Annotated in this window: 55 protein-coding genes, 2 tRNA genes and 1 pseudogene (2 of these 58 running past the window's edge); 24 read left to right on the forward strand and 34 right to left on the reverse strand. The window is 70.0% G+C overall.

The features are described from left to right. Window positions 1–79, reverse strand: partial view of an XdhC family protein gene (locus tag GNT64_RS05585; protein WP_156678608.1) — the beginning only. It extends 842 nt beyond the left edge of the window; 79 of the gene's 921 nt are visible here — the first part of the coding sequence; it begins with the start codon at window positions 77–79; its stop codon lies beyond the left edge, outside the window. A gap of 164 nt (window positions 80–243) precedes the next feature. Between GNT64_RS05585 and GNT64_RS05590 the strand changes: the two genes are divergently transcribed. Further along, entirely contained in the window at window positions 244–711 is a 468-nt protein-coding gene (locus tag GNT64_RS05590) for a hypothetical protein (RefSeq protein ID WP_156678609.1), read from the forward strand. Here the strand turns inward: GNT64_RS05590 and truA are convergent. Beyond that, window positions 694–1,457: pseudogene (gene truA / locus GNT64_RS05595) on the reverse strand (tRNA pseudouridine(38-40) synthase TruA); the annotation flags it as partial. The gene GNT64_RS05590 and the pseudogene truA sit on opposite strands and share 18 nt — an antisense overlap. Further along, complete coding sequence (fmt, locus tag GNT64_RS05600) at window positions 1,454–2,359, reverse strand: methionyl-tRNA formyltransferase (protein ID WP_156678611.1); 906 nt, start codon at window positions 2,357–2,359, stop codon at window positions 1,454–1,456. The gene fmt and the pseudogene truA, both read right to left, overlap by 4 nt. Window positions 2,360–2,441: 82 nt before the next feature. Here fmt and recR point away from each other — a divergent pair, with 82 nt between their 5' ends. The 3 genes from recR to GNT64_RS05615 all read left to right on the forward strand — a co-directional run bounded on the left by recR (window position 2,442) and on the right by GNT64_RS05615 (window position 5,340). Beyond that, on the forward strand, window positions 2,442–3,038 hold the full coding sequence (gene recR / locus GNT64_RS05605) for a recombination mediator RecR (protein WP_156678612.1): 597 nt from the start codon (window positions 2,442–2,444) through the stop codon (window positions 3,036–3,038). 49 nt (window positions 3,039–3,087) lie between these two features. Then, complete coding sequence (gene def / locus GNT64_RS05610; RefSeq protein ID WP_156678613.1) at window positions 3,088–3,618, forward strand: peptide deformylase; 531 nt, start codon at window positions 3,088–3,090, stop codon at window positions 3,616–3,618. Between the two features lie 96 nt (window positions 3,619–3,714). Next, window positions 3,715–5,340 (forward strand): DNA recombination protein RmuC, encoded by a 1,626-nt coding sequence (locus GNT64_RS05615; protein WP_156678614.1) that lies wholly within the window; start codon window positions 3,715–3,717, stop codon window positions 5,338–5,340. Between the two features lie 481 nt (window positions 5,341–5,821). On the opposite strand, the gene GNT64_RS05620 is transcribed toward GNT64_RS05615, so the two are convergent. From GNT64_RS05620 to GNT64_RS05675, 12 genes are all read right to left on the reverse strand, one after another. Continuing rightward, a complete protein-coding gene (locus tag GNT64_RS05620; RefSeq protein WP_197277295.1) occupies window positions 5,822–6,610 on the reverse strand; it encodes a pilus assembly protein in 789 nt (262 codons plus the stop codon). After that, window positions 6,607–7,200 (reverse strand): TadE/TadG family type IV pilus assembly protein, encoded by a 594-nt coding sequence (locus tag GNT64_RS05625; protein ID WP_231639299.1) that lies wholly within the window; start codon window positions 7,198–7,200, stop codon window positions 6,607–6,609. The genes GNT64_RS05620 and GNT64_RS05625 overlap by 4 nt, the downstream gene beginning before the upstream one ends. Continuing rightward, window positions 7,197–8,999, reverse strand: a complete 1,803-nt coding sequence (locus tag GNT64_RS05630; RefSeq protein ID WP_156678615.1) for a TadE/TadG family type IV pilus assembly protein — start codon at window positions 8,997–8,999, stop codon at window positions 7,197–7,199. The genes GNT64_RS05625 and GNT64_RS05630 overlap by 4 nt, the downstream gene beginning before the upstream one ends. Window positions 9,000–9,152: 153 nt before the next feature. Next, entirely contained in the window at window positions 9,153–9,506 is a 354-nt protein-coding gene (locus GNT64_RS05635) for a hypothetical protein (protein WP_156678616.1), read from the reverse strand. A gap of 62 nt (window positions 9,507–9,568) precedes the next feature. Next, window positions 9,569–10,327: a phosphoadenylyl-sulfate reductase gene (locus GNT64_RS05640; protein ID WP_156678617.1), complete on the reverse strand. Its 759-nt coding sequence runs from the start codon at window positions 10,325–10,327 to the stop codon at window positions 9,569–9,571. After that, window positions 10,320–10,745, reverse strand: coding sequence for a DUF934 domain-containing protein (locus tag GNT64_RS05645; protein ID WP_156678618.1), 426 nt, complete (start codon window positions 10,743–10,745; stop codon window positions 10,320–10,322). Before GNT64_RS05645 ends, GNT64_RS05640 begins: the two co-directional genes overlap by 8 nt. Continuing rightward, complete coding sequence (locus GNT64_RS05650) at window positions 10,738–12,372, reverse strand: nitrite/sulfite reductase (protein WP_156678619.1); 1,635 nt, start codon at window positions 12,370–12,372, stop codon at window positions 10,738–10,740. The genes GNT64_RS05645 and GNT64_RS05650 overlap by 8 nt, the downstream gene beginning before the upstream one ends. 204 nt (window positions 12,373–12,576) lie before the next feature. Further along, on the reverse strand, window positions 12,577–12,873 hold the full coding sequence (locus GNT64_RS05655) for a DUF2849 domain-containing protein (protein WP_156678620.1): 297 nt from the start codon (window positions 12,871–12,873) through the stop codon (window positions 12,577–12,579). A gap of 43 nt (window positions 12,874–12,916) precedes the next feature. Beyond that, window positions 12,917–13,705, reverse strand: a complete 789-nt coding sequence (gene cobA / locus GNT64_RS05660; RefSeq protein ID WP_156681455.1) for a uroporphyrinogen-III C-methyltransferase — start codon at window positions 13,703–13,705, stop codon at window positions 12,917–12,919. A 79-nt stretch (window positions 13,706–13,784) separates the two neighbouring features. Continuing rightward, entirely contained in the window at window positions 13,785–16,301 is a 2,517-nt protein-coding gene (gene ligD / locus GNT64_RS05665) for a DNA ligase D (RefSeq protein WP_156678621.1), read from the reverse strand. Further along, a complete protein-coding gene (gene ku / locus GNT64_RS05670) occupies window positions 16,298–17,221 on the reverse strand; it encodes a non-homologous end joining protein Ku (RefSeq protein ID WP_156678622.1) in 924 nt (307 codons plus the stop codon). Before ku ends, ligD begins: the two co-directional genes overlap by 4 nt. Before the next feature lie 64 nt (window positions 17,222–17,285). Further along, window positions 17,286–17,891, reverse strand: coding sequence for a PEPxxWA-CTERM sorting domain-containing protein (locus GNT64_RS05675; RefSeq protein ID WP_231639301.1), 606 nt, complete (start codon window positions 17,889–17,891; stop codon window positions 17,286–17,288). A 308-nt stretch (window positions 17,892–18,199) separates the two neighbouring features. Between GNT64_RS05675 and GNT64_RS05680 the strand changes: the two genes are divergently transcribed. After that, window positions 18,200–18,276: transfer RNA gene (locus GNT64_RS05680), tRNA-Arg, on the forward strand. A gap of 33 nt (window positions 18,277–18,309) precedes the next feature. Here GNT64_RS05680 and paoC read toward each other — a convergent pair. The 4 genes from paoC to GNT64_RS05700 form a co-directional block, all read right to left on the reverse strand. Then, window positions 18,310–20,508 carry an aldehyde oxidoreductase molybdenum-binding subunit PaoC gene (gene paoC, locus GNT64_RS05685; protein WP_156678624.1) on the reverse strand — a complete coding sequence of 733 codons (2,199 nt, stop codon included), beginning with the start codon at window positions 20,506–20,508 and terminating at the stop codon, window positions 18,310–18,312. 3 nt (window positions 20,509–20,511) lie between these two features. Further along, window positions 20,512–21,462 (reverse strand): FAD binding domain-containing protein, encoded by a 951-nt coding sequence (locus tag GNT64_RS05690; RefSeq protein WP_156678625.1) that lies wholly within the window; start codon window positions 21,460–21,462, stop codon window positions 20,512–20,514. After that, the gene (gene paoA, locus GNT64_RS05695; RefSeq protein WP_156678626.1) at window positions 21,459–22,109 is read right to left on the reverse strand and encodes an aldehyde dehydrogenase iron-sulfur subunit PaoA; all 651 of its coding nucleotides are present in this window, start codon (window positions 22,107–22,109) and stop codon (window positions 21,459–21,461) included. Before paoA ends, GNT64_RS05690 begins: the two co-directional genes overlap by 4 nt. 561 nt (window positions 22,110–22,670) lie before the next feature. Beyond that, the gene (locus tag GNT64_RS05700; RefSeq protein WP_156678627.1) at window positions 22,671–24,269 is read right to left on the reverse strand and encodes a phosphoenolpyruvate carboxykinase; all 1,599 of its coding nucleotides are present in this window, start codon (window positions 24,267–24,269) and stop codon (window positions 22,671–22,673) included. Window positions 24,270–24,462: 193 nt separating this feature from the next. Between GNT64_RS05700 and GNT64_RS05705 the strand changes: the two genes are divergently transcribed. The 7 genes from GNT64_RS05705 to GNT64_RS05735 are packed head-to-tail and all read left to right on the forward strand — an operon-like array spanning window position 24,463 to window position 29,661. Continuing rightward, a complete protein-coding gene (locus GNT64_RS05705) occupies window positions 24,463–25,179 on the forward strand; it encodes a response regulator transcription factor (protein ID WP_156678628.1) in 717 nt (238 codons plus the stop codon). Window positions 25,180–25,203: 24 nt separating this feature from the next. Further along, window positions 25,204–26,769 (forward strand): sensor histidine kinase, encoded by a 1,566-nt coding sequence (locus GNT64_RS05710; RefSeq protein ID WP_156678629.1) that lies wholly within the window; start codon window positions 25,204–25,206, stop codon window positions 26,767–26,769. Beyond that, window positions 26,766–27,200 (forward strand): HPr kinase/phosphorylase, encoded by a 435-nt coding sequence (locus GNT64_RS05715; RefSeq protein ID WP_231639302.1) that lies wholly within the window; start codon window positions 26,766–26,768, stop codon window positions 27,198–27,200. The genes GNT64_RS05710 and GNT64_RS05715 overlap by 4 nt, the downstream gene beginning before the upstream one ends. Continuing rightward, entirely contained in the window at window positions 27,197–28,135 is a 939-nt protein-coding gene (gene rapZ / locus GNT64_RS05720; RefSeq protein ID WP_156678631.1) for an RNase adapter RapZ, read from the forward strand. The genes GNT64_RS05715 and rapZ overlap by 4 nt, the downstream gene beginning before the upstream one ends. Next, complete coding sequence (locus GNT64_RS05725) at window positions 28,136–28,543, forward strand: PTS sugar transporter subunit IIA (RefSeq protein WP_156678632.1); 408 nt, start codon at window positions 28,136–28,138, stop codon at window positions 28,541–28,543. It abuts the gene before it with no gap. Next, window positions 28,540–28,812 carry an HPr family phosphocarrier protein gene (locus GNT64_RS05730; RefSeq protein WP_156678633.1) on the forward strand — a complete coding sequence of 91 codons (273 nt, stop codon included), beginning with the start codon at window positions 28,540–28,542 and terminating at the stop codon, window positions 28,810–28,812. Before GNT64_RS05725 ends, GNT64_RS05730 begins: the two co-directional genes overlap by 4 nt. Window positions 28,813–28,854: 42 nt before the next feature. Next, window positions 28,855–29,661, forward strand: coding sequence for a TrmH family RNA methyltransferase (locus GNT64_RS05735; RefSeq protein ID WP_156678634.1), 807 nt, complete (start codon window positions 28,855–28,857; stop codon window positions 29,659–29,661). Window positions 29,662–29,697: 36 nt separating this feature from the next. Here GNT64_RS05735 and GNT64_RS05740 read toward each other — a convergent pair whose 3' ends face one another. The 3 genes from GNT64_RS05740 to GNT64_RS05750 form a co-directional block, all read right to left on the reverse strand. Further along, a complete protein-coding gene (locus GNT64_RS05740; RefSeq protein WP_231639303.1) occupies window positions 29,698–29,946 on the reverse strand; it encodes a hypothetical protein in 249 nt (82 codons plus the stop codon). A gap of 91 nt (window positions 29,947–30,037) precedes the next feature. Beyond that, window positions 30,038–30,307, reverse strand: a complete 270-nt coding sequence (locus tag GNT64_RS05745; RefSeq protein ID WP_231639304.1) for a hypothetical protein — start codon at window positions 30,305–30,307, stop codon at window positions 30,038–30,040. 162 nt (window positions 30,308–30,469) lie between these two features. Continuing rightward, window positions 30,470–30,545, reverse strand: a tRNA-Ala gene (locus tag GNT64_RS05750). A 226-nt stretch (window positions 30,546–30,771) separates the two neighbouring features. Between GNT64_RS05750 and GNT64_RS05755 the strand changes: the two genes are divergently transcribed. Both GNT64_RS05755 and GNT64_RS05760 read left to right on the forward strand, forming a co-directional pair. Beyond that, the gene (locus tag GNT64_RS05755) at window positions 30,772–31,701 is read left to right on the forward strand and encodes a DUF2171 domain-containing protein (RefSeq protein ID WP_156678636.1); all 930 of its coding nucleotides are present in this window, start codon (window positions 30,772–30,774) and stop codon (window positions 31,699–31,701) included. 84 nt (window positions 31,702–31,785) lie between these two features. Continuing rightward, complete coding sequence (locus GNT64_RS05760; RefSeq protein WP_156678637.1) at window positions 31,786–32,775, forward strand: NADP-dependent oxidoreductase; 990 nt, start codon at window positions 31,786–31,788, stop codon at window positions 32,773–32,775. A gap of 33 nt (window positions 32,776–32,808) precedes the next feature. On the opposite strand, the gene ypfJ is transcribed toward GNT64_RS05760, so the two are convergent. Then, window positions 32,809–33,687, reverse strand: coding sequence for a KPN_02809 family neutral zinc metallopeptidase (ypfJ, locus tag GNT64_RS05765; RefSeq protein ID WP_156678638.1), 879 nt, complete (start codon window positions 33,685–33,687; stop codon window positions 32,809–32,811). A 127-nt stretch (window positions 33,688–33,814) separates the two neighbouring features. On the opposite strand from ypfJ, the gene GNT64_RS05770 reads away from it, so the two are divergent. The 4 genes from GNT64_RS05770 to GNT64_RS05785 all read left to right on the forward strand — a co-directional run bounded on the left by GNT64_RS05770 (window position 33,815) and on the right by GNT64_RS05785 (window position 39,093). Further along, window positions 33,815–36,412, forward strand: a complete 2,598-nt coding sequence (locus GNT64_RS05770; protein WP_156678639.1) for a M1 family metallopeptidase — start codon at window positions 33,815–33,817, stop codon at window positions 36,410–36,412. 61 nt (window positions 36,413–36,473) lie between these two features. After that, entirely contained in the window at window positions 36,474–37,607 is a 1,134-nt protein-coding gene (locus GNT64_RS05775) for a patatin-like phospholipase family protein (RefSeq protein WP_156678640.1), read from the forward strand. Between the two features lie 7 nt (window positions 37,608–37,614). After that, window positions 37,615–38,400 (forward strand): 3-hydroxybutyrate dehydrogenase, encoded by a 786-nt coding sequence (locus tag GNT64_RS05780; protein WP_156678641.1) that lies wholly within the window; start codon window positions 37,615–37,617, stop codon window positions 38,398–38,400. A gap of 63 nt (window positions 38,401–38,463) precedes the next feature. Continuing rightward, window positions 38,464–39,093: a DUF4893 domain-containing protein gene (locus GNT64_RS05785; RefSeq protein WP_231639306.1), complete on the forward strand. Its 630-nt coding sequence runs from the start codon at window positions 38,464–38,466 to the stop codon at window positions 39,091–39,093. 8 nt (window positions 39,094–39,101) lie between these two features. On the opposite strand, the gene GNT64_RS05790 is transcribed toward GNT64_RS05785, so the two are convergent. From GNT64_RS05790 to GNT64_RS05805, 4 genes are all read right to left on the reverse strand, one after another. Then, the gene (locus tag GNT64_RS05790) at window positions 39,102–39,773 is read right to left on the reverse strand and encodes a hypothetical protein (protein ID WP_156678642.1); all 672 of its coding nucleotides are present in this window, start codon (window positions 39,771–39,773) and stop codon (window positions 39,102–39,104) included. A 146-nt stretch (window positions 39,774–39,919) separates the two neighbouring features. After that, window positions 39,920–41,272 carry a PEP-CTERM-box response regulator transcription factor gene (prsR, locus tag GNT64_RS05795; RefSeq protein ID WP_156678643.1) on the reverse strand — a complete coding sequence of 451 codons (1,353 nt, stop codon included), beginning with the start codon at window positions 41,270–41,272 and terminating at the stop codon, window positions 39,920–39,922. Window positions 41,273–41,283: 11 nt separating this feature from the next. Continuing rightward, window positions 41,284–43,356, reverse strand: coding sequence for an XrtA/PEP-CTERM system histidine kinase PrsK (gene prsK, locus GNT64_RS05800; RefSeq protein ID WP_156678644.1), 2,073 nt, complete (start codon window positions 43,354–43,356; stop codon window positions 41,284–41,286). 10 nt (window positions 43,357–43,366) lie between these two features. Then, window positions 43,367–44,755, reverse strand: a complete 1,389-nt coding sequence (locus GNT64_RS05805; protein WP_156678645.1) for a TIGR03013 family XrtA/PEP-CTERM system glycosyltransferase — start codon at window positions 44,753–44,755, stop codon at window positions 43,367–43,369. 153 nt (window positions 44,756–44,908) lie between these two features. Here GNT64_RS05805 and GNT64_RS05810 point away from each other — a divergent pair, with 153 nt between their 5' ends. The 3 genes from GNT64_RS05810 (at window position 44,909) to GNT64_RS05820 (ending at window position 47,747) form a co-directional block, all read left to right on the forward strand. Next, on the forward strand, window positions 44,909–45,991 hold the full coding sequence (locus GNT64_RS05810; RefSeq protein WP_156678646.1) for a mannose-1-phosphate guanylyltransferase/mannose-6-phosphate isomerase: 1,083 nt from the start codon (window positions 44,909–44,911) through the stop codon (window positions 45,989–45,991). Window positions 45,992–46,095: 104 nt separating this feature from the next. Further along, window positions 46,096–46,860, forward strand: a complete 765-nt coding sequence (locus tag GNT64_RS05815) for a histidine phosphatase family protein (protein ID WP_156678647.1) — start codon at window positions 46,096–46,098, stop codon at window positions 46,858–46,860. Then, window positions 46,857–47,747, forward strand: a complete 891-nt coding sequence (locus GNT64_RS05820; protein ID WP_156678648.1) for an NAD(P)H-hydrate dehydratase — start codon at window positions 46,857–46,859, stop codon at window positions 47,745–47,747. The genes GNT64_RS05815 and GNT64_RS05820 overlap by 4 nt, the downstream gene beginning before the upstream one ends. Window positions 47,748–47,755: 8 nt before the next feature. Here the strand turns inward: GNT64_RS05820 and GNT64_RS05825 are convergent, their stop codons facing one another. Together GNT64_RS05825 and GNT64_RS05830 are read right to left on the reverse strand one after the other, a co-directional pair. Continuing rightward, the gene (locus tag GNT64_RS05825; protein WP_156678649.1) at window positions 47,756–47,938 is read right to left on the reverse strand and encodes a hypothetical protein; all 183 of its coding nucleotides are present in this window, start codon (window positions 47,936–47,938) and stop codon (window positions 47,756–47,758) included. Window positions 47,939–47,997: 59 nt separating this feature from the next. Then, window positions 47,998–48,774 carry an NYN domain-containing protein gene (locus tag GNT64_RS05830; RefSeq protein ID WP_156678650.1) on the reverse strand — a complete coding sequence of 259 codons (777 nt, stop codon included), beginning with the start codon at window positions 48,772–48,774 and terminating at the stop codon, window positions 47,998–48,000. A gap of 82 nt (window positions 48,775–48,856) precedes the next feature. Here GNT64_RS05830 and GNT64_RS05835 point away from each other — a divergent pair, with 82 nt between their 5' ends. Further along, complete coding sequence (locus GNT64_RS05835) at window positions 48,857–49,231, forward strand: hypothetical protein (RefSeq protein ID WP_231639308.1); 375 nt, start codon at window positions 48,857–48,859, stop codon at window positions 49,229–49,231. Window positions 49,232–49,258: 27 nt separating this feature from the next. On the opposite strand, the gene GNT64_RS05840 is transcribed toward GNT64_RS05835, so the two are convergent. Next, the gene (locus tag GNT64_RS05840; RefSeq protein WP_156678651.1) at window positions 49,259–51,529 is read right to left on the reverse strand and encodes an ATP-dependent helicase; all 2,271 of its coding nucleotides are present in this window, start codon (window positions 51,527–51,529) and stop codon (window positions 49,259–49,261) included. 60 nt (window positions 51,530–51,589) lie between these two features. Beyond that, complete coding sequence (locus tag GNT64_RS05845; protein WP_156678652.1) at window positions 51,590–51,775, reverse strand: hypothetical protein; 186 nt, start codon at window positions 51,773–51,775, stop codon at window positions 51,590–51,592. A 205-nt stretch (window positions 51,776–51,980) separates the two neighbouring features. Between GNT64_RS05845 and GNT64_RS05850 the strand changes: the two genes are divergently transcribed. After that, a complete protein-coding gene (locus GNT64_RS05850; protein ID WP_156678653.1) occupies window positions 51,981–52,259 on the forward strand; it encodes a hypothetical protein in 279 nt (92 codons plus the stop codon). A 6-nt stretch (window positions 52,260–52,265) separates the two neighbouring features. Here the strand turns inward: GNT64_RS05850 and rsmD are convergent, their stop codons facing one another. Beyond that, window positions 52,266–52,805, reverse strand: coding sequence for a 16S rRNA (guanine(966)-N(2))-methyltransferase RsmD (gene rsmD / locus GNT64_RS05855; protein WP_156678654.1), 540 nt, complete (start codon window positions 52,803–52,805; stop codon window positions 52,266–52,268). Between the two features lie 3 nt (window positions 52,806–52,808). After that, the gene (locus GNT64_RS05860; protein ID WP_231639310.1) at window positions 52,809–53,465 is read right to left on the reverse strand and encodes a pseudouridine synthase; all 657 of its coding nucleotides are present in this window, start codon (window positions 53,463–53,465) and stop codon (window positions 52,809–52,811) included. A 114-nt stretch (window positions 53,466–53,579) separates the two neighbouring features. On the opposite strand from GNT64_RS05860, the gene GNT64_RS05865 reads away from it, so the two are divergent. Beyond that, window positions 53,580–53,789: a hypothetical protein gene (locus GNT64_RS05865; protein ID WP_156678656.1), complete on the forward strand. Its 210-nt coding sequence runs from the start codon at window positions 53,580–53,582 to the stop codon at window positions 53,787–53,789. A gap of 512 nt (window positions 53,790–54,301) precedes the next feature. Here the strand turns inward: GNT64_RS05865 and GNT64_RS05870 are convergent. Then, window positions 54,302–55,437: the 3' portion of a dicarboxylate/amino acid:cation symporter gene (locus GNT64_RS05870; protein ID WP_156678657.1), read on the reverse strand. 184 nt of this gene lie beyond the right edge of the window; 1,136 of the gene's 1,320 nt are visible here — the last part of the coding sequence; its start codon lies off the right edge, out of view — the gene reads right to left on this strand; its stop codon occupies window positions 54,302–54,304.

Here is a 55,437-nt window from a genome sequence, read left to right on the forward strand (position 1 = left end):
AGGCGACGGTGGCCAGCGCCATGGGCATCGGTGCCCAGGCGCGGGCGGCGGCGACGAGCCGGTCGAGCTCGCCGGTCATTTCAGGGGTGTGTTCAGGGTTCGTCATCATGGCCTTGTCCGTCGCGATCGTCGCCTCGCCCGCCGCCGAACGCGCGAACGAGGCATAGGGACAGTTGGGGTCTGCGCCACGCTTCCGCCACTGTTGCCTCCTAGCGGCGGAATACCATGTCCGGAGTGTTGCTGATGAACGGGAATGAGGACGATGTCGCCTCGCTGGCGACGGTGGTGGTGCGGGCCGCCGATCTCGGCATCAAGGCGGGCGAGATCGCGACCGCCTCCGGTTTCGTCATCGCCGCGCGCCTCAGCCTGATCGGTGCCGCCTTCACCAACCCGCTGGATGCGAACTATCGCGAGATGGGCCGGATGATGCCGGAGAAGCTGTTCGCCCTCTCTTACTCCGGCATCGCCCTGATCGAGCAGATGGGCGCCTTCCAGCGCGATCTGGCGGCGCAGGCGATGGACATCGTCCACCTGATGATGGGCGGCGTGCCCAGCGCCGCGCGGCTGCGCGGGATGGCGGAGGATGCCGGGCGGCGTGGATCGCGCGCGATGATGTGGCCGGTGCTGACGGGCGAGGCGACGATGACGCCGGTGCATCGCACCGTCACCTCCAACGCGCGACGGCTGCGCAACGCGCGCCGTGCCGCCTGACCTCAGGCGGGATAGGACGCGCCTGCGAAATAGAGCCCGTCCGGCGGCGCGTTGAGCCCCAGCGCGGCGCGATCGCGGGCATCGCGCGCGGCGACCAGATCCTTAGCCGACCAGCGCCCGCGCCCAACGAGGACGAGGCAGCCGACCATCGAGCGCACCTGATGGTGCAAGAAGGAGCGGGCGGCGGCGTGGACCGCGATGCCGTCTCCGTCCCGGACCACGTCCAGCCGGTCGAGCGATTTCAGCGGACTGGCCGACTGACAGTGGACCGACCGGAAGGTGGTGAAATCATGCGTGCCGGTAAGCGCCTGCGCCGCCGCGTGCATGGCCGCGGCATCGAGCGGGGCGGCCACCTGCCACGCTTTGCCCGCCAGCAGCGCCAGCGGCGCCCGCCGGTTGACGATGCGGTACACGTAGCGCCGGCCGGTGCAGGAGAAGCGGGCGTGCCAGTCCCCCTCCGCAACCTCGCAGGCGAGCACGGCGACGGGATGGGGCCGCAGCCGGGCGTTCAGCGCCTCCATCAGGCGGAACGGGGCAATCGGGCGGGCGATGTCGCAGTGCGCCGCCATCGCCTCGGCATGCACGCCGGCATCGGTGCGGCCGGCGGCGTGAAAGGCGACGGCCTCGCCGACGATCGTCGCCGCCGCCGCCTCCAGCGCGCCCTGCACGCCGGGGCCGTGCGCCTGCCGCTGCCAGCCCATGAACGGGCGGCCATCATATTCGATCGTCAGGCGGAAGCGCGTCAAGAAAGCCGCGTGCCGGGCGGGATAGGGAAGCCGTGCAGCAGATCGGCCGGTGCCATCGCCGCGCGCCCGGCCCGCTGCACCACGAGCGGGCGGATCGCGCCCGTGCCGCAGGCGATCGTCAGTGCCCCGTCCAGCACGGTCGCGGGCGGGCCTGCGTCGCCGGTCGCGACGGCGGCGAGGATGCGGATACGCTCGCCCGCATGTTCGAAGAAGGCGCCGGGGGCGGGGTTGAAGGCGCGGACCTGCCGCTCCACCGTGGCGGCGTCGGCGGTCAGGTCCAAGCGCGCCTCGGCCTTGTCGATCTTCGCGGCGTAGGTGACGCCGGCCTCCGGCTGCGGCACCGGCGGAAAGGCGGCCAGATCGGCCAGCACCCGCGCCATCAGCGCCGCCCCAGCCTCCGCCAGTTCGGTGGCGAGGGCGCCGGCCGTCTTGTCGCCGATCGGCGTGGCGACCGTCGCCAGCATCGGGCCGGTATCGAGGCCGCGCTCCATCTGCATGATCGTGACGCCGGTGGTCTCGTCTCCGGCCATGATGGCGCGCTGCACGGGCGCCGCGCCGCGCCAGCGCGGCAGCAGCGATCCGTGCACGTTGAGGCAGCCGCGCCGCGGCGCCGCCAGCACCGCCGGCGGCAGGATGAGGCCGTAGGCGGCGACCACCGCGACGTCGGCGGCGAGTGCGGCGAAGGCGGCCTGCGCTTCCGGATCGCGCAGGCTGACGGGGTGGCGCACCGGCAGGCCGGCCGCCTCCGCCCGGCGCTGCACCGGTGAGGGCGTCAGCGCCTTGCCGCGGCCAGCGCGGCGCGGCGGCTGGCAGTAGACGGCGGCGATGTCGTGCCCCGCGGCGATCAGCGCGTTGAGCGTCGGCACGGCGAAATCGGGCGTGCCCATGAAGATGATCCGCATGCCTCCCCCTCAACCGCCTGGGCGCGGCGCATGCAAGCCTCTATCTGGCCGATCCGCGCCGGAGCCCCTATCTGTTCCTGCCATGGCCTCTCCCGAAATCGACGCGCTGACGCAGGCGCTCGCCCGCCTTCCCGGTCTCGGGCCGCGCTCCGCCCGGCGGGCGGTGCTGCACCTGCTCAAGAAGCGCGAGGCGGCGATGGCGCCGCTGCTGCGCGCGCTGGAGGCGGTGAACGCGCGGCTGGTGACGTGCGCCACTTGCGGCAACGTCGATACGGTCGATCCCTGCTCGATCTGCGCCGATCCGCGCCGCGACGCGCGGCTGCTGTGCGTGGTGGAGGAGGTGGCGGACCTGTGGGCGCTCGATCGCTCGCGCCTGTTCCCCGGCCGCTTCCACGTGCTCGGCGGGCGCCTGTCGGCGCTGGAAGGGGTGCGGCCGGAGGATCTGGCGATCGAGGGGCTCGTCCGCCGCCTGGACGCGGGCGGCATAGACGAGGTCGTGCTGGCGATGAACGCCACCCTGGAGGGGCAGACGACGGCGCACTATCTGGCGGAGCGGATCGAGGCGTTTCCCGTGCGCGTCACCCAACTGGCGCACGGCCTGCCGGTGGGTGGCGAGCTCGACTATCTGGACGAGGGCACGCTGGCGCAGGCGCTGCGCGCGCGCCGCCCGATCGCCTGACGCGCCCCGGCACATTGACGATTCGGCCGCCCGATCCTAATTTCCGCAGATGGCCATCCGCACGATCCTCGAAGCCCCTGATCCCCGCCTCAAGGTGATCTCGACCCCGGTCGAGACCGTGGACGACGAGGTGCGGGCGCTGATCGACGACATGTTCGAGACGATGTACGACGCGCCCGGCATCGGCCTGGCCGCCGTGCAGATCGGCGTGCCGAAGCGCGTGCTGGTGATCGACCTGCAGGAGGCGGGCGAGGACGGCGAGGCGGTGCGCCGGCCGATGGTGTTCATCAATCCGGAACTGTTCGACCCATCCGAGGAGCAGCGCACCTATAGCGAGGGCTGCCTCTCCGTGCCCGATCAATATGCCGAGGTGGACCGGCCGGCGATCGTGCACGCGCGCTGGCTGGACCGCGACGGCAACGCGCAGGAGGCGGCGCTGGACGGCCTGCTCGCGACATGCCTGCAGCATGAGATGGACCATCTGGAAGGCATCCTCTTCATCGATCGCCTGTCCCGCCTGAAGCGCGAGATGGTGCTGAAGAAGCTGGACAAGGCCCGGCGGCAGCGCCGCGCCGCCTGATCGCCGCCGCATCCGCCGCGTGATCGCCGCGGCGGAGCCCTTGCAAATTCCGCTCCCGCACGGCAGAGTTCGCTTTCTGTTCCGCTGGAGCGACGCATGCAGATCGGTATCGCACTCGCCATCGTGGCGGCGCTCGCGCTGGGCCTGGCCGGCGGCTGGCTGACGTGGGGGCGCACGGGCGGCGCGCTGACGCGCGAGCGTGACGAGTGGCGCGACAAGTTCACCCGCGCCATCGCCGACCTGAACCGCGCGCTGGCCGAGGCCGAGCAGCTGCCGCCGCTGCGCACCGAGGTGGCCGAGGCGCGGCGCGGTCACGACACGCTGCGCCGCGAGTCGGCCGAGGCGGTGGAGGCGATCCGCGCGCTGCACGATGCGGCGCGGCGTGAGGCGGCCGAGGCGGCGGCGGAGGCGCGGGCGCTGCGCGCCGATGGCGAGGCGCGCGGCGAGGCGGCGCAGTCGCAGTCCCGCCTGCTCGCCGAGGCTCGTGGCACGGTGGCCGAGATCCGCGCGATGCTGGACGCGGCCCGCGCCGAGACGGCGGCGGCGGTGGCCGAGGCGCGCGGCCTGCGGGCGGATCGCGATGCCCGCAGCGAGGCGGCCGAGGCGCAGCTGCGCCAGCTTATTGAGGCGAGGGAGGCGCTCTCCGCCCAGTTCGGCGAGGTGGGCGCGAAACTGCTCGACGCCGCGCAGCGCCAGTTCCTCGAACGCGCCGACCAGCGCTTCCACCAGGCCGGCGCGGCCAGCGAGGAGAAGATCAAGGCGGCGCTCGCCCCGGTGGAGGCGACGCTGAAGCGCTACGAGGACGGCGTGGCGAAGGTGGAGGAGGAGCGCCGGCGCGAGCAGAACCAGCTGACCGGCGTGATCAACGAGATGCGCATGGGGCAGGAGGCGGTGCGCGGCGAGGCCTCGCGGCTCGTGAACGCGCTGCGGGCGGCGCCCAAGGCGCGCGGGCGCTGGGGCGAGCAGCAGCTGCGCAACGTGCTGGAGAGCTGCGGCCTGGCCGAGCATACCGATTTCCGCACCGAGGTGAGCGTCGACACCGACGATGGCCGGCTGCGGCCCGACGCGATCATCACCGTGCCCGGCGGCCGATCGCTGGTGGTGGACGCCAAGGTCTCGCTCAACGCCTATCAGGACGCCTATAATTCGGTGGACGAGGGCGAGCGGCGGCTGGCGCTGACGGCCCATGCGGCGGCGATGAAGGCGCATGTCAACGGGCTGGGCGGCAAGGATTATGGCGCCCAGTTCGCCGATGCGCCCGATTACGTCATCATGTTCGTGCCGGGCGAGCATTTCCTCTCCGCCGCGCTGGAGCATGATCCCGGCCTGTGGGACCATGCCTTTTCCAAGCGCGTGCTGCTGGCGACGCCGACCAACCTGATCGCGATCGCCCGCACCGTCTCCGCCGTGTGGCGGCAGGAGAAACTGGCGAAGGAGGCGCGGGCGATCGGCGCGCTGGGCAAGGAGATGCACGACCGGCTGGCGGTGGCGGCCGGCCACCTGAAGAAGATGGGCGGCGGGCTAACCAGCGCGGTGAACAACTACAACGCCTTCGTCGGATCGTTCGAGCGCAACGTGCTGAGCACGGGCCGCAAATTCCGCGATCTGAACATCGAGACGGGCGCCCGCGAGGTGGACGAGGTGCCGCCGGTCGAGGCGCTGGCCCGCTACGGCGACGAGCCGTCGCTGCCGGAGCCGGAGGAACGCGAGGCGGCGGAATAGGCGATTGGCTTGCGAGAGCGGTCGTCGCGCCGAGGGGGTTTGACGTTACCGATCTACGCATGCTTGCCGGCCGAGCGAAGCGGTCGGGTGCTGAACCCGCTTGTCAGACACTCCGATTGAACATGCGTATCGGCTGTTCGATCTCGGGCAATCGCCATCCTGAACTTGTTTCAGGATCCATGCACGCGGTCAGTTGCTCGTGACGCTTCACCGTGCCGCTCTGTCTCACATGGATCCTGAAACGAGTTCAGGATGACTGGCTACATGTTAAGACGAACCATCCGCCAGCCGGGCTCGCAGAGGACCAGGCGCTGATGTTCGGATCCTTCGTAAGACCTGTCCCACGACACGTCGCCACCTTCGCTCTTGACGGCGCCATATACTTGCCGCTCCCGCCGTGCGGCGCTGCCATCGAAGCCGTGGGTGGACGATCCTGTCTGCTTCGTCCCCGCCGCGCCAAGTCCGCGTATCCCGCCATGCTTCAGGCGGTGAACTTGTTGCACCGCGCTATGTCGGCGTAGGCGACGGTGCCGAACTTCAGCTGCTGATCGGTGCGCTGGCGAACGTTGAAGGCGCGCACGGCGCTGATCTGCGTCTCGCTGATCCAGCGGTTGGCGACGACCGGCTGATAATCATAGACCACCTCGACGAACATCACGGCGGTGCCGGGTGCCGCCGCGACCTGCTGGCGGCCGGAGGTTTGCGGGCCCATGCCGGTCTGCGTGTCGACGGTGCCGTTGCCCGGCGTGGATTTCGCCTGGTTGGAAGGGGCGCTGCTGGCGGTGACGCCGTCCGTCCGGAACGCCTCGGTACCGTCGGAGATGACGGCGCCGCCGGAGGTTTCCGGCGTGCCGTAGCTGGAACTCGCATTCTTCGCGCCGGCGCAGCGCTGCCAGCGGATCCACTGGTAATTGTTCGGATTGTTGCCCGACACGTCGGTGCGCGATTCCAGGCTGGAGATGATGATGCGGCCGTGATCCGCGAACCCAATGCTGCGGCCGACGAACTTCGCGCCGGTCATGATCTCGTTGATGTCGCCCTCGGTGATCTGATCGCGCACGCGGCCGGCATTGTCGGCGGCGGTCATCGCGATCTGGCTGACGCGCAGGTTGGCGATGCCGAAGCTCGCAATCTCCAGCCCCCCCAGACCCATCAGCAGCAGCACCGGCAGAGTGAGCGCGAAGGAGATGAGCTCGGCGCCGCGCTCGTCCGCGTGCAGGCGGGCGGCGAAGCGGCGGGCGGCGCGGAGGGCATGCCGGCGACGGGTCATTTCTTGCATTGCGGGAACGCCTGCGAGCCATAAGGCTGGTTCTTGAGGACCATGTTGGCCTGCACCTGCTCGGCATCCGCCCAGCCGAGGAAGCGGCTCAGCGGCACAATGCGCGGGAAATCGGCCCGCACCGTATAGTATACGAGATCGTCCGATCCGCCGAGGCCGGTGCGTCCGGCGGTCGCCGCCGGATCCCACATGCCGTTGCCATTATCGTCATAGTAGCAGTCGACGCCGCGATCGTAGACACCGTTGGCATTGGAATCGACGTACTTCTCGTCCTTGCCGACGCCCGAGAATTGCGAGTAGCTGCGCTTGTCGATCGTGACCGTCACGTTGCGCTGGAACGACGAGAGCTGGCTACGGATGAAGGCGTCGATCTGGTCCGGCGTCTGGTTGCCCACCGTCGCGCGGCGGGCGGCCTTGTGCAGAGCGCCTTCCACCATCGAGCCGATATAGGCGCGATAACCGAAATCGGTGAGCACCAGCAGGATGATGAATAGCGGGATGCAGACGAAAGCATATTCGACCATCACCGCGCCGCGGCGATCGCGGCGCAGGCGTCGGCCGAGGCGGCGCAGGCCCGTCACTGCGTGAGCCTCAGCGCGCCGATGCTCTTGCCGATCTCGACGAACTTGGCGGTGAGCTGCGCCGAATTGGCCGAGACGGAGGCCTGCGCCTCGCTGGTCGCGCAGCTCTTGAGCGAGTCCGAGAGGGTCGAGGCGAAGGCGATCACCCAGATCGAGACGCCCATCTGCTTGGTCGCCGCGCACATCATCTTGAAGCGCTGATCGTGCCGGGCATCGGAATCGGCGTCGGTGGTGTAGCCGCCGGTGACGCGCTTATCCCACTTCTCCATGCCGTAGGTGTGGTAGAGGGTGGCGCCGGTATCGATGATGCCATCCGTCATGTAGATGACCTGGCGGGATACCGGCATGCTGCCGTAGGTGGCCGGATTGTCCGCCGCGAAGATGCCGCCGCGGGAGAGCAGGCGCGCGCCCCAGATCATGCCGTTGTCATGATAGGTGCCGCCATCCGGGGTCAGCGTGTCGAGATAGGTGGAAAGCGTCGCGCGGCTCCACACCTGCAGGCGCGTGGCGGGCGCGGGGCAGGCGACCTGCGGCTTGGAATTGTAGCCCGGGAAGCTGCGGTAATTCTCCCAATAATATCTCTGGTAAGCGTCCTGATCGACGCCGTCGGCGCGGAACTCCACCTCCGGCCAGTAGGGCGCCCACTTGGTCGCGTTGTTGCCGTTCGGGATCATGTCGATATCCAGATCCCAGGCATCGCTGGGGATAGTGTAGCCGGAGGAGCCGGTGATCGTCGAAACGGTCTGCCGCTCCTCGATGCAGCCCTTCCAGCTGGAGGTGGCGGCGATCGGCGCCGGATAGGTCAGCTTCGCGTAGATGCCGTAAGGGGTGACCGTGGTGTTCTGCGCCGGCGTGTTGACGGTGCCCAGCGTCGCCCCGCTGGCGCTCAGCGTGTTGACATAGTCGGTCACGGGATACGTCATCGGCTGGTAGGTCCAGCTGGCGAAGGTGCCGCCCGATGGATTGTTGTCCGTGTAGGTGCAGGTGCCGCTGTTGCTGCGCGAGCCGCCCTTGCCGCTGCAGTAGCTGGCGGTGGTGCCCGTTTCCGAATGCGCATATTTCGCGATGCGCGACTGGTAGGTGTAGTTGTCGCTGACGATGTAGTTCGGGTTGACCGACTTCAGGATCGCGCCGACGTTCATGCCGCTGGAAAAGGGCACGATCGAGTAGCGCAGCCGCAGGCCTGCCGCCTCCAGCTTGGTCTGCACCGGGGTAAGCTCGTCATAGAGGGCCAGCACCGCCGCCCGCAGCGCCACGATCTTGGAGGATGGGCCGCCGTTTACGTCGGTGCCGTTGACATCCTGGTCCATCGATCCGGTGGTATCCAGCACCAGCACGATATCGGTGTTCACGAAATCCTGCTTGGCGTCGCAGGTCACGTCCAGCGGCAAGGTGGTGAAGCCGAACAGGCGCATGATCTGCGTGGGGATGGTGGTGCTGGCGGCGACGACGACGGTCGAGTCCGGCCCCTGGGTGATCGAGGGCGTGAAGGCGGCGGTGCCCCAGGTGGCCTGCGGAAAGTTGAAGTTGAAGAACTTGCGGGCCTCGTCCGTCACCGTCTGATTGACGACGCCGCCGCTCATCACGCGACGGCCTGCCAGGGCCGCGGCGTCGCACGCCTGCTGCAGCCGCGCATGCGCCATGTAGGTGCGGGTGAGATCGATGCCGGAGCCCATCATCGCCAGCAGCGGCAGCAGCGACGCGCCGACGATCGCCAGCGTGTTGCCGCCGGTGTCGCGCGCCAGCCTCGAGAGAAATGACCTGTCCGCCCGCTCACCCTGCGCTTCGCGCCCGACCATTCGTCTGTGTCCCCGCCGCAAACCCGGCGCCCGGCGCGCCCACTGCGTCCTCCTCTGCGGGAAAGCGGCTAAATTTCGATTAATCCTTCTGCGCAGGCGACCGGGATATTTGCCGCCGCCCGGCGCGGAAGCGTGCCGGATCGGGGCAGGGCCTCAGCCCTCGCGCAGATAGGCCAGGCAGCCGCGCTGGTACGACCAGCTATAATCCATGCAGTCGGCGGTGGTGCGCAGATGGCGCGCGGCGGCGAAGCGATAGCCGAGATCATAGTCCGAGCAGTCCTCGCAGGCATCGGCGATGCGGGCCTGATCCGCCAGATCCGGATTGGCGTCGGCATAACGATCGGGACCGTACACCTCGCCCTCCGCCGGCGCATCGAGGCGATCGGGCAGCGAGGTGCGGGGTGCTATGGGCGGCGCCATGCCGGCGATCGTCGCCTGACCGGCGACAGTGCCGAGCGCGACACCCGCCGCGAGGGTGAGGCCCAGTTTCCAGTATGAAGCCACCATTGCCGCACCCCTGTGCCGATGGGCGGGTAACAGGGGCGCGGCGAAGCGGTTCCACCGCGCGATCAGAAGATCGGGTCGTTCTCCGTCGGCACGTCGCTGTGGATGCCGCACTCCACCTTGTCCCACCCCCGCCAGCGGCCGGCGCGGGGATCCTCGCCGGGCTTCACCACGCTGGTGCACGGCGCACAGCCGATCGAGAGATAGCCTTCCGCCTCCAGCGGATGGCGCGGCAGATCGTGCGCGGCGAAATAGCCGTCGAGATCGGTCTTGGTCCAGCTGGCGAGCGGGTTCACCTTCATCCGCCCGTCCTCCACCTCGAAGCGCGGCAGGCCGGTGCGGGTGGCGGATTGGAAGCCCTTGCGGCCGGTGATCGAGGCATCGAACCCCTCCAGACCGCGCGCCAGCGGCTCCACCTTGCGGATCTCGCAGCAGCCGTCCGGATCATAGGACCAGCGCAGGTCCGTCGCATCCTTGGCCGCGAGCGCCGTCGGATCGGGCCGCAGGCTGCGCACGTCGGTGAGGCCGAGGCGGGCGACCAGCGTATCGCGATAGGCGAGCGTCTCCGGAAACAGCTTCAGCGTGTCGAGCAACAGCACCGGCACGGTGGGATCGATGCTGGCGACGAGGTGCAGCAGCACGGCCGATTCCGCCCCGAAGGAGGAGACGACCGCCGCCTTGCCGACCAGCCGCTCGGTCAGCACCGCGCGCAGCATGTCGGCCGTGTCGACGCCGCGGAAGCGGTTGTTCAGCGCCACCGCCTCCGCCATCACGAAGCGAGGGTTCACGTCGATCAGGTCGATCCTGCGCGCGGCCTCAGCCATGCCGCAGCGCCCATACCGGCGAGCGGCCGTCCGCCGCCTTCTGGTAGACATGGTCGTAGCGATCCAGCGCCCGCGTCAGCGCCGCGGCATCAATGTCGGCCTCCGGCGCGAACGCATCGAAGCCGCAGCGGCGCATCAGCGGGATCTGATCGACCAGCACGTCGCCCTGCGCGCGCAATTCCCCCACATAGCCCGCCTCGCGCAGGATGCGGGCGGCGGAATAGCCGCGCCCGTCGCGGAACTTGGGGAAGGCGATCTCGACCAGAGCGAGCTGATCGAGATGCGGGATCAGCGCGCGCGCATCCTCATCCGATTCCAGGCGGACGGCGGTGGCGTTGGTCTGGCCGAGAAAGGCATCGAGCGTGACGGCGGGCTCCTCGTGGCGCTCGTCATCGCGGTAGCGCAGCAGCTCACCCATAGATCGCCTCCTTGAACGGGGCCATGCCGACGCGCCGATAGGTGTCGAGGAAGCGCTCGCCCTCGGTCCGCAGGCCGCGATAGGTCTCGACCGCCTTCTCCACCGCATCGACGATGCCGTCTTCCGAGAAGCCGGGGCCGACGATCTTGGCCAGGCTCGCATCCTCCGCACCCGATCCGCCGAACAGCAGCTGATAATTCTCCTCGCCCCTCCGGTCGACGCCGAGGATGCCGATGTGGCCGGCATGGTGGTGGCCGCAGGCGTTGATGCAGCCGCTGATCTTCAGCTTCAGCTCGCCCAGATCGCGCTGCCGTGCCGGATCGGCGAAGCGCGTCGCGATCTTCTGCGCCACCGGGATCGAGCGGGCATTGGCGAGGCTGCAATAATCGAGGCCGGGGCAGGCGATGATGTCGCTGATGAGATCGAGATTGGCGGTGGCCAGGCCCGCCTCGTCCAGCGCCTGCCAGATCGCGTGCAGGTCGCGCGTGCGGGCATGCGGCAGCACGATGTTCTGCGCATGGGTGACGCGCAGCTCGTCATAGGCGTAGCGCTCGGCGAGATCGGCCATCAGGTCGATCTGATCGGCCGAGGCGTCGCCGGGAATGCCGCCGATCGGCTTCAGACTGATGGTGACGACGGCGTGGCCCGGCTGCTTGTGCGCGCGGACGTTCTGATCGAGCCACAGCGCGAAATCGGGGTCGCTGCGGTCAACCGTGTCCGGCAGGTCAGCCTCGAACGCCGGCGGCGCGAAATAGGCGGCGATGCGCTCATACTCGCCGGCGGGCGGATCGAGGCCGAGCGTCTTCACATGCGCCCATTCCTCCTCCACCTGCCGCGCATATTCCGCCGCGCCAAGCTCGTGGACGAGGATCTTGATGCGCGCCTTGTAGATATTGTCGCGTCGGCCGTAGCGATTGTAGACGCGCAGGCACGCCTCGACATAGCTGAGCAGATCCGCCTTGGGCAGCCACTCGCGGATCACCGGCGCCACCATCGGCGTGCGGCCCATGCCGCCGCCGGCGAACAGGCGGAAGCCCACCTCGCCCGCATCGTTGCGGTGCAGCTGGAGGCCGATATCGTGCAGCTTCACCGCCGCGCGATCCTCGTCCGCGCCGATCACGGCGATCTTGAACTTGCGCGGCAGGTAGCTGAACTCGGGGTGGAAGGTGCTCCACTGGCGCAGCAGCTCGGCCCAGGGGCGCGGATCCTCGACCTCGTCGGCGGCGGCGCCGGCGAACTGATCGGACGAGATGTTGCGGATGCAGTTGCCGCTCGTCTGGATGGCATGCATCTCGACGGTGGCGAGATCGGCGAGGATGTCGGGCGCCTCGTCCAGCTTGATCCAGTTATACTGGATGTTCTGGCGCGTGGTGAAGTGGCCGTAGCCCTTGTCATATTTGCGGGCGATGTGCGCCAGCATCCGCATCTGGCGGCCGTCAAGCGTGCCGTAGGGCACCGCCACCCGCAGCATGTAGGCGTGGAGCTGGAGGTAGAGGCCGTTCATCAGCCGCAGCGGCTTGAACTGGTCCTCGCTCATCTCGCCGGCGATGCGGCGCTGCACCTGATCGCGAAACTCGGCGACGCGGGTGTCGACGATCGCCTGGTCATATTCGTCATATCTATACATGGGCTGCGATCCGATGGTCTGTCGGGTGTGCGGAGATTGGGGTCCCGTCGAGTGGGTTCGCGCAGAGACGCGGAGACGCGGAGACGGTGCGCCCGGCGAGAGCCTGTCGCGCCACGCCAGCGGCCTGGAAGGCCTGCGGCGTCTGGCCGGGTCGTTCGATCGAAGACGCAGTCCCCGCGCCTCCGCGTCCCTGCGCGATCATGCTCATATGATCCAATCCCCGCGGGCGGCGTCGGCGGGCTTCACGCCCAGATCGGGCCGCACGGTGGGGCCGGCGGCGCGGATGCGATCCTTGATGTGGGCGGGGCGGGGGCCGTCCGCCGTCTCGGTCGCGTCGATTACATAGGGGCCGTTCACGCGCCGTGCCGCCTCCTCGGTCGCGGCGATCGCCTCGCCGTGGGAGCCGGCGTCCACCGCCTCCGCCACGTGGCGCGACCAGCCCTCGCCGGTCCACCAGATGACGTCGCCCGATTCCAGATCGTTGCCCGTGACTATCTTCACCAGTCGCTCCGCTGAGGCTTGATCGATTGCTGCGCGTGCCGGCTCACGCGATCCGCTCCGCCCGGCGGGCGAGCGTCGCCAGCCGGTCCTCGGCGTCCGAGAGCGTCACCACCTCGCCGACGACGATGATCGCCGGGCTGACGACGCCCTCGCGCTCCACCATGTCGCCGAGATCGGCGAGCAGGGTGCGCAGCGCGCGGCTGCCGTCCAGCGTGCCGCGCTCCAGCACCGCCACCGCCATGCCGGGGCTGACGCCGTCCGCCATCAGCTTCTCGGCGATGGCGCGCGCGCAGGAGAGGCCCATGTAGATCACCAGCGTGCGGCCGACCCCGGCGAGGCCGGACCAGTCCTGCTCCGACAGGCCGCGGCACTGGCCGGCGACGAAGCTGACCGCGCTGGACCAGTCGCGATGGGTGAGCGGCAGCATCGCCTCCGCCGCGCAGCCGAGCGCGGAGGACACGCCGGGCACCACCTCCACGGCCAGGCCGGCAGCGCGCACGGCCTCCACCTCCTCGCCGCCGCGCCCGAAGATGAAGGGATCGCCGCCTTTCAGCCGTACCACCACCGATCCGGCACGGACGTGGGCGACGATCAGCGCGTTGATCGCCTCCTGCGGCAGGGTGTGGCGATCGCGCTTCTTGGCGACGGAGATGCGCTGCGCGTGGGGCGGCGCATGATCCAGCACGCGCATGTCGATCAGCCCGTCATGCACGACCACGTCCGCCATGCGCAGCGCCTCGACCGCGCGCACGGTGAGCAGGCCGGGATCGCCGGGGCCGGCGCCGACGAGAATGACGCGCCCGCGCGCGTGCGGATCGAGCAGACTTCCCATGGCGGCCAGATGGGCGTTCATCGCCCGCAACGCAATCCAGCGATGCTTGGGATCGGGCTAGCAGAAGTTTCGTGATGGGTCAGAGCGGCGGCAGCGCCTGCCGGGCGACGCCCCACCCCTTCAGGTTCCTGCCGCGGGCACGCTTCACCAGCTCGGCGGCGTCACGGATGGTGAAGCGGGCGGGGCTCTCCGTCTCCTCAAGCTCCTCCCAGGTGATCGGCGCGGCCACCGGCGCGTTGGCGCGGGCGCGGGCGGAGTAGGGGAGCACGGCCGTCGCGCCGCGCTGGTTGCGCAGCCAGTCAAGGAAGATGCGGCCCTTGCGCTCCGTCTTCTTCATGTTGGCGGTGAACATGTCGCCATGCGCCTGGCCGAGCGCCTTGGAGAAGCGACTGGCGAAATCCTTGACCGCCACCCAGTCCGCCGTCGCATCGAGCGGCGCGACGACGTGGACGCCCTTGCCGCCCGACAGCATCGGAAAGGTGACGAGGCCGATATCGGCCAGCACGCCGCGCAGGAACAGCGCCGCTCGCTTCACCGCCGGAAAGCCGAGCCCTTCGTCCGGATCGAGATCGAACACCAGGCGATCGACCATCTCGACATCGGCCACCTTCGATCCCCAGCCGTGGAATTCGATCGTGCCCATCTGCACGCAGGCGAGCAGGCCGGCGCCGTCATCCACGTACAGATAGGGCTCGTCATGCCCGTCCTTCTCGCGGATCGGCACCTTTCTTACGGTGTCGCCGAAGCTGCCGGCATCGTGCTTCTGAAAGAAACAGTGCTTGGCGCGCCCCTGCGGGCAGCGGACGAGGCTGACGGGCCGATCGGCCAGCCAGCCCAGCATCGGCTCCGCAACGATCGCGTAATAGTCGGCCAGCTCGCCCTTGGTGATGCCCGACTCCGGAAAGATCACGCGCTCCCGGCTGGATATGGCGATGCCGAACGGCTTCTCGTCCGGCTTGGCGGCTGCCTTCGCGCGCTTCGGCTTCGGCGCGGCGACCGGCGCCTCCTTCACCACGTCGGCGGCCGGCTTGTCCTCGCGCAGGCCGACGAAGCTCGAGTGGCGCAGCACGCCGTCATGCGTCATTTCGGCAAAGGCCACCTCGGCGACAAGGCTCGGCTCCACCCAGTGCGCCCCGCGCACGGCGGCGCGCGGCGCCTCCACCGTCGCTGTCTCCCGCTCCAGCGGCGTGAGTTTCGCCATCAGCGTCTCGATCCCCGCGGCGTCGAAGCCGGTGCCCACCTTGCCGGCGTAGCGCAGCCGCCCGTCCTCGTTCAGGCCCAGCAGCAGCGAGCGGAAGCCGCGTCCCTTCTCGCTCGGCGTCCAGCCGACGACGACGAACTCCTGCCGGCGGATGCACTTGATCTTCAGCCAGTTCTGGCTGCGCCGGCCGCGATAGGGGGCGTCCGCGCGCTTGGAGATGACGCCTTCGTAGCCGGCGGCGCACAGCGTGTTGAACAGCTTCTCGCCCTCGCCGGCGATATGATCGGCGTAGCGGATCGGCTCGCTCACGCCTTCCAGCAAGGTGGCGAGCCGCGCCTTGCGCTCGCGATTGGGCAGGGGGCTGAGATCCTGCCCGTTTTCCTCGAGCAGATCGAAGGCGAAGAAGGTGAGGGGGGCGCTGCCTTCCTTGAGCGCCGCCTGCAGCGTCTGGAAGCTCGGCCGACCATCCCGATCCAGCGCGACCACCTCGCCATCGATCAGCGCGCTGCCGATGCCGAGCGCGGTGGCCGCCTGCACGATGGGCGCGAACCGATCGGACCAGTCCAGCCCGGTGCGGGTATAGGCCTTCGCTTTGTCTCCGGCGATCGCGAGCAGGCAGCGATAGCCGTCATATTTCACCTCGTGCAGCCAATCCCCGCCGGGCGGCACATGATCGACCAGGGTGGCGAGTTGCGGCGCGGCGAAGGCGGGCAGGGGCTGCGCCTTGAGCGGCTTCGCGCGGGGCTTGCCGGCGGGCGTGGCGGCTGCCGGCTTGCGCGTCGCCTTGCGCGGCTTGGCGCCCGTTTCACGCGTCTTCGCCGGAGCGCCGTCGGCGATCTCGGTCATGGTGCGGCCGGTGGCGACGCTGGTGAGCGCGCGCTCCACCAGATCGTCCGATCCGCCCTGATGCGCGTCCGCCACCTTGCGCAGCAGCCAGTTCTCGTTCTTCTCCCGGCCGCGCGGCTTGAGGCGGATCATGATCCACTCGCCCTTCATCCGCTCGCCATCCAGCGTGAAGTGCAGGTGCCCCTCGGCCAGCGTTTTCACCGGATCCTTGCCCGGGTGCGGCGTCCAGGTGCCGCGATCCCACAGCATCACCGTGCCGCCGCCATATTGGCCCTTGGGGATGCTGCCCTCGAACGTGGCATAATCCATCGGATGATCCTCGGTGCGGACGGCGAGGCGCTTGTCCTCCGGGTTCAGGCTGGGGCCGCGGGTGACGGCCCAGCTCTTCAGCACGCCCTCCAGCTCCAGCCGGAAATCCCAGTGCAGCCGCGTCGCGTCATGCTTCTGCACCATGAAGATGTTGCCGGCCGCAGTGCCCCGCTTGCCCGCTGGCTCCGCCGTCTTCGCGAAATCGCGCTTGGCATTGTAGGTGGCGAGCGGATCGCTCATGCGCGCTTGGCGGCGGCGCGGCGCTTGGGCGCGGGCTTCTCCTCCGCCGGCGGCTCCGGCTCGGCCTTCTTGGCCGGGGCCTTGCGCGCGGCGGGCTTCCTGGCCGGCGCCTTCTCCTCCGCCTTGGCGGGCGCGCCCGGCTTGTCGAGCGATCGTTTCAGCGCGGCCATCAGGTCGACGACGTTGGAGCCCTTCGGCCGCGCATCGTCGCCGTCGTCGGCCTTGATCGTCTTGCCTTCCTTCTTGCGCTCGATCAGGTCGCGCAGCGCATCGACGTAGCGGTCGTGGAACTCGGATGCGTCGAACTTGCCGGCCTTCTTCTCGATCAGGGTGGTGGCGAGATCGAGCAGATCCTCGTCGGGCTTCGCGTCACCGATGTCGCGGAAGTAGGAGGCGGCCTTGTTCACCTCGTCGGCGTAGCGCAGCGTTTCCAGCACCAGCCCGCGGCCGCAGGGCTTGAGGCTGACTGCATATTCGCGGCCGCGCAGGGCGAGCTGGCCGATGCCCACCTTGCGCGTCTTGCGCAGTGCCTCGCGCAGCACGACGAACGCCTCCTCGGCCAGGTCGTCCGCAGGGACCACATAATATGGCTTCTCGAAGTAGATAGCGTCGATCTCGTGCGCGTCGACGAACTGGGTCAGCTCCAGCGTCTTCTTGCTCTCCAGCTTGACGCCCTCGATCTCCTTCTCGTCCAGCAGCACGTAGCTGCCTTTCTCATATTCGAAGCCCTTGAGGATCTCGTCGCGATCGACCGGGCCGATGCCGGGCACGACCTTCTCATACTTCACCCGCTTGCCGCTGGGCTCGTGGATCTGGTGGAAGGCGATCGACGCGCCGCTCTTTGTGGCGGAGTAGATCTCGACCGGGATCGAGACGAGGGCGAGCCGGATCTGACCCTGCCAATATGCGCGCGCGGCCATGGTTCGCTCCCGAATCGTTGCGAGAGCGATTCAATGTGCGAGCGGGCGAGTCGTTCCGGCGCGGTCAGCCGAAGCGGACGCTGACCTTCGCAGCGACGGAGCGGCGGCGGCGCATGGCGGCGCCGGTCAGCGCGAAGCCGCCGATCATCATCGCCCACGTCGCCGGCTCCGGCACCGAGCCGATCGTCGCGACGCCGGCGAGCTGCCCGCCGAGCGGATAGAAATCGTCGTAGGTGAACGAGGCCGTGCGGCCGATGAGCTGGCCGGCCGAGGGATTGGCCGGCGCGAACGACCCGAGGTCCACCGACAGCCGGGCGCCGCCGCCCTGATCCGCGCCGCCCGAGACGATATCGACGGTACCGTCCGTCGAGCGACCGACCAGGCGGGGGATGAAGCGATCCGAGAAGTCCTCGCCGCCGATCACGAGGTCGAAGCGGGTCAGCGCATAGGAGATGAAGATGCTGCCGTCGAAATCGCCGGGATCGGCGTCGTCATAGCTGAAGGTGCCGGAAAAGGCCTGTCCCACGGCGAAAAAATTGCCCTGCGGGATGTCTGGATCGTCGAAGACGTTGTTGACGGCGCTGGTGAGCCGGCCGGCGAACGGAAGCGTCACGATGGCGGCGTCGGCCGGCGTCAGCGCCGTCGTCACCAGCAGCAGGGCAAAGCTCAACGCAGGCAATCTGGCGCGAATCATGGCGATTTCCCCCGTAATGGTGGGGTTAACAATCCGTTAATACTGTGCCGAGTCAAGGCTTGATCCTGCTTAACGCAAGTGCACATGATTTTGATCTGGCGCGCTGCGTGGTCGATCGAAAGATAAGCAAGATGCGTCAGGTCTAATCGACCAGCGAGGCGTTCGAACCTGACGAGAGAGGAGACTGTGAGACCCGCTGTGCCACCGCGACCCGCTGCATCCCGCGCGTCTCCTTGCATTCCGCGTTGACCCGTAGGCCGCAGAAATCTAGGAAAACGGCCGTTGCCCCGGTAGCTCAGCAGGACAGAGCAACGGTTTCCTAAACCGCAGGTCGGGAGTTCGAGTCTCTCCCGGGGCACCAGCCTCAGCCCTTGCGAGCGGCGGCCGGCATGCGTCACGCCACGCGCGGCAGACCGGCCAGCACCTTATCCAGGGTCAGCGGATAATTTCGGATGCGGACGCCGCAGGCGTTGTAGACGGCGTTCGCCACCGCCGCGCCGACGCCGCAGATGCCGAGCTCGCCCACGCCCTTGGCCTTCATCGGCGAGGATTTGTCGTCCACCTCGTCCAGGAAGACCACGTCCTGATGCGGCACGTCGGCATGCACCGGCACGTGATATTCCGCCATGTCGTGATTGACGAAATAGCCGAAGCGCGGGTCGACCACCGCCTCCTCCATCAGCGCCGCGCCCACGCCCATCGTCATCGCGCCGATCACCTGGCTGCGGGCGGACTTGGGGTTGAGGATGCGGCCGGCGGCGAAGGCGCCGCCCATCCGCCGCACGCGTATCTCGCCGGTCGCCATGTCCACGCCCACCTCGGCGAAGTGGGCGCCGAAGGTGGACTGGGCGTAGGTCTTGCTCAGGGTGCCATATTCCATGCGATCCTCGGCGGAGAGGCCGTCCGCCCCGGCAGCCTCGGCCAGCGGGATGGCGCGCGTGCCGGAACGGACCTTGCCGTCCGCGAAGGTCACGTCGGCGGCGTTGAGGCCGAGTTTCGCGACGATCGCCTCGCGCAGCTTCACGCAGGCGGCATAGACGCCGGCGGTGGCGCTGTTGCCGCCCCACTGGCCGCCCGAGCCGGACGAGACCGGGAAGGTGGAGTCGCCGAGCAGCACCACCACCTTGTCCAGCGGCACGCCCATCATCTCGGCCGCGGTCTGGGCGATGACGGTGTAGCTGCCGGTGCCGATATCGGTCATGTCGGTGGCGACCGTCACCACGCCCTTGCGATCGATGCCGACGCGCGCGGCCGACTTCTGCGTCATGTTGTTGCGGAACGCTGAGGCGACGCCCATGCCGACGAACCAGCGACCGTCGCGCACCTGCGCGGGGCGCGGGTTGCGCCGGGACCAGCCGAACCGCTCCGCCCCCGTCCGCAGGCAACCGATCAGGTTGCGGTGGGAGAAGGCACGCGTCGGCTTCTCCGGATCGACCTGGGTGTCGTTCAGGATGCGCAGCTGCACCGGATCCATGCCCAGCGTCTCCGCCAGCTCGTCCATCGCCACCTCCAGCGCCATCATGCCGGGCGCTTCCCCGGGCGCGCGCATGGCGTTGCCCTCCGGCAGGTCGAGCGTGGCCAGGCGCGTGGCCGTCAGCCGGTTGGCGCCGGCGTAGAGCAGGCGCGTCTGGTTCGGCGCCGTCTCCGGCCCGCCGCCGGGCAGGTCGCCGGACCAGCTCTCGTGCGCGATCGCGGTGATTCGCCCATCCTGCCCGGCGCCGATGCGGATGCGCTGGATCGTCGCGGGGCGGTGGGTGGTGTTGTTGAAGATCTGCGGCCGCGCCAGCGCCAGCTTCACCGGCCGCCCGGCCGCCCGCGCGCCGAGCGCAGCCATCAGCGCATCCGATCGCACCCACAGCTTGGATCCGAAGCCGCCGCCGACATAGGGGCTGATGACGCGGATATTCTCCTTGGGGATCAGCAGCGTCTCGCTCATGTCGCGCACCGCCCAGGCGATCATCTGGTTGGAGGACCAGAGCGTCAGCCTGTCCCCCTCCCACGCGGCGGTGGTGGCGTGCGGCTCCATCATCGCGTGGCAGTGATCGGGCGTGGTGTAGGTCTGATCCAGCTTCACCGCCGCCTTGCCGAACGCGCCGGCGAAATCGCCCACGGCGGTATCGGGGGTGCCCTCCTCGGGCTTCACCGCCGTCGCCTTGGCGGCGGCGAGATCGTAATTGCCCTTGGCGCGGGCATAATCGACGCGAACCAGCTTGGCGGCGGCGCGTGCCTGCTCGAACGTCTCCGCCACCACGACGGCGACGGCCTGGTCGAAATGCTCGACGTCCGGCCCGGCCAGCAGGCGCGCGGTGTGCGCCTTGGCCTTTGCGAGGGTGCCGGCATTCTGCCACGTGACGATCGCGAGCACGCCGGGCGCGGCCTTGGCATCTGCCAGATCGATGGCGGTGATGCGGCCCTTGGCCACGGCCGCGCCCAATATGTAGCCATAGGCCGGGTCCGCGATCGCATCGTGCCGCTCATAGGCGTAGGGCGCCTGGCCGCTCACTTTCAGCGGCCCGTCGATGCGGTCGTGCGGGTGGCCGATCACCTTCAGCGCGTCGATCGGATTGGTGGTGGCGGGCGTATCGAACTTCATGGCTCAGGCCTTCGCTTCCGCCATCACGGCGCCGATGGTGCGCTCGACGAGCGGCAGCTTGAATGCGTTCTGGGGCGTGGTGCGGGCGCCGGCCAGCACGGCGGCGGCGGTGGCCTTCGCGCCCTCGCCGATCCGGGCCTCGGCCGCCTCGACGCGCCACGGCTTGTGGGCGAGCCCGCCGAACGCCATGCGCCCGCGCCCGTCCGGCTGGATCACGGCCGCGACCGAGATCAGCGCGAACGCATAGGACGCCCGATCCCGCACCTTGCGATAGACGTGCGTGCCGCCGAGCGGCCGGGGCAGGGTGACGGCGGTGACGAGCTCGCCCGGCGCCAGGGCCGTTTCCACGTTCGGCGTGGTGCCGGGCAGCCGGTGGAAATCGGCGATCGCGATGGCGCGGGTGGCGCCGTCCGCCTTCACCGTCTCCACCTGCGCGTCCAGCACGCGCATGGCGACGGCCATGTCGCTCGGGTGGGTGGCGATGCACTGTTCGCTGGTGCCCATGATCGCCAGGTTGCGGTTGAACCCGCCGATCGCGGCGCAGCCGGCGCCCGGCTGGCGCTTGTTGCACGGCTTTGTGGTGTCGTAGAAATAGGGGCAGCGGGTGCGCTGGAGCAGGTTGCCGGCGGTGGTCGCCTTGTTGCGCAGCTGGCCGGACGCGCCGGACACCAGCGCGCGGGAGAGGACCGCATAGTCGCGCCGCACCCTTTTGTCGGCCGCAAGATCGGTATTGCGGACGAGCGCGCCGATGCGCAGGCCGCCGTCCGCCGTCGCGGCGATCGTATCGAGGCCGAGGCCGTTCACGTCCACCAGATGCTGCGGCGTCTCGATCTGCAGCTTCATCAGGTCCAGCAGATTGGTGCCGCCGGCGATGAACTTCGCGCCGGGCTGCGCCATCACGGCGGTGGCCGCCTCGGCCGGGCTTTTCGCCCGCTGATAGGTGAACGCCTTCATGCCTTCGCTCCCGCCGGGTTCACGCCGGCCACGTCCTGCATCGCCTCGATGATGTTCGAATAGGCGCCGCAGCGGCAGATGTTGCCGCTCATCCGCTCGCGCATCTCCTCGGCCGTGGGACGGGGTGCGGCGGTGATGTCGGCGCTGACGTGGCTGGGTATGCCTGCCTTGATCTCGTCCAGCACCGCCACCGCCGAGCAGATCTGGCCAGGCGTGCAGTAGCCGCACTGATAGCCGTCATGCGTCACGAAGGCCGCCTGCATCGGATGCAGCTTGGCCGGCGTGCCGAGCCCCTCGATCGTGGTGATCCGGTCGCCCTCGTGCATCACCGCCAATGTCAGGCAGCTGTTGATCCGGCGCCCGTCGACGATCACCGTGCAGGCGCCGCACTGGCCGTGATCGCAGCCCTTCTTGGTGCCGGTGAGGTGCAGATGCTCGCGCAGCGCATCCAGCAGCGTGACGCGGGTATCCAGCGACAGCTTGTGGTCGCGACCGTTCACGGTGAGCGTCACCGGCATCGTCGGTTCGGCCACGCGGGGCGGGGCCGCCTGCGCCTCGCCGGCCGGAACGCCGGCCGCCGCCACGGTCACCGCGCCGCTGGCGATGATCTCCCGCCGGGAGAGCGCGAAGGGGAAGGCCTCTGACATGGTTCTGCTCTTTCGTCGTCCCGCCTCTCCGCTAGGAGGAGGGACGGGTGCTTGTCTGACTGCGGGAATAAGGCGCCGGGCGTGTGGAATGATATAGGGCGAATTCCGTAACGAAGGGATCGGCCATCCGGTTTCGTGACGAAGCCTTGCCTGCAAACACGACCGTACAGCTTACGGGCGGAGCATGTGCCGTCACGCGGTCCGTCCGGTCGATCGGATCCGTCCGACGGCTTGCGACAGGCTGCTGACAAGCTCGTGAAGGCACTGAGGCCGCGTGCTTCAGGAGGGTCCGTGGTGCGACACGAAGCGGAGAGACACGCCCGCCTCAGTCAGGCATCGGACAGGCGGTTCTGGTGGGGGAGGTTGCCCGCGATCGGCACACCTCGCAGGTGACTCACACGGGTTCCGCCAACGCGGCGATGATGGCGAGCCTGCGAGGCAAGGCCGCCCATCGCGACGCGCCTCCGATCGGCCGATATTGTCGCGATGTGCGGTGGATATGCCGCCCTGGTCGCCTTCCGTGTCGGGCGGCTTGCTACCGCCCGGCACGAAAGGACAGGATTACGCCGCCTTCGGCGCCGACTGCCGCACGCCTTCGTCGACGTGGCTCTCGAACTGCTCGAAATTCTCGATGAACTGGCCGACCAGCTTCCGCGCCACCGCGTCATAGGCGTCCTTGTCCGCCCAGGTCTCGCGCGGGTCGAGGATCTTCGAGTCCACGCCCGCCACCGCCACCGGCACCTTGAAGCCGAAGTTCGGATCGGTGCGGAACTCGGCGTCGTTCAGGCTGCCGTCGAGCGCGGCGTTCAGCAGCGCGCGCGTCGCCTTGATCGGCATCCGGCTGCCGGTGCCGTAGCTGCCGCCGGTCCAGCCGGTGTTGACCAGCCAGCAATCGACCCCGCCCTTGGCGATGCGCGACTTCAGCAGGTTGCCGTAGATCGACGGGTGGCGCGGCATGAACGGCGCGCCGAAGCAGGTGGAGAAGGTGGCCGAGGGCTCCACCACGCCGATCTCGGTGCCGGCCACGCGCGCGGTGTAGCCGGAGAGGAAGTGGTACATCGCCTGGTCCGGCGTCAGCTTGGCGATCGGCGGCAGCACGCCATAGGCGTCGGCCGTGAGCATGATCACGTTGGACGGCACCGGCCCCATATTGTCGTCCGACGCATTGGGGATGAAGTCGATCGGGTAGGAGGCGCGGCTGTTCTCGGCCAGCGTGTCGTCGTCCAGGTCCAGCGCGCGCGTCTCGGGATCGCAGACCACATTCTCCAGCACCGTGCCGAAGCGCTTGGTGGTGGCGTAGATCTCGGGCTCGGCGTCCGGCGAGAGGCGGATCATCTTGGCGTAGCAGCCACCCTCGAAATTGAACACGGCGGTGTCGGACCAGCCATGCTCGTCGTCGCCGATCAGGGTGCGGCTGGCATCGGCCGAGAGCGTCGTCTTGCCGGTGCCGGAGAGACCGAAGAAGATCGCCGAGGTGCCGTCCGGCCCGATATTGGCCGAGCAGTGCATCGGCATGATGCCGTCCATCGGCAGCTTGTAGTTGAGGATGCCGAACACCGACTTCTTCATCTCGCCGGCATATTTGGTGCCGCCGATCAGGATCAGCTTCTCGGTGAAGTTCACCGCGATCACGGTTTCGGAACGGCTGCCGTGCCGCTCCGGATCGGCGCGGAAGCTCGGCAGGTCGATGATCGTGAACTCGGGCACGAAGCCGGGCAGGGCGTCCGCCTCCGGCCGCACCAGCAGCGTCTTGATGAACAGGCTGTGCCAGGCGAGCTCGTTGATGACGCGCACCTGCACGCGATGCTCGGGCTGCGAACCGCCGTAGAGATCCTGCACGAACAGGTCGTCACGGGTGGCGAGATGGGCGAGGAAGTCGCTCTTCAGCACGGCGAAATGCTCGGGCGTCATGCCCTTGTTCGTCTTGCCCCACCAGACGGTCTCCTCCGTCTCGGCGTCGCGGACGATGAACTTGTCGTTGGCGGAGCGGCCGGTGTGCTTGCCGGTCTTCACCACTAGCGGGCCGTCCTTGGCCAGGATGCCCTCGCCGCGCGTCACGGCCTCCTCCACCAGCGGGGCGGTGCCGAGATTCCAGTGCACCGCGGCCACGACGTCGAAACCCTGCTTGTCGAGCCCGTAGGCGGGCACTCGATCGGACACTGGAACTTCTCCTTGCAAGCCGTCAATCCATGCAAAATCGGTACGTCGTTTTGCCTTGACTGCGGCGCATATAGGAAAGTGCGGACCCGTCAAAGCCATGAAAATGGCGAGCCACGGGACACTCCGCTTTGTTGCCGGTGCCGCCGCCATGCGCTAGGCAGGCGGGGTTCACGAGGGAGGCCGGGCGGCCAAGATGACGGCTTCCATCGCGCTGGTCGACGACGATCGCAACATCCTGACCTCCGTCTCGATCGCGCTGCAGTCCGAGGGGTTCGCCGTCCGCGTCTATTCGGACAGCGAGGCCGCGCTGAAGGCGCTGACCGAAAATCCGCCGGACCTGGCCGTGCTGGACATCAAGATGCCCCGCATGGACGGGATGGAGCTGCTGCGCCGCTTCCGCGAGCGGAGCGCCGCGCCGGCGATCTTCCTCACCTCCAAGGACGACGAGCTGGACGAGGCGTTGGGCCTCGCCATGGGCGCGGACGACTATATCACCAAGCCCTTCTCGCAGCGGCTGCTGATCGCCCGCATCCGCGCGATCCTGCGCCGCACCGAGGCGCGCGCCGTGCCGGAGGGGGAGCAGCCGGCCGGCCCGGTGGCCGAGCCGATCGTGCGCGGCCGGCTGAAGCTGGATCCCGCCCGCCACCGCGTGGAGTGGAACGGCCACGACGTGACCCTGACCGTCACCGAGTTCCTGATCCTCGACTCCCTGGCGCAGCGGCCCGGCTTCGTGAAGTCGCGCGATCAGCTGATGGACGCCGCCTATCAGGACGACGTCTATGTCGACGATCGCACGATCGACAGCCACATCAAGCGGCTGCGGCGCAAGTTCCGCGCGGTGGACGACAGCTTCAAGGCGATCGAGACGCTGTACGGCGTCGGCTACCGCTTCTCGGAAGAGGCGGCGTGACGGCGGCCGGGCGCAGGCGGGCGCGTGCGGCGCGCTAGCGACGAGGCCGATCTCGCGCTCGTCTGGTCGAGCCGATGGTCGCTCACCACGCGCATCCTGGCGGTCAACATCTTCGCCCTCGCCATGCTGGCCGGCGGCTTCTTCTATCTCGACAGCTACCGCGCGCAGGTGATCGACCGGCGGCTGGACCAGGCGGCGGTCGAGACGAGGCTGGTGGCGCAGGCGACGGCGGCGGCCGCCGCCAAGGACCGCGCCGCCCTGCTGGCGCAACTGGGCGCCGCCACCGATCTGCGCTTCCGCCTATACCCGGACGCCACCTCGCCGCCGATCGACAGCTGGGCGCTCTCCCGTCCCACCTACACGATGCGGGATCCCTCGCAGGAGCCGCTGCAGCGGCGCGCCGCCCGCTTCCTCGATCGGGTGATCGATACGGTGGCGGGCGCCGACCGGCCGGAGACGATCACCGAGCCCAGCCATGACCGGCTCGGTGCCTGGCCGGAGGCGGTGGCGGCGCGGCGCGACGACGCCACCGTGCAGAAGCTGCGCCGCGCGCCGGAGCGGACGCCGTTCCTCTCCGTCGCCACGCCGCTGCCGGGGGTGGCGGGGGCCGTGCTGCTCTCCACCGACAATGCGCGCGACATCGTCCGCATCGTGCGGGCGGAACGGCTGCGGCTGGGCATCGTGCTGGGCGCCGTGGTGGCCGCCTCGATCCTGCTCTCGCTGTTCCTGGCGCGCACGATCGTGCGGCCGCTGCGCCGGCTGGCCCGCGCCGCGCACCGCGTGCGGCTGGGCCGCGCGCGCGAGGTGCAGGTGCCGCGACTGCCCTCCCGCCGGGACGAGATCGGGCTGCTGGCGCGCGCCCTCTCCGACATGAGCCTGGCGCTGCGGCAGCGGATCGACGCGACCGAGGCGTTCGCCGCCGATGTGACGCACGAGCTGAAGAACCCGCTCGCCTCGCTGCGATCGGCGGTGGAGAGCATGGGCCGCGTCACCGACGACGCGCTGCGCGAGCAGCTGCTGGAGGTGATCCGCGACGACGTGCGCCGGCTCGACCGCCTCATCACCGACATCGCCGATGCCTCGCGGCTGGACGCCGAACTCTCCCGCGCGCGGTTCGAGACGATTGATCTCGGCCCGACGATCGAGGGGCTGGTGGCGCAGCGCGAGGAGCGCGGGCAGAACCACGGCGTGCGCCTGGCCTTCGCCCGCCCGCACGCCGGCACGGCGGTGGTGCTGGGGGACGGATCGCGGCTGACGCGGGTCGTCGAGAACCTCGTCGACAACGCCATATCCTTCTCGCCGCCGGGCGGGCTGGTGCAGATCGCTGCCACGCGCGACGGCGATCGCGTGCTGGTGCGGGTGGACGACGAGGGGCCGGGCGTGCCGCAGGCGGCGCGCGAGGCGATCTTCAACCGCTTCCACAGCATCCGGCCGGAGGGCGAGGCGTTCGGCCGGCACAGCGGCCTGGGCCTCGCCATCGCCAAGGCGATCGTCGAGGCGCACAACGGCACGATCGACGTGGAGGATCGCGACGACGGCTGCACCGGCGCCCGCTTCCTCGTCCGCCTGCCGGTGGCGCCCGAGCGGTGAGCGGCGCGCGCGAGACCATCCACGCCACCACCGTGGCGATCTCGCGCGGGGGCGGGTGGCGCGGGGTGCTGCTGGCAGGCCGATCGGGCGCCGGCAAGTCCGATCTGGCGCTGCGGCTGATCGATCGCGGCGCGCGGCTGGTGGCGGACGACTATACCGATCTGCACGAAGAGGATGGCGTGCTGATCGCGACCCCACCCGGCCGCATCGCCGGCCGCATCGAGGTGCGCGGCATCGGCATCGTCGAGATGGCCTGCCTGCCCGCCGTGCCCGTCGCCCTGCTGGTGGCGCTGGACGAGCCGGTGGAGCGGATGCCGGAGGCGCGGGTGCGCCACCTGGCCGGCATCGCCGTGCCGCTGGTCGCGCTGGCGGCGCTGGAGGGATCGGCGCCGATCAAGGTGGAGCTGGCGCTGGCGGGGATCGCCGGATGAGCGGGGAGCGGCGCGCGCGCATCCTCCTCGTCACCGGCCTGTCGGGCGCGGGCAAGTCGACCGCGCTGCGCACGCTGGAGGACCTGGGCTGGGAGGTGGTGGACAATCTGCCGCTGCCGCTGCTCGACCGGCTGCTGGCCGTGCCGCTGTCCCAGGCGGCAGGCGAGGGCGAGCGGCCGCTGGCGGTGGGCATCGATGCGCGCACGCGCGGCTTCGAGGCGGAGGCGGTGCTGGCGCGCGCCGCCCGCATCGGCGCGGACGGCGGCCTTGTCGAAACGCTGTTCCTCGATTGCTCCGGCGCGGAGCTGGCGCGGCGCTTTTCCGAGACGCGGCGGCGGCACCCGCTGGCGATGGACCGGCCGGTGGCGGACGGCATCCTGCGCGAGCGCGAGCTGCTGGCGCCGCTGCGCCGCCGGGCCGATCATGTGATCGACACCACCGCCACCACCACCAACGCGCTGCAGCAGGATCTGCGCCGGCGCTTCGCCGGGCATACCAACGCCGCGCCGACCCTGACGGTGATGTCGTTCGGCTTCTCGCGCGGGGTGCCGCGCGAGGCGGATCTGGTGTTCGACATGCGCTTCCTGCGCAATCCGCACTGGGATGCGGCGCTGCGTCCGCTGACCGGCTTCGACGCCGCCGTGGGCGACTATGTCGCCGCCGATCCGGCCTACGAGGAGGCCGTCGGCCGTATCGAGGATCTGCTGCTGCTGTTGCTCCCGCGCTACGCCGGCGAGGGAAAGTCCTATGTGACGATCGCCTTCGGCTGCACCGGCGGCCGCCATCGTTCCGTGCACGTCGCGGAGCGGGTGGCGGGCCGGTTGCGCGACGCGGCATTTTCGCCCACGGTCGTGCATCGTGACCTCGCCGCGCCGGTTCCCGACTCGCGAAAGGCGCGGCAAAGCGGGCAGGCTGGAACAGACGCGGATGGGTAGATGATCGGATTGGTGCTCGTGACGCATGGCCGCCTCGCGGCCGAGTTCGTCGTCGCGATGGAGCATGTCGTCGGGCCGCAGGCGGCGATCGAGCCGATCTGCATCGGGCCGGAGGACGACATGGAGGCGCGCCGCGCCGATATCGCCCGCGCCGTGGCGGCGGTGGAGAGCGGATCGGGCGTGATCGTGCTGACCGACCTGTTCGGCGGCACCCCGTCCAACCTCGCCATTTCGCTGATGGAGCCGGGGCGGGTGGAGGTGATAGCGGGGATCAACCTGCCGATGCTGATACGGCTGGAGGGGGCGAGGAAGATGATGAACGTGAAGGCGGCCGTCGCCGCCGCCCGCGAAGCGGGCCGCAAATATATCTCCGTCGCGTCCGAAGTGCTGGGCGAGGCGGCCGCATGACGGCGGTGGAACGCCAGGTCCAGATCACCAACCGGCGCGGCCTGCACGCGCGGGCGAGCGCGAAGTTCGTCACCCTCGCCAGCGGCCAGGCCGCCGAGATCGAGGTGGAGAAGGACGGTTCGCGCGTGGCCGGCACATCGATCATGGGGCTGATGATGCTGGGCGCGGCGATGGGTGACAGCATCCTCATCAGCGCCACGGGCGCCGATGCCGAGCGCGCGGTGGTGGCGCTGGTGGAGCTGGTAGAGGCCAAGTTCGGCGAGGATTGAGCCCGATCCTCCCCAGCACGGGGAGGATTATTGGAGGGTCCCGTGCCCCGTCAGATCACCGCCTTCTCCAACCCGCTCGTCAAGAGCGTGCGGCTGCTGCGCGAGAAGAGACACCGGCGCGAGCAGGGGCGCTTCCTGGCGGAAGGGCTGCGCATCCTTACCGAGGCGCTGGACGCGGGCCGCGTGGCAGAGACGATCTTCTACGCCGCCGAGAGCGCGGCGCATCCGCTCGTCCACCGGCTGGTGGCGGCGGTGGAGGCCGGCGGCGGCGAGGCGATCGAGACCAGCCGGGACATCCTCCACAAGCTTTCCGGCAAGGACAATCCGCAGACGGTGCTGGGTGTGTATCGCGAGTTCACCCGCCCGCTCGCCACGCTGGATCGCGCCACCGCCGCCATCTGGCTGGTCGCGCAGTCGCTGCGCGATCCGGGCAACCTCGGCACGATCCTGCGCACCGGCGACGCGGTGGGCGCGGGTGGGCTGATCCTGATCGACGAGTGCGTCGATCCCTTCTCGGTGGAGGCGGTGCGCGCCTCGATGGGGGCGCTGTTCACCCAGCCGATCGCGGCGGCGGCGTGGCCGGACTTCATCGCGTGGCTGCGCGGCGGGCCGGGTCAGCTCGTCGGCCTGAGCCTGGATACCGACATCGACTATCAGGCGCCGGCCTATGCGGCGCCCACCTTCCTGCTGGTCGGCAACGAGGCGCAGGGGTTGCCGGCGGAATATGCCGCCGCCTGCGACCTGCTGGTGAAGATGCCGATGCTGGGCTGCGCGGACAGCCTTAACGCCGCGGTGGCGACGGCGGTGATGGCCTATGAGGTGCTGAACCAGCGTCGCCGCGCGGGGTGACGCGCCGTGGCGGGCGCGCCTCCCCCGGCGCGCCGCTCAGCGGCAGACGCGCACGCGGTGGTGGTGACGCCACTCCGTCCAGCAGTGCCGCGCCGGGCGGTAGTAGCCGGCGTGGTGGCCGTAGCGGCGATCGTTCCAGCCGCGCCGGCCGCGATCCCAGCCATGGTGGCGGCCGTGATCGCGATGATAGCCGTCGTCGCGATGGGGCCGGGCCTCCGCCCCTGTCGTCGCGCCGAGGCTGGCGAGGACGAGGCCGGCCGCGGCCAAAGCGATCCTGATGTTCATGCGCTTCCTCCTGTCGCCCGTGGAGTCGGGCAGAGGGGCAGCGTGCGCCAGCGTACGAGTCCGCCCGCTGAACGCCGCGTTTAGCTGATTGTCAGGAAGGGTCCGCCAGGATGTCGGCCGTCGCCGGCAGCGGATCGGGCGAAGCCACCACTTGCGGCTTTGCGTGTGTCGCGGCCGCCAGCAGGATGGCAGGCTGCTTCACGCGCGCGCGCGCCATTGCGTCCGTGGCGTCGGCACGTCCGCCGGTGCCGTGATTATATTGCCGGTCTAGCCCGAACATCCAGAAGGCGTTCGGCCCCGCCATCGCCGGAGAGGCAATCGCCAGCGCCATCAGGACACCGGCCGATCGATATGTGCGCATCGCTGGACTCCTTGGTTCCAGAACGTAACGCACGAAAGTGACGATCGAGCTAATCTGCGCGCGGCCACCGCACGATTATCGCGCCTCCCGGCGAACCGCCCCAGAGCGGCACGGTTTCGCGGTACGATCCCATGCAGCGCAGTATAAAGGGCGATCCGGCGGTGGTGGAGCTGAGGGGAATCGAACCCCTGACCTCTGCAGTGCGATTGCAGCGCTCTCCCATCTGAGCTACAGCCCCGTACCGCCGGGCGCTCCCTCTAGCCGCCCGCCTTTCCCGATGCAACGGCCTTGTTCGCGTACCTGCGAACCGGCCGATGCGCGTCCTTCGGCGGGCACGTTTCATCGTGTTCAGCGCCGTTTTCCGGAACGAAGGACGAGCCGGGGATTTTATCCGGTCGAGACTGTGCCACCCGGGATCGGGCAGAGAAGACATGGTCTTGGCAAGAGGAATAGAGGAGGATCATATGGGATATGATCGTAACGACGGCCGCTTCGGCCGCGATCAGAACTATGGCAATCGGTCCTACGGTGGTGGCCGTGACTATGGCCGCGGCGAAGATGGCGGATATGATCGCGACCGTGGCTATCGCGGTCAGGATGCGCAGCGCGGCCGCTCCGATTATGGTCGCCCGCCGCAGGGCTATGACTATGAGGATCGCGGCTTCTTCGACCGCGCCGGCGACGAGGTCCGCTCGTGGTTCGGCGACGAGGAGGCGGAGCGCCGCCGCCGCTTCGACGAGCGTTTCGCGCAGCGCGACTATGATCGCGATCAGGCACGCTACGGCCGCGAGTCCTATGGCCGCGACAGCGGCGGGCGTTATGCCGGCTTCGGCGATCCGGGCTTCGGCACACCGGTAGCGGGCTACGGCTGGAGCGGCGACCAGTCGCGCGACAATCGCGATGCGGGTGGCAACCGCGACAGCGGGCGCGATCACGATCCGAGCTATCGCTCGTGGCGCGATCGCCAGATCGAGGCGCTCGATCGCGACTATGACGATTACCGGCGCGAGCATCAGTCCAAGTTCGACAATGAGTTCACCGGCTGGCGCGGCAAGCGCCAGACGCAGCGGGACTCGCTGAAGCAGGCCCGGGAGCATCAGGAGGTGGTCGGCACGGATGGCGTCCATGTCGGCACCGTCGATCATGTGCGCGACGACCGTATCCTGCTGACAAAGACGGACAAGGATGCCGGCGGCCACCACCACTCGATCCCGTCCTCCTGGATCGAGAAGGTCGACGAGAAGGTGCACATCAACCGCACCGCCGATCAGGCCAAGCAGGCCTGGAAGGACGAGGAGAATAACAGCGCGATCGGTGGCCAGTCGAACTGGTCGTCGGACGATAGGTCCGGCGGGCCGCGCAACCTGAACCGGAGCTTCTCCGGCACCTACTGAGCGCTGATGACGCCACGGCCATGTTCGTGGCAGGGAGGGGGTCCGGGCAACCGGACCCCTTTTTCGTGCCGCAAGGAGATCGTGATGCCCCGCGCCTGGTTGCTCGCCCGCCGACCGGACGGTCTGCCGCTCGACGAGGATTTCACCCTGGCCGAGATCGCATCGGCGCCGCTGACGCCCGGCACGGTGCGGGTGCGCAATCGCTGGCTCTCGGTCGACCCCTATATGCGCGGGCGGATGCGCGACACGCGCAGCTACGTGCCGCCCTTCGCGATTGGGAAACCGATGGAGGGTGGAGCGGTGGGCGAGGTGATCGAATCGGCGGACGATCGCTTCGCGCCGGGCGACCGGGTGCTGCACATGCTCGGCTGGCGGGACGAGGCGGTGGCGCCGGCCGAGGCGCTGACGAAGCTGCCGGGGAGCAACGCGCCGGAGCAGCATTATCTCGGCCTGCTCGGCATGCCGGGGATGACCGCCTATTTCGGGCTGCTGGCGGTGGCCGAGGCGCAGCCCGGCGACACCGTGTTCGTGTCGGCGGCGGCGGGAGCGGTCGGCTCGGCGGTCGTCCAGATTGCCAAGCTGAAGGGCATGCGGGTGATCGGATCGGCCGGCGGCGCGGAGAAGATCGCGCTGCTGCGCTCGCTCGGCGCCGACGCGGTGATCGACTATCGCGCGGTCGACGCGATCGCGCCGGCGCTGGCGCAGGCCGCGCCGGAGGGGATCGACGTCTATTTCGACAATGTCGGCGGCGATCATCTGGATGCCGCGCTCGGCGTGGCGAAGGACGGCGCGCGCTTCGCCATGTGCGGCATGATCGACAATTACAATGCGGCGGCGCCCGTGGAGATGCGCAACCTGATGCGGATCGTGGCGGCGCGCGTGCGGCTGCGCGGCTTCATCGTCTTCGACTTCGCCGATCGCTTCGGCGCGTGCCAGCGCGACATGGCCGGCTGGTTCGCGGCCGGCCAGCTGCGGCCGGTCGAGACGATCCGCGACGGGCTGGAGACGATGCCGCAGACCTTTCGCGAGCTGTTCAGCGGCGGCAATGTCGGCAAGATGCTCGTGCGGCTGTAAGTGACGGCTGCGGCGGTCCGCCGCCGACCGCGATCAGATGCCCATGCCCTTGAAAGTGTCGCACTGGGCGGGGTCGCCGCTGTCCAGCCCGCGCTTCAGCCACTCCATGCGCTGGGCGGAGCTGCCGTGGGTGAAGCTCTCCGGCACCGGACGCTGGCCGGCGGCCTCCTGCAGGGTGTCGTCGCCGATCGCCTGGGCGGCGCGCAGCCCTTCCTCCACGTCGCCCGGCTCCAGCAGGTTGACGTCGTTCTTGGCCCAGATGCCGGCGTAGCAGTCCGCCTGCAGCTCCATCCGCACCTGCAGCGCATTGCCCTGCGCCTCGCTGGCATTGGCCTGCGCACGGCGGACGCGATCGGCGATGCCGGTGAGGTTCTGCACGTGATGGCCCACCTCGTGCGCGATCACATAGGCCTGGGCGAAGTCGCCCGGCGCGCCGAACCGCTGGCGCAGCTCGTCGAAGAATTCGGTGTCGAGGTAGATCTTGTTGTCGGACGGGCAGTAGAACGGCCCCATCGCCGACTGCGCCACGCCGCAGCCCGACGTGCCCGATCGGCTGTAGAAGCTGAGCACCGCCGGCGTGTATCGCTCGCCGGACTTGGCGAACAGATCGGTCCAGCGCCGCTCGGTGGAGCCCAGCACCTTCAAGGAAAGGCGCTGGCTGTCGGTGAGCTGGGACGGGTCGCCGCGGCTGGCCGGGCCGCTCTGCTGCACCGGCGCGATGCCGCCGCCGCCGCCCAGCAGTTGCAGCGGGTTGATGCCGAAGATCAGCGCCGCGATCACGATGATCGCCAGCGTGCCGCAGCCCAGCCGGCCGCCGCCCAGCATCAGGCCGCCGGGCAGGCCGAAGCCGCCACCGCCGCCGCCCTGCTGCACCTCGTAGTTGCTGCTCTCCTGTTCGTCGTCGAGCCGCATGGCCGCACTCCCCCCTGTCTCGTGCAAGAGAATGCTTCGTGCCCGAAACGGTTGCACGCGCATGCTTGCCGACATTGCGCGCTGTGCCTAAGCCGGCCGACAGCCTGAATAACATAAGGAAATCGCCATGCGCCGGTCGCGCCTCGCCCTGCTCCCGATGCTGCTGACGATCGGCGCCGCGCCGGCGGAGAAGGTGGTGCTGCCCGCGAACGTGACGCCGCTGCACTACGATATCCGCGTCGTGCCCGATGCGGCCAGGCTGAGCTTCACCGGCAGCGAGGACATCACGATCGCGGTGACGGCGCCCACCCGCACGATCGTGCTGAACGCCGCCGATCTGACGGTCGGCGCGGTGACGCTGGACGGCAGGCCGGGCCAGGCGAGCCTGGACGCGGCCGCGCAGACGCTGACGGTGAGCCTGCCCGCGCCCGTCTCGACCGGCCGGCACACGCTCTCGATCGCATGGCGCGGCACGATCAACCGCTCCGCCGCCGGGCTGTTCGCGGTCGACTATCAGGATCGCGACGGCAAGGCCGAACGGCTGCTCGTCACCCAGTTCGAGGCCGCCGACGGCCGCCGCTTCGCGCCGATGTGGGACGAGCCGGCGCGCAAGGCCACCTTCCGCCTGACCGCCGCCACGCCGGACGGCGACACCGCCTTCTCGAACATGCCGGTGGAGAGCAGGGCGAAGGCGGCGGACGGCCGCACCCTCGTCACCTTCGCCACCACGCCGAAGATGTCCAGCTACCTGCTGTTCCTGGGCATGGGCGACGTGGAGCGCAGGACGAAGCGCGTCGGCGCGACCGAGATCGGCATCATCACCCGCCGGGGCGCGATCGATCAGGGCGATTACGCACTGGAAAGCGCGGCGCGGCTGCTGACCTACTATAACGATTATTTCGGTACGCCCTATCCGCTGCCCAAGCTGGACATGATCGCCGCGCCGGGCAGCAGCCAGTTCTTCTCGGCGATGGAGAATTGGGGCGCGATCCTCTACTTCGACAAGGCGCTGCTCGTCGATCCGAAGCTCACCTCGGAGAATGAGCGGCAGCGTATCTTCACCGTCGTCGCGCACGAGATGGCGCACCAGTGGTTCGGCGATCTGGTGACGATGGCCTGGTGGGACGATCTGTGGCTGAACGAGGGCTTTGCCTCGTGGATGGAAGGCAAGGCCTCCAACGATCTCAACCCCGGCTGGAACAAGGCCGCGCAGGACGTGGCGTTCGAGCGGGAGCGCGCCTTCGCCGCCGATGCCCAGCCGAGCACCCACGCGATCGTGCAGAAGATCGCCACGGTGGACCAGATCAGCCAGGCGTTCGATTCGATCACCTACGCCAAGGGACAGGCGGTGATCGGCATGATCGAGGCCGCGCTCGGCCCGGACAGGTTCCGCGATGGCGTGCGCCGCTACATGGCCAAGTACAAATATGGCAACACCCGGACGGACCGGCTGTGGGCGGAACTGGCCGCCGCGTCCGGCCGCCCGGTCAAGCCGTTCGCCGATACCTTCACCTTGCAGGGCGGCGTGCCGCTGATCCGCGGGGGCGAGCCCACGTGCGTCGGCGGAGCCACGCGGCTGACGGTGTCGCAGGATCGCTTCGGCCTCGATCCGGCGGCGCGCACCCGGCGGCGGTGGATCGTGCCGGTGACGGTGACGGGCGGCAACGCCGTGGCGCGCGAAGACGTCAGCGGGCCGGCGGCGCGGCCGATCACCGTGCAGGGCTGCGGCCTCGCCGTCGTCAATCCGGGGCAGCAGGGCTATTATCGCTTCCTGCCCGCCGCCGGCCACTTCGCCATGTTGCGCGATCGCTTCGCCGGGCTGGTGCTGGCCGATCAGGTGGGCTTCATGGGCGACACGCTGGGCCTCGCCAACGGCGGCTATGCCGGCATGGATCGCTATCTAGGCCTGATCGATCACATTCCGGCCACGGCCGATCCGCTGGTGTGGCGGGTGGTCGCCTCGCAGCTCGCCTCGATCGATCTGCTGCTGAAAGGGGATACGGTGCAGCCGGCGTTCCGCGCTCGCGCGGCGGCATTGCTGGCGCCGCATTATGATCGCCTGGGCTTCGCGCCGAAGCGCGCCGACACGCCGGCGGAGAGCCAGCTGCGCGAGGTGCTGATCGCCACGCTGGGCCGGTTCGGCTACGCGCCGGTGGTGGCGTCCGCCCGCGCGGCGACGGCGGGCCGGCTGGACGATCTGCCGGCGGCGACGCGCGACGCGATCCTGGCCGTCTACGCCCGCAACGCCACCCCGGCCGATTGGGAGCGGCTGCACGCGATGGCGCTGGCGGAGCGCAATCCGCTGGCGCGCCGCGCGCTCTACGGCGCGCTGGCCGACGCGGACGATCCGGCGCTGGCGCAGAAGGCGCTGGCGCTGGCGATGACGGAGGAGGCGACCCTGCCCGATCGTGCTGCCATCCTGGCCGGCGTCGCCGCCGAGCATCCGGCGCTCGCCTTCGATTTCGCCAGTGCACGGGCCGGCGCGGTCAACGGCTTCGTCGAGACGAGTTCCCGACCGGGCTTCATCGTCGGCCTCGCCAGGGCCTCGAACGATCCGGCTCTGGCCGGGCGGGTGGATGCCTATGCCAACCGGGCGCTGCCGGCCGGATCGCGGCAGGGGGCGATGAACGCGATCAGTGCGATCCGCTACCGCGCCGCGCTCCGCCAGCGGCAGGCGCAGGCGATCGCGGCATGGGCGGGGACGCCCGCGGCGGCGGCGCGGTGACAAATCGGTCATGACCGGCTGATCGCTTGATGCACTGCGGCATAGCGGCCACATAGGGCGCATGGCCGATAACGAACCCGTCCGCCGCGCCGCCTTGCCGCTGCCGGATCAGGTCGCCCTGGTGCTGCAGGGCGGCGGTGCGCTGGGCGCCTACCAGGCCGGCGTGTACGAGGCGCTGGCCGGCGCCGCGATCGAGATTGACTGGGTGGCCGGCATCTCGATCGGCGCGGTCAATGCCGCGATCATCGCCGGCAATCCGCCGGCGCGCCGGGTCGACCGGCTGCGCGCCTTCTGGGACGGCGTCTCCGGCAGCCTGCCCAGCTTCCCGATCTGGCCGGGCGAGCGCATGCGCGAGGCGGTGCACCTGCTCTCCGCCGGGTGGGTGGCGGCGGCGGGCATCCCGGGCTTCTTCAGCCCGCGCCTGATTCCGCCGGTGCTGGCGCCGGCGGGAACGCCGGGCGCGCTGAGCTTCTACGACAGCGCCCCGCTCGCCGCGACCCTGGACGCGCTGGTCGACTGGGATCTGCTCAACGACGGGCCGGTGCGCCTGTCGGTCGGCGCGGTGGAGCTGGAGAGCGGCAACTTCCACTATTTCGACAGCCGGCGGGAGCGGATCGACGCGCGCCACATCATGGCTTCCGGCGCGCTGCCGCCGGGCCTGCCGCCGGTGGAGATAGACGGGCGGCTGTGGTGGGACGGCGGCCTCGTCTCCAATACCCCGCTCAGCCACGTGCTGGACAGCCAGGCGGGCGACCTGCTCGTCTTTCAGGTGGATCTGTTCGCCGCCGCCAACGATCGGCCGAAGACGATGATGGACGTGATGTCCCGCGCCAAGGAGATCCAGTTCTCCAGCCGCACCCGCCAGATATCGGACCAGCTGCTGAAGCTGCGGCGGGAGCGGGAGGCGATCCGCAAGGTGCTGGCCAAGCTGCCGGCGGACCTGGCCGGCGACCCCGACGTCACCGCGCTGGCGGAGGCCGCGCGCGAGCACAGCGTCAACCTCGTCCAGCTCGTCTACCGCGCCAATGCGTGGGAGGGCGGATCGCGCGACTATGAGTTCTCCGCCCGCACGATGGGCGAACACTGGTCGGCGGGCCAGGCGGCGGTGGCGCAGACGATCACCCGCTCGGGCCTGCTCGCCAGCAACATCATCGACGGCAGGACGGCCGCCTTCGACCTAACCAGACCGGAGTAGAGACCCCATGTTCCTCACAGGCAAGACCGCGCTCGTCACCGGCTCCACCTCCGGCATCGGCCTCGCCTATGCCAAGGCGCTGGCGGCGGAGGGGGCGGCGGTGATGATCAACGGCTTCGGCGACGCCGACGCGATCGAGGCGGAACGCAAGGCGCTGGCCGAGACGAGCGGGGCGGGGGCCGCCTACTCCCCCGCCGACATGTCGAAGCCGGACGAGATCGCCGGGATGGTGAAGGCCTGCGCCGATACGCTGGGCGGGCCTGACATCCTGATCAGCAATGCCGGCGTGCAGCATGTCGCCCCGATCGAGGAGTTCCCGATAGAGAAATGGGATCAGATCATCGCGATCAACCTCTCGGCCGCCTTCCACGCGATCCGCGCCGCCGTGCCGGGGATGAAGGCGAGGAAGTGGGGGCGGATCATCAACACCGCCTCCGCCCACTCGCTCGCCGCATCGCCGTTCAAGTCGGCCTATGTGTCGGCCAAGCACGGCCTCGCCGGCCTGACCAAGACGGTGGCGCTGGAGACGGCGACCTTCGGCATCACCGCCAACTGCATCAGCCCCGGCTATGTGTGGACGCCGCTGGTGGAGAAGCAGATCCCGGACACGATGAAGGCGCGCGGGCTGACGCGGGAGCAGGTGATGAACGACGTGCTGCTCGCCGGCCAGCCGACCAAGCAGTTCGTCACCGCAGAGCAGGTCGCCAGCTTGGCGCTGTGGCTGTGCGGCGATGCCGCCGCCTCCACCACCGGCGCGAACTTCTCGATGGACGGCGGCTGGACGGCGGCGTGAGCGGCCGCATTGTGATCGCGGACGGCAGCGTATAGGCTCCGCGCGCTTACGGAAGGGTCGCGCATGGCAGTCACTCGACGGGTCGCGATCGCCGCGATGATGCTGCTGTGCGGCTGCGCCGGGCGATCGGGCCAGGGCACCGCGGCCCCGCCGTCGCCCAGCTGGCGCACGATCGCCACCGCCGCCGACCGCGACCGGCTGCGCACGTGGCGCGATGCCTGGACGCGGGCGCTGGCGAAGGTGACGAGCCCGGCGGACCGCGCGGCGGTGGCGGCCGAGGGCCGCCTGCTCCAGCCCGACGCCGCCGAGATGGAGCCGGTGCCGCCCCCCGGCGACTATCGCTGCCGCACGATCAAGCTCGGCGCCAGCGGAACCGGCGGCATGGACTATATCGCCTACCCCGCCTTCACCTGCCGCATCGCCCGCGAGGCGGACGTGCTGAGCCTGACGAAGCTCGACGGATCGCAGCGGCCGGTGGGCCTGCTGTTCCCCGACGATGGCGGCCGCATGATCTTCCTGGGCACGATGATGCTCGGCGACGAGACCCGCGCGCTCGATTACGGCCGTGATCCGGTGCGCGACGTGGCCGGCCTGCTCGAACGGCTGGGGCCGCGCCGCTGGCGGCTGGTGATGCCCTTCCCGCGCTGGGAATCGACGGTGGACGTGATGGAGCTGGTGCCGAAGGGCGGCTGAGGGGCGGTTCAGCCGAGGCCGATCATCCGGCGGCTGAGCGCCAGCCACCAGGCCGGGTGGCCAAGCCACAGATACATCGCGACCGCCTCGTTCAGGATCAGGAGCGGCACGGCGCGCCGATAGACCGGGTGGACCCGGCCCAGCGTCACCCGGTCGTGCAGCATGCCCGCGCCGTACAGCAGCACGTTGCCGATGAAGAACCATGTCGCCATGCCCGGTATCGGCAACCGGCCGAAGCCGGCCTCCGCGATCGAGGCGGTCGAGAGGAACATCAGGCGCCGGTGCACGTCGGGCCGCCGGCGCCAGAAGATGCCGGCCCAGGCACACGGCGTGAAGGCGACGATGTCGGACAGGGGCGCTGCCAGAAAGGCGATGTCTCGCGCCAGATCGGTCGAGGGAAAGGCTTCCAGGTTGAAGCGGCGCATGACGATGGCGGTGGCGATGCCCAGTGGTGGCATCACCAGCGCGAGCGCCAGCCCGAACCAGCCAAGCATGCGGTGCAGGCGCGGCCGCCCGGCATAGATCAGAATGTTCTGGACGACGTAGACCAGCATCCACGCGCAGAAGACGACCGAGTGGATCGCCAGCAGGGTGGGCCGGTGCACGGTCGGCCGCAGGACGTACTTGGGTATGTCGAACGACAGGCCGGCGACCATCAGCGCGGCGATGACCAGCGCCATGGCCAGATAGAAAAGCGATCTGCGCCGGACCCTCGCTCTGGGCCGGGGACCGTCCGTTATCCTGCGCGCGTCCATTCCCAGCACCGGCATGGCGTGGAGACTGGCACGACCGCCTCTAATGTGAAGTTAATTCGCGGTTCGGCAACTCACCCCTGCATGTCGTACTGCTTCATCAGGTCGTACAAGGTCGGGCGGCTGATGCCGAGCAGGCGGGCGGCGCTGGAGATGTTGCCCTCGGTGCGGCCGAGCGCCTGCCGCAGCGCGCGGCGATCGGCCAGTTCGCGGGCGCCGCGCAGGTTGATCGTGGCGCCGTCCGCCTCCGCCAGATCGAGATCCTCGGGCGTCAGCAGCTTGCCATCGGCCATGATGACGGCGCGCTTCAGCCGGTTCTCCAGCTCGCGCACGTTGCCGGGCCAGGCCCATGCGTCGATCGCGGCCAGCGCCTCGGGCGTGAAGCCGCGCACTGAGGGGTTCATCGTCGCGGCGAAGCGCTTGAGGAAGTGGCGCGCCAGCAGCCCGGCATCGCCCGGCCGCCCGGCGAGCGAGGGGATGCGGACGACGATCTCGGCCAGGCGATAGTAGAGATCCTCGCGGAAGCGCCCGTCGGCGATCATCGCCGCCAGATCCTGATGCGTCGCGCAGACGATGCGGGTGTCCACCGGGATGCCGCGCCGCCCACCGATCCGCTCGATCACCCGTTCCTGCAAGAAGCGCAGCAGCTTGACCTGGAGGGGCAGGGGGATGTCGCCCACCTCGTCGAGGAACAGGGTGCCGCCCTGCGCCAGCTCGATCTTGCCCTCGGTGGTCTTCACCGCGCCGGTGAACGCGCCCTTCTCATAGCCGAACAGCTCGGCCTCCAGCAGATTCTCGGGGATGGCGGCGCAGTTGATCGCGACGAACGTGCCATCGCGGCGGCGGCTGGACTGGTGGAGGCCCTTGGCCAGCAGCTCCTTGCCGGTGCCGCTGGCACCCAGCAGCATCACTGACACGTCGGCGGCGGCGACCCGCTCGATCGTGCGGGCCACCTTCAGCATCTCGGGCGCGGCGGTGATGAGCCCGCCGAGCACGGTGTCGCCCTCGCCGCGCTCGGCCAGGCGGCGGTTCTCCGCCTCCAGCGCGTGGACGTGGAAGGCGCGCGCCACGATCAGCCCCAGCGTGTCGATATCCACCGGCTTGGCGTAGAAATCATAGGCACCGCCGGCGATCGCCTGCAACGCGCTCTCTCGCGCGCCGTGGCCGGAGGCGACGATCACCTTGGTGTCCGGCTTCAGCGCCAGGATGGCGGCGAGGGTGGCGAACCCCTCGCTGGTGCCGTCCGGATCGGGCGGCAGGCCCAGATCGAGCGTCACCACCGCCGGTTCGTGGGCGCGCACGGCATCGATCGCGGCGGAGCGGGTGGTGGCCGGGATCACCTCATAATCCTCATAGGCCCAGCGCAGCTGGCGCAGCAGCCCCTCGTCGTCCTCGACGATCAGCAGCCTGGGTTTGTCGTCGGTCATTCCGTTCCCCGTCATGCCACGGCCCGCTGCGGCGACGCGGCGGCGTGGGCCAGCGGCAGCAGGATGGTGAAGCGGCTGCCCTCGCCCTCGTGGCTCTCCACCTCCAGCCGCCCGCCCATCGCGGCGACGATGGCGCGCGCCTCGAACGCGCCGATGCCGAAGCCGCCGGGCTTGGTGGAGGCGAAGGGCCGGAACAGGCCGGCGCGGATGAACTCGGCCGACATGCCGGATCCGCGATCGATCACCTCGATCGTCGCATCCGCGCCGCGCACGGCCAGGCGGATCAGCACCGGTTCGCCCGGCGCGCTGGCATCCACCGCATTCTGCACGAGGTGGCAGAGCGCCTGCTCCAGCCGGGCGCCGTCCGCCGCGGCGATGATGTCCCGCCGGCCGACGACGCGCACGTCGCGGCCGCCGCCGCGCGCCGCCACCACCGCATCCACGATCCCGCCCAGCGCCGTCGGACGCGGCTCCTCGGTGCGGGCCTGGTGATGCTGGGAAAGGCGGGCGAGCAGATCGTTCATCCGCGCGGTGGAGGAGCGCAGCGTCTCGATCATGTCGGCGCGGAAGGCGGGGTTGTCGGCGTGGCGCTCGGCATTGCGGGTCAGCACGCTCAGCTGGCTCACCAGATTCTTGATGTCGTGCAGGATGAAGGCGAAGCGGCGGTTGAACTCGTCGAAGCGGCGGGCGTCGCTCAGCGCCTCCTGCCCGCGCGCCTCGGCGATGTAGCTCGCCACCTGTCGGCCGGCGACGCGCAGCAGATCGAAATCCTCCCAGTCCAGCGTCCGGTCCGGCCAGGGCCGCGCGAGCAGCACGACGCCGACGAGCCGGTCGACATGGACGAGCGGCACCGCCGCCCACGCGCTTTCCTCGGCGATGATCCAGCCGGGGATCAGCTCCGTGCCATGGCCGGTGCCGCGTCGCGCCTCGTCGAACGAGAGGATGCGGCCCTGCTCGCCCAGCATCCGCGCCAGGGCCGGGGTGGCGGCGCGGGGCGGCACCTGCGCGGTCGGCCAGTTCCAGCGGGTGGCGGCGGTCAGGCCGCCATCCTCGTCCGGCAGCAGCAGCAGCCCGCCCGGCGACTCGGTGATGTCGGCGATGGCCTTTACCGCCCGCAGATCCAGCGGGGCGGCGTCGCCACCGGGGCGGCCCAGCGTATCGGTGAAGCGCAGCCACTCGGCCCGGTAGTCGTAGCGGTGGCGGAACAGGTGCTTGGCGAGCGTCACGCGCAGCCACGCCTGCATGCGGCGCGAGGGAAGGAACAGCAGCGCGCCGATCGACATGACGAAGACGACGCCGATCGTCGCCACCTGCGCGTAATCGCCGCCGATCGCCCGCACCAGCCGCGCGATCACCGCCATCGTCGCCAGATAGCCGCCGATCGCCAGCAGCGAGAGCGACTGGAAGGCGGCGCTGCGCGACAGCCGCATCGTGAAGCGCGCGTGGCGCTGGCTGGCGAGCGCGAACACCGGCACCAGCGCCACCATCAGCACGCCGCGCAGGGCGAGCAGCTCCGTCGGCCAGACGTGGCCGAGATAGGCCACGGTGTAGACGTTGAGATCGTAGATCCACATCGCCGCCAGCGCGATCATCGGCAGGCGGATGCCCCAGCGCGACTGCGGCGCCGCCACCGTGTAGAGATTGTGGACGAGGGTGAGCGCGCCGATATCAACCGTGATCCGCAGCAGCATGCCGGCCGAGAACACCGCGCCGGCGATCGCCGGATCGCCCGGCGGCCGGACGATCGCGATATCCAGCGCCGATCGCACGGCGATCGTGCAGGCGATCGCGACGTAGAGGATCGGGATCGTCGGCACCCGCCGCGTCGCCCCGCCGCCGCGCTGCAGGGCGAACATGTAGCCGAGCCAGCCGAGATTGCGCCCGCCCTCGGCCAGCCGCGCCAGCAGGTCGTGCGGCCCGCGCGTCATCACCAGCAGCGCCCACAGCGCGGTTATCGCCAAGGCGGCGGCCGGCGCCCACCGCTCCGCAGCGGCGAGCGGGCGGCGGACGTGCCAGATCGCGAGCGCGGCGTACAGGATCGCGGCCGCCGCGTGGCTCCAGACGCCGACCGAATCGAGGATCATCGCGTGCCGCTCACCGGGCGCCGTCCGGCCAGATCAGCACGCGCACCGTCTGCAGCAGGATCAGCATGTCGAGGAAGGGCGTGTAGTTCTTGGCGTAGTAGAGATCATATTCCAGCTTGTGGCGGGCATCCTCCAGGCTGGCGCCATAGGGATAGTTGATCTGCGCCCAGCCGGTGATGCCGGGCTTCACCATGTGCCGCTCGGCATAGAAGGACAGGTCCTTCTCCAGCTCGGCGACGAATTGCGGCCGTTCCGGGCGGGGGCCGACGAAGCTCATCTCCCCCTTCAGCACCGACCAGACCTGCGGCAGCTCGTCGACCCGGATCTTGCGGATCACGCGGCCGATGCGGGTGATGCGCGGATCGTCCTTCTCCGCCCACACGGCGGTGCCCGGCGCCTCCGCATTCTGCTTCATCGAGCGCAGCTTGGGGATCCAGAAGTTCTGGCCGTAGAGGCCTACGCGCTGCTGGCGGAAGAAGGCCGGCCCCTGGCTCTCCAGCTTCACCAGCACCGCCGTGACGAGGATCACGGGCGCTGCGACCACCAGCAGCAGCAGGCTGGCCGCCAGATCGAACACGCGCTTGGCCATGCTGGACAAGCGCCGGCCGGAGGAAAAGCCATCGGAGAAGATCAGCCAGGACGGGTTGACGCTGTCCAGATCGACCCGGCCCGTCTCCCGCTCCAGGAAGGTGGAGATCTCGTTGACGTGGACGCCGGTGGTCTTGATCCGTAGCAGGTCCTTCAGCGGCAGCGCGTTGCGCCGCTCGTCCAGCGCCAGCACCACCTCGCTGGCGCTCAGCTGCACGACATGGTCGCCCAGGCTCTCGATCGCGCGGCGGTCGATCGCCTCCGGCACCAGCTGCGGCCCCTCGTTCATAGCGACATAGCCGACGACGACGAAGCCCGAGCCGGGCTGGCGGGCGAGGGCGGCGATGCGGGAGGCGCGGGCGCCGGCGCCCAGCACCAGCACCCGCCGCTTGAACGATTCGCCGCCCAGCACGCGGCCGAACAAAGCCCGCACCAGGATGAGCAGGAAGATCGCCAGGCCCATCGCGTAGGCGGAGTTCGACCGCCAGAGCGTGAGTTCGGGGAACAGGAAGAACATCAGCGAGATCAGGATCACGCCCAGCGACACCGCCACCAGCAGCCGGGCGGCGGCGAAGCGCAGCGACTGCAACGCCTCGTCGCCATAGGCGCCCACCGCGATCAGCGCGCATTCCAGCGCGATCGCGAAGCTGAGCAGCTGCGGCAATCTGGTCCGGATCGGTTCGGCCAGCGTATCGATCTGCCACAGCTTGATGCGCCAGCCGGCCTCCGCCGCCACCAGCAGCAGCGCGAAATCCACGATGCCGAGCAGCAGCACGGCATAGGGGATATAATGTTTGAAGAGCCGTATCACGCCGCCGACGTTCCTCGCCCCTGGGCCACCACCGACCGTAAACCGTACCGACAGTTGCCAGTGTCGGGGAAATTGACAAAGAAATCCTGAACCGGCGGTGGCAGAGCGGGTTTAAATGCCGATGATGCCCCACCGGATCGCCATGGAGTCACGATGAGCAGCACGCAGAAGATCAGCCCGGTCATCCTCTCGGGTGGTTCGGGCACCCGCCTCTGGCCGCTTTCCCGCACCGGCCGCCCCAAGCAGCTTCTCAGCCTCACCCACGATCAGACGATGCTCCAGCTGACCGCGCAGCGCGCCGGCGATCCGGTGCGGTTCGGCCGGTCGATCGTGGTGGCCAACGCCGCCCATGCCGACGAGATCGAGCGTCAGCTGGAGGAGGTGGGGGCGCCCGCCGACACCCTGATCCTGGAGCCGGTGGCGCGCAACACGGCGCCGGCGATCGCCCTCGCCGCCCTGGCGGTGGCGCCGGATGCGCTGCTGCTGGTGATGCCCAGCGACCATGTGATCGCCAACGTCGATGCGTTCCGCGACGCGATCGAGGCGGCGGTGCCGCTGGCGAATGACGGCTGGCTCGTCACCTTCGGCATCGCGCCGCAATCGCCCGACACCGGCTACGGCTATATCCGCACCGGCGAGGCGCTGGCGGAAGGCGTGCGGCGGGTGGAGAGCTTCGTCGAGAAGCCGGACCGGGCGACCGCCGAGGCCTACCTGGCCGAGGGCTGCTACGCGTGGAACGGCGGCATCTTCCTGTTCCGTGCCGATGCCTTTCTGGCCGCGCTGGACGCGCACGCGTCGGGCATCGCGGATAGCGCCCGCGCATCGTGGGCGGCGGCCGAGCGCGACGGCGGCCGCGTCTACCCCGATCGCGAGGCCTTTTCCGCCTCTCCGTCCGATTCGATCGACTATGCGGTGATGGAGAAGGCGGAGCGCGTCGCCGTGGCGCCCGTCGACATGGGCTGGTCCGACGTGGGCAGCTGGGATGCGCTGCACGAGATCGCGCAGAAGGATGCGGGCAACAACGCCCACCATGGCGAGATCGTAGCGATCGACACCAGCGGCTGCCTCATCCGCAGCAGCGGACCGCTGGTGGCGGCGGTGGGCGTGCACGATCTGATCGTGATCGCGACCGGCGATGCCGTGCTGATCATGCCGCGCGGCAGCAGCCAGGAGGTGAAGCGCGCGGTGGAGGCGCTGAAGAAGACCGGCCACATCACGCTCGATCGGCCCTGCTGACCACATCCGCGAAACCCTTTGCCCGGTCGCGCGTCCTGTTCCGCACGACGCGAGCGGAGGGTGACGATGGCGAACGGACGGACGACGATGCGGGGCGTGCGCTGATGTCCTCGCGCTGGCCGGCTGTGCTGTGGCTGGTGCGGCACGGCGAGAGCGCCGGCAACGTCGCCCGCGACGCCGCCCATGCCGAGGGGCTGGAGCGCATCTCGATCGGCGGGCGCGACGTTGACGTGCCGCTCTCGCCGCGCGGCGAGCGGCAGGCCGATGCGCTGGGCCGCTGGTTCGCGAGCGGGCATGAGGATGGCCGGCCGGAGATCCTGCTCGCCTCGCCCTACGCCCGCGCGCTGCAGACGGCGCGCCGCTTCCGCGACGGCGGCGGCGCCGCGCCGGACGAGGTGATCTGCACCGACGAGCGGCTTCGCGAGAAGGAGTTCGGCATCCTCGACGGGCTGACCACGCCCGGCGTCGCCTCCATCTACCCGGATCAGGCCGAGTTCCGCCGCGTCCTGGGCAAATTCTACCACCGTCCGCCCGGCGGCGAGAGCTGGTGCGACGTTATCTTCCGCCTGCGATCGCTGATGGATACCGTGTCGCTGCACTATGCGGGCAAGCGCGTGATGATCGTCGCGCATCAGGTGGTGGTGCTGTGCATGCGCTACGTGATCGAGAATCTGGACGAGGAGCGCATCCTGGCGATCGATCGCGAGGGCGATGTGGCGAACTGCTCGATTACCGAGTACCGCTTCGATCCGGCGGCGGGCCGGGACGGCAATCTCGTGCTCGTGCGCTACAACGTGACCGCGCCGATCGAGGATTCGGCCGAGGCGGTGACGACCGCGCCCGACCAGATCGTGGCGGCGCGCGGGTGAGCGAGGCGCTGCCGCTGGACGAGGCGTGGCTCGCGGCGCACCCGCTGCCCGTCACCGATCCCGGCATCGACAAGAACGGTCGCGGCCGCGTGCTCGCCGCCGGCGGGGCGATGCATGTGCCGGGCGCGCTGCGGCTGACCGGCGAGGCTGCCTTTCGCGCCGGCGCCGGCAAGGTGCAACTGGCGACGGTGGAGCCTGCCGCCCTCCTCCTCGGCATGCACGTGCCGGAAGCGGCGGCGATACCCCTGCCGATGGATGCCGGCGGCGAGATCGCCGTCGCCGCCGTGCCGCTTCTGCGCGAGGCGATCGAACGCTGCGACGCCTTCGTGCTCGGACCCGGCATGGGCGATGCGGCGGGCGCGGCGGAGCTGGTCGAGGCGCTGCTGGATACGCCGCGCGCCGACCTGGCGATCCTGCTGGATGCCGCCGCGATCGCCTGCGCCGATCGCTTCCGCGAGCTGCTGTGCCGGCACGACGGGCGGCTGGTGCTGACGCCGCATCATGGCGAGATGGCGAAGCTGACGGGGCTCGACGCGGACGCGATCGCCGCCGATCCCGATCGCGCCGCGCGCGACGTGGCGGAGCGGTGCGGCACGGTGGTCGCGCTAAAATCCGGCCGCACGCTGATCGCCGGGCCGGACGGTACGCTGCTGCGTTATGCCGGCGGCGGCGTGGGGCTGGCGACGGGCGGCTCCGGCGACGTGCTGGCGGGCGTGATCGCCGGTCTGCTCGCGCGCGGCGCCTCCGCCCTGGTGGCGACGGCGTGGGGCGTGTGGCTGCACGGCGAGGCGGGGCGGAGACTCGCGGGGCGGATCGGCACGACCGGCTTCCTGGCGCGCGAGCTGCTGGCCGAGATACCGGGGCTGATGGACCGGCCGGCCCCCTGAGACCGACCTCAATCGAGCCGGTCGTGCCCCCGGATGCGGGCCCGCCGCACGCCGAGCACGAGCGCCCAGATCACCGCGCCCAGCACAAGGGTGCCCACCACCAGCGCCGCGGCGGCGGGCGCGACGCTCCAGAAGATGATCTCCAGCAGGAAGGCGAGGGCGAGGCCGATGGCGGCGGTAATGTGGACCATGCGGCCGGGTTGCGGGCAGGATGTTGCCGCCGGATTTCAGCCTTGACGAACGGCCGACCTCATTTGGCCTTGCCCTTCGCCTTCACGGCGGGCGCGGCCTTGGCGGTCGGCTCCTTCTCCCGCACGTAGATGCCGCTGTCGTTGCGGCGAACGTCGAACGCGCCCGTCTTCTCCACCAGGGTGACGAGCTTGGCGCTGCCGTAGCTGCGCGGATCGAAATCCGATTTCAGCACCGCCAGCTGCTGGCCGATGCGGCCGAGCTTCACCCAGCCATTCTCGTCCTCCAGCTGGGCGATGGCCGTGCGGATCAGCGGCGTGGCGACGGTCGGCGGCTGCTTGACCGATGCCGGCCGCGTGTCCGGCCGCTCGGGCTCGGCCGGGGTCGGCGCCTCGGGCAGCAGGTTTTCGGTGTAGATGAAGCGGCGGCAGGCGTTGACGAAGCTCTCCGGCGTCTTGCGCTCGCCGAAGCCGTAGACGTCGACGCCCTGCTCGCGGATGCGGGAGGCCAGACGGGTGAAGTCGCTGTCCGAGGAGACGAGGCAGAAACCGTCCAGCCGGCCGCTGTGCAGCAGATCCATCGCATCGATGACGAGGGCGATGTCCGATGCGTTCTTGCCGGTGGTGTAGGCGAAGTTCTGCACCGTGGTGATCGCGTGCTTCTGCAGGATATCGGCCCAGCCCTTCAGCCGCGTGCCGGAGAAGTCGCCGTAGATCCGCCGCACGCTCGCCTCGCCGATCTGAGCGATCTCCTCGAACAGGCCCGGCGCGATGCGGGGCGAGGCGTTGTCGGCGTCGATCAGGACGGCGAGGCGGTGGGTGCGGGGTTCGAGTGCCATGTCCCGCCCATGGACGATTTCCGGCGGCGAAGCGAGGCGGCCGGGTTGACTTTCGAACCCGTTCCGCTGCATTGCAGCATATATGCGCAAGACCCTGAGCCTCAAGAGCGCCGCCAGCACCGAGCCGTCGTTCCAGGCGACGCCGGCGGTGGGCATCATTGAGGCCGCGATCCTGCGCCGGCTGTGCGTGCGCGCCACCTACAACCGTACCGACATGCAGTTCGCTCCGCACATCCTCTACACCCGACACGACGATCCCTTCGTCGACGGGGTAGTGACGGAGCGGGAGGGCAAGCCGCCGCGCGAGATCAAGCTCGCCAGCTTCAAGCTCGCCGGGCTGACCGGCCTGACCCTGACGACCGAGCGGTTCGAGCCGCAGTCCGTGTTCGTGCCGGGTGAGGCGCGCTACGCCGGCGTGACGCTGTCGGCGATCCGGGCCGAACCCGTCAGCGGCTGACCGGCCGGCCGCCGAGCGAGCGGCCGATCACGCGGGCGAGATGAAGCTGTCGAGCACGCGCTTGCGGCCGCTATGCTCGAAATCGATCTCCAGCTTGTTGCCTTCGATCGACGCCACCGCGCCATAGCCGAACTTGGTGTGGAACACGCGCTGGCCTAGCGCGATGTCCGCGCGCGGCTTGGCGGCGAAGTTGGCGGCGCTCGACCGGACCTCGGCGATGCGCGCGGCCGGCGCCAGCGATCCCGCCGCCGATGCGCGCTGCCATCCCGGCCCGCGCCCCACGCCGCGGCCGACATGGGCGAACGGATCGGCCTGCTCGCTCCACTGCGCGCGCCAGAGCGACTCGCCGCCGCTCATCGTCGTCTCGCTCTCGACATGCTCGCTCGGCAGCTCGGCGACGAAGCGGGACGGGATGGACGAAGTCCATTGGCCGTAGATCCGGCGGTTGGCCGCGTGCACGATCCAGCACGCCCGCCGCGCCCGCGTGATCGCGACGTACGCCAGCCGCCGCTCCTCCTCCAGGCTGGCGACGCCGCCCTCGTCCAGCGCGCGCTGGGAGGGGAAGACGCCTTCCTCCCATCCGGCGAGGAAGACGGTGTCGAACTCCAGCCCCTTGGCGGCGTGGATCGTCATGATCGTCACCTTCGCCGTCTCGCGATCCGCGTCATTGTCCATGACGAGGCTGACATGTTCGAGGAAGGCGGAGAGCGTCTCATACTCCTCCATCGCGCGGGCAAGCTCGGTCAAATTCTCCAGCCGCCCCGCCGCCTCGGCCGAGCGATCCGCCTGGAGCATGGCGGTGTAGCCCGATTCGTCGAGCATCAGCCGGGCGAGTTCGGCGTGGGGCAGATCGTTCAGCCGATCGCGCCAGCGCGCGATATCGACGACGAGGTTGCCGAGCGCGCGGCGCGCCTGCGGCGTCAGTTCGTCCGTATCGAGGATGCGGGCGGCGGCGGTGGTGAGCGGGATGCCTTCCGCGCGGGCGAACTGGTGGACCTTGGCGATCGCCTTGTCGCCGAGCCCGCGCTTGGGCACGTTGACGATCCGCTCGAACGCCAGATCGTCGGCCGGCTGCGCGATCACGCGCAGATAGGCGAGCGCGTCGCGGATCTCGGCCCGCTCGTAGAAACGGAAGCCGCCGACGATGCGGTACGGCAGGCCGATGGCGATGAAGCGATCCTCGAACTCGCGCGTCTGGAACTGGGCGCGGACGAGGATGGCGACATCGTCGAGCCTGCCGCCGCGACGCCGGTGCGACTCGATCTCGTCGCCGACGCGGCGGGCCTCCTCCGGCCCGTCCCACACGCCGATCACGCGCACCTTGTCGCCCTCGGCCTCGTCGGTCCACAGCGTCTTGCCCAGGCGGCCGCCATTGTGCGCGATCACGCCGGAGGCGGCGGCCAGGATGTGCGGCGTGGAGCGGTAATTCTGTTCCAGCCGGATGATCGCGGCGCCGGGAAAATCCTTTTCGAAGCGCAGGATGTTCGCCACCTCCGCCCCGCGCCACGAGTAGATCGACTGATCGTCGTCGCCTACGCAGCAGATGTTGCGCCGCTCCTGCGCGATCAGCCGCAGCCAGAGATACTGGCTGGAATTCGTATCCTGATACTCGTCCACCAGCACGTAGCGGAAACGCTGCTGATAGAGCTGCAGCACGTCGCGATGCGTCTTCAGGATCACCAGCATGTGCAGCAGCAGGTCGCCGAAATCACAGGCGTTCACCGCCTTCAGCCGTGCCTGGTAGGCGGCGTACATCGCCTGCCCGCGACCGTTGCCGAAGCCCTCGCTCTCGGCGGCGTCCACCTCCGCCGGTGTCCACCCGCGATTCTTCCAGCGATCGATCATCCCGGCCAGCATGCGGGCGGACCAGCGCTTCTCGTCGATCTCGGCCGTCACGATCAGCTGCTTCATCAGCCGCAGCTGATCGTCGGTATCCAGGATCGTGAAGTTCGATTGCAGGCCGACCAGCTCGGCATGGCGCCGCAGCATCTTGGCGGCGATCGAGTGGAACGTGCCGAGCCAGCCCATGCCCTCGGCCGCGTCGCCCAGGATGCGGCCCACCCGCTCGCGCATCTCGCGCGCGGCCTTGTTGGTGAAGGTGACGGCGAGGATCTCCGACGGCCAGGCACGCCGCGTGGCGACCAGATGGGCGAGTCGCGCGGTTAGCGCCGCCGTCTTGCCCGTGCCGGCGCCGGCGAGGACCAGCACCGGCCCCTCGGTCGTCAGCACCGCCTCTCGCTGGGGGGCGTTCAGACCGCGCAGATAGGCGGGCTCGGGGGCGGGGGCGGGCAGACTCACCGGCGAACAGGTAGGGAACGCAGGCCGGCGAGGCAAGATCGCACATTCGCCACCGCCCGATCAGGTGCGCGCCGCGCCCAGCAGCGAGGGATGTTCGGCGAAGACGGCGCGCATCGCCTCCGCCTGCTCGCGCCAGTAATATTTCGAGTAGCCCGGATAGTCGCTGAGGCGATCCCACTCGACGCCGGCGTTCAGGGCCAGCATGCGCGCGAGACGGTCGTGATCGGCTTCGTGTCGTTCCGTCATCGGCTTGGTCCCGAACCAGAGCAGCGGCAGCAGCGACGCAAGGCGGTGTTAGGGACGATTGCGGTCAAGAGATGTGCCTAACGACACATTGCAGACGGTTTCCGCAGCGTCACGCCTGATGTCCCCGGCGCGCGCCTGGGACACTATGCGGAAACCCGGCGCGGCGTGGGCGTTCAGCCGGCACGCGCCGCCGTTCGGAGATATCGTGACACGTACCGCCCTCTGCCTGATCCTCGGATCGCTGGCACTGCCGGCGCACGCCGCATCGCTGGCCCACGCCGTGGAGGAGGTGGACGGCGCGTCGGCGCGGCCGATCCTGCTGGACGAGCCGGTCTTCGATCTGCGCGCCGTGGGTACGGACGAGGGCCACGCCTGGCGGCTGCGTGAGGGCATGGCGCCGCCGCGCGAGGATGCGGACGACATCCGGCTGCGCGTTAAGCTGCGCCCGAACCGGGCGATGGGGCGCGTCTCCGTCTCGTTCTGAGGGGTGTCAGCCGGCGTGGCGCAGTAAGGTGAGGCGGGCCTTGCCGTGGGTCCGCTCGGCCTCCACCGTCCAGCCGCCGGCGGAGGTGCTCTCCCGCGCGCCCGTCTCGATGCTCGCCCAGCCGCCGGGCGCGACCCAGCCGAGGCGGGCGAGCCGCTCCAGCAGCGCGCCGCCACCGCCGCTGGCATAGGGCGGATCCAGCAGCAGCAGATCGCACGGCACCGCCACCGGGCCGAGCGCCGCGACCGATCCGGCCCGCACCTCCGCATCGGCGCCCAGCCTGGCGATGTTGGCGCGCAGGGCATCCAGCGCCTTGCCGTCCTGCTCCACGAAGATGCAGTGCGCCGCGCCGCGCGACAGGGCCTCCAGCCCCAGGGCGCCGGTGCCGGCGAACAGATCCGCCACGCGCAGCCCGTCGAAGCTGCCGAGGCGGCTCGCCAGCATCGAGAACAGCGCCTCGCGGGTACGATCGGCGGTGGGGCGGGTGGCGTCTCCCGCCGGCGCGACGAGCGGGCGGCCGCGCCACTGGCCGGCGATGATCCGCACGGCTCAGCCCGGCCGCATGGTCTTGCGGAAGGTGACGAGATCGTGCTGGCGCACCTCGTCCACCGCGCCGGCCGGCATGTCGTCCAGCGCGAGCGGGCCGTAGGCGGTGCGGATCAGCCGGCTCACCTGCAGGCCCAGATGCTCCAGCACGCGCCGCACCTCGCGATTCTTGCCTTCGCGCAGGCGCATCTCGACCCAGCCGTTGCGGCCGGTGCGGCGTTCGAGATTGGCGTCGATCGATCCGTAGCGCACGCCCTCTATCTCGATGCCGTCGATCAGTTCCTCGAGCTGCGCCTGGCTGACGTCGCCGAACACGCGGGCGCGATAGGTGCGCTCGATGCCGGTGGAGGGCAGTTCGAGCAGACGCTTCAGCTCGCCGTCGGTCGTCAGCAGCAGCAGCCCCTCGGTGTTGAGATCGAGCCGGCCGACCGGCATGACGCGCGGCAGGGCCGGCGGCAGGCGATCGTAGATCGTCGCCCGGCCTGCCGGATCGCGCTCGGCGGTGAGCAGGCCGGCGGGCTTGTGGTAGCGGAACAGGCGGGCCGGGGCGGCCGCCTGCACGGCATTGCCGTCCACCGTGACGCCGTGAAGCGACTTCAGGATCGTCGCCGGCGTATCGATCGGCGTGCCGGCCAGAGCGACGCGGCCCTCCGCGATCATCCGCTCGATCTCCCGCCGGGAGGCGATGCCCGCGCGGGCGAGCAGCTTGGCGATCCGCTGGCCTTCACCCGGCGCGCCCGGCTCGGCGGCGCGCGGCGCGGCGGGGATGCGATCGTGGCGCGCGGCGCCGCGCCGCCGCCGGCGCGGGCGGGGCGGGGCGCATCGGTGACGGGTGTGCGCGAGGCCGGCCGATCCCGCGCCGGGCGGACGGCGGCGCGATCGGCCCGCGTGGCGAAGGCCGGCCGCTCGCCGCGATCGGGCCTGTCCGGCCGTGCGGGACGATCCGGCCGTGCCGGACGCTCGGCCCGCTCGGGCCGGACCTGACGGGGCGGGCGAGCGACAAACGCACCGTCCGCGCTACGGCGGCGAACCGGGCGCTGCGGCCGATCCTCTCCGCCGGTGCGTTGCGCTGTCACCGGGGAGACGCGGGTGGGGCGGGGGGCGGCAGGCGTGCGCCCTGGCCGGGCGGCCGCATCCGGCCGGTCGCCGGCCGCGCTCGCGCGGGGCGCGCGGGTGCGGCGACGATCGGGGGCGCCCGCCTCGGCCTTCACCGGCTGGCGCGGGGGGCGGCTGGCGGCGTGCTGTTCCGCGCGACGGGCATCGCGGGCGGTGGCGGAGGGGCTTTTCGCACGCTTCCCGGCACCGTCTTTGCCCGACGCGCCTGTCCTCGCAACGTCCGCTTTCGCGGCGCGTGGCTGGGCGTCGCGCGGCTGGGCCGGGTCGGACTTGGCGGCGCGGGGCCTGGCGGGGCGCTTCTGCGGATCGCGCGGAGGTGTGGGGTCGGCCATCGCCTCTCCCTATGCCTTATCCCGCCGACAGGCCACCGGCTTCGCGGCTCAGCCGCGCTCGGCCGGATCGAGGTCCAGCCCGCGCGTGCCGCGATGGGCGGTGTGGGCGGGCGCGTGGGGCGGCTCGATCTCCGGCGGCGCCGGCACCTCCAGCGCGCCCTCCCACTTGGCGACGACCACGCTCGCCACCGCATTGCCCACCACATTGGTGGCCGATCGACCCATGTCGAGGAAGTGATCCACCGCCAGGATCAGCAGCAGCCCGGCCTCCGGTATCTTGAAGAAGGAGAGGGTGGAGGCGATCACCACCAGGCTGGCGCGCGGCACGCCGGCCACGCCCTTCGACGTCACCATCAGCAGCAGCAGCATCGTCACCTGCTGCCCCGCCGACAGCGGGATGCCATAGGCCTGCGCGATGAACATCGTCGCGAAGGTGCAGTACATCATCGTGCCGTCGAGATTGAACGAGTAGCCGAGCGGCAGCACGAAGCTGGCGATGCGGCGCGGCACGCCGAAGCGATCCAGCGCCTCCAGCGTGCGCGGGAAGGCGGCCTCCGACGAGGCGGTGGAGAAAGCGAGCAGCAGCGGCTCGCGGATGTAGCGCGCCAGCAGCCGCGCCCGCCCGCCGACCACCACGAACGCCGCCAGCATCATCAGCGACCACAAACACAGCAGGCCGACGTAGAAGCCGCCCATGAAGTAGCCGAACGTCACCAGGATGCCGGCGCCCTGCCGCGCCAGCGCGCCGGCTACGGCGGCGAACACGGCCAGGGGCGCGAAGCGCATCACGTAATCGGTGATCTGCAGCATCACCGCCACCAGCGCCTCCACCCCGCGCACGATCGGCGCCGCCTTCTCGCCGATGGCGGTGATCGCCACGCCGACGAACACGGAGAAGACGACGATCTGCAGGATCTCGTTGTTCGCCATCGCCTCGAAGATCGATTTCGGCACCAGATGGGTGACGAAATCCTTGAGCGTGAACGCGCCTTTCGCCAGCCCCGCATCCGCCGTGACCGGCGGCAGCGGCAGCCCGAGCGCCGCGCCCGGCTGGAACAGGTTGACCAGCAGCAGCCCCAAGGTGAGCGACACGAGGCTGGCGCACAGGAACCACGCGATCGTGCGGAAGCCGATGCGGCCCAGCGCCGAGGTGTCGCCCATGTGGGCGATGCCGGCCACCAGCG

It is taken from the genome of Sphingomonas profundi (assembly GCF_009739515.1).
In the GTDB taxonomy this organism is placed as follows: Bacteria; Pseudomonadota; Alphaproteobacteria; order Sphingomonadales; family Sphingomonadaceae; genus Alterirhizorhabdus; species Alterirhizorhabdus profundi.

Bases quoted from the DNA above. Each gene is read 5' to 3' on its own strand.
- GNT64_RS05590 (WP_156678609.1), top strand. From the start codon at position 244: ATGAACGGGAATGAGGACGATGTCGCCTCGCTGGCGACGGTGGTGGTG.
- fmt (WP_156678611.1), bottom strand. From the start codon at position 2,359: ATGCGGATCATCTTCATGGGCACGCCCGATTTCGCCGTGCCGACGCTC.
- recR (WP_156678612.1), top strand. From the start codon at position 2,442: ATGGCCTCTCCCGAAATCGACGCGCTGACGCAGGCGCTCGCCCGCCTT.
- def (WP_156678613.1), top strand. From the start codon at position 3,088: ATGGCCATCCGCACGATCCTCGAAGCCCCTGATCCCCGCCTCAAGGTG.
- GNT64_RS05615 (WP_156678614.1), top strand. From the start codon at position 3,715: ATGCAGATCGGTATCGCACTCGCCATCGTGGCGGCGCTCGCGCTGGGC.
- GNT64_RS05620 (WP_197277295.1), bottom strand. From the start codon at position 6,610: ATGACCCGTCGCCGGCATGCCCTCCGCGCCGCCCGCCGCTTCGCCGCC.
- GNT64_RS05630 (WP_156678615.1), bottom strand. From the start codon at position 8,999: ATGGTCGGGCGCGAAGCGCAGGGTGAGCGGGCGGACAGGTCATTTCTC.
- GNT64_RS05635 (WP_156678616.1), bottom strand. From the start codon at position 9,506: ATGGTGGCTTCATACTGGAAACTGGGCCTCACCCTCGCGGCGGGTGTC.
- GNT64_RS05640 (WP_156678617.1), bottom strand. From the start codon at position 10,327: ATGGCTGAGGCCGCGCGCAGGATCGACCTGATCGACGTGAACCCTCGC.
- GNT64_RS05645 (WP_156678618.1), bottom strand. From the start codon at position 10,745: ATGGGTGAGCTGCTGCGCTACCGCGATGACGAGCGCCACGAGGAGCCC.
- GNT64_RS05650 (WP_156678619.1), bottom strand. From the start codon at position 12,372: ATGTATAGATATGACGAATATGACCAGGCGATCGTCGACACCCGCGTC.
- cobA (WP_156681455.1), bottom strand. From the start codon at position 13,705: ATGGGAAGTCTGCTCGATCCGCACGCGCGCGGGCGCGTCATTCTCGTC.
- ligD (WP_156678621.1), bottom strand. From the start codon at position 16,301: ATGAGCGATCCGCTCGCCACCTACAATGCCAAGCGCGATTTCGCGAAG.
- ku (WP_156678622.1), bottom strand. From the start codon at position 17,221: ATGGCCGCGCGCGCATATTGGCAGGGTCAGATCCGGCTCGCCCTCGTC.
- paoC (WP_156678624.1), bottom strand. From the start codon at position 20,508: ATGAAGTTCGATACGCCCGCCACCACCAATCCGATCGACGCGCTGAAG.
- GNT64_RS05690 (WP_156678625.1), bottom strand. From the start codon at position 21,462: ATGAAGGCGTTCACCTATCAGCGGGCGAAAAGCCCGGCCGAGGCGGCC.
- paoA (WP_156678626.1), bottom strand. From the start codon at position 22,109: ATGTCAGAGGCCTTCCCCTTCGCGCTCTCCCGGCGGGAGATCATCGCC.
- GNT64_RS05705 (WP_156678628.1), top strand. From the start codon at position 24,463: ATGACGGCTTCCATCGCGCTGGTCGACGACGATCGCAACATCCTGACC.
- rapZ (WP_156678631.1), top strand. From the start codon at position 27,197: ATGAGCGGGGAGCGGCGCGCGCGCATCCTCCTCGTCACCGGCCTGTCG.
- GNT64_RS05725 (WP_156678632.1), top strand. From the start codon at position 28,136: ATGATCGGATTGGTGCTCGTGACGCATGGCCGCCTCGCGGCCGAGTTC.
- GNT64_RS05730 (WP_156678633.1), top strand. From the start codon at position 28,540: ATGACGGCGGTGGAACGCCAGGTCCAGATCACCAACCGGCGCGGCCTG.
- GNT64_RS05740 (WP_231639303.1), bottom strand. From the start codon at position 29,946: ATGAACATCAGGATCGCTTTGGCCGCGGCCGGCCTCGTCCTCGCCAGC.
- GNT64_RS05745 (WP_231639304.1), bottom strand. From the start codon at position 30,307: ATGCGCACATATCGATCGGCCGGTGTCCTGATGGCGCTGGCGATTGCC.
- GNT64_RS05755 (WP_156678636.1), top strand. From the start codon at position 30,772: ATGGGATATGATCGTAACGACGGCCGCTTCGGCCGCGATCAGAACTAT.
- GNT64_RS05760 (WP_156678637.1), top strand. From the start codon at position 31,786: ATGCCCCGCGCCTGGTTGCTCGCCCGCCGACCGGACGGTCTGCCGCTC.
- ypfJ (WP_156678638.1), bottom strand. From the start codon at position 33,687: ATGCGGCTCGACGACGAACAGGAGAGCAGCAACTACGAGGTGCAGCAG.
- GNT64_RS05770 (WP_156678639.1), top strand. From the start codon at position 33,815: ATGCGCCGGTCGCGCCTCGCCCTGCTCCCGATGCTGCTGACGATCGGC.
- GNT64_RS05775 (WP_156678640.1), top strand. From the start codon at position 36,474: ATGGCCGATAACGAACCCGTCCGCCGCGCCGCCTTGCCGCTGCCGGAT.
- GNT64_RS05780 (WP_156678641.1), top strand. From the start codon at position 37,615: ATGTTCCTCACAGGCAAGACCGCGCTCGTCACCGGCTCCACCTCCGGC.
- GNT64_RS05785 (WP_231639306.1), top strand. From the start codon at position 38,464: ATGGCAGTCACTCGACGGGTCGCGATCGCCGCGATGATGCTGCTGTGC.
- GNT64_RS05790 (WP_156678642.1), bottom strand. From the start codon at position 39,773: ATGGCGCTGGTCATCGCCGCGCTGATGGTCGCCGGCCTGTCGTTCGAC.
- prsR (WP_156678643.1), bottom strand. From the start codon at position 41,272: ATGACCGACGACAAACCCAGGCTGCTGATCGTCGAGGACGACGAGGGG.
- prsK (WP_156678644.1), bottom strand. From the start codon at position 43,356: ATGATCCTCGATTCGGTCGGCGTCTGGAGCCACGCGGCGGCCGCGATC.
- GNT64_RS05810 (WP_156678646.1), top strand. From the start codon at position 44,909: ATGAGCAGCACGCAGAAGATCAGCCCGGTCATCCTCTCGGGTGGTTCG.
- GNT64_RS05815 (WP_156678647.1), top strand. From the start codon at position 46,096: ATGTCCTCGCGCTGGCCGGCTGTGCTGTGGCTGGTGCGGCACGGCGAG.
- GNT64_RS05825 (WP_156678649.1), bottom strand. From the start codon at position 47,938: ATGGTCCACATTACCGCCGCCATCGGCCTCGCCCTCGCCTTCCTGCTG.
- GNT64_RS05830 (WP_156678650.1), bottom strand. From the start codon at position 48,774: ATGGCACTCGAACCCCGCACCCACCGCCTCGCCGTCCTGATCGACGCC.
- GNT64_RS05835 (WP_231639308.1), top strand. From the start codon at position 48,857: ATGCGCAAGACCCTGAGCCTCAAGAGCGCCGCCAGCACCGAGCCGTCG.
- GNT64_RS05845 (WP_156678652.1), bottom strand. From the start codon at position 51,775: ATGACGGAACGACACGAAGCCGATCACGACCGTCTCGCGCGCATGCTG.
- GNT64_RS05860 (WP_231639310.1), bottom strand. From the start codon at position 53,465: ATGATCGCGGAGGGCCGCGTCGCTCTGGCCGGCACGCCGATCGATACG.